The sequence below is a fragment of the Methyloglobulus morosus KoM1 genome (assembly GCF_000496735.2).
GTDB classification, from domain to species: domain Bacteria; phylum Pseudomonadota; class Gammaproteobacteria; order Methylococcales; family Methylomonadaceae; genus Methyloglobulus; species Methyloglobulus morosus.
The window spans coordinates 1-56680 of the sequence record NZ_AYLO01000025.1; the positions used below are offsets into that span (position 1 = coordinate 1).

At 47.2% G+C, this 56680-nt stretch carries 61 protein-coding genes (1 of these 61 cut by a window edge); 29 read left to right on the forward strand and 32 right to left on the reverse strand.

The genetic code is table 11. The features are described from left to right. Positions 1 to 616: 616 nt before the first annotated feature. Positions 617 to 1003, reverse strand: coding sequence for a response regulator (locus MGMO_RS03445; RefSeq protein ID WP_023493636.1), 387 nt, complete (start codon positions 1001 to 1003; stop codon positions 617 to 619). Positions 1004 to 1528: 525 nt separating this feature from the next. Between MGMO_RS03445 and MGMO_RS03450 the strand changes: the two genes are divergently transcribed. Beyond that, on the forward strand, positions 1529 to 2224 hold the full coding sequence (locus tag MGMO_RS03450) for a class I SAM-dependent methyltransferase (RefSeq protein ID WP_200922694.1): 696 nt from the start codon (positions 1529 to 1531) through the stop codon (positions 2222 to 2224). A 202-nt stretch (positions 2225 to 2426) separates the two neighbouring features. Here MGMO_RS03450 and motB read toward each other — a convergent pair whose 3' ends face one another. Both motB and motA read right to left on the reverse strand, forming a co-directional pair. Further along, positions 2427 to 3629 (reverse strand): flagellar motor protein MotB, encoded by a 1203-nt coding sequence (gene motB / locus MGMO_RS03455; protein ID WP_023493638.1) that lies wholly within the window; start codon positions 3627 to 3629, stop codon positions 2427 to 2429. 11 nt (positions 3630 to 3640) lie between these two features. Continuing rightward, on the reverse strand, positions 3641 to 4504 hold the full coding sequence (gene motA, locus MGMO_RS03460; protein WP_023493639.1) for a flagellar motor stator protein MotA: 864 nt from the start codon (positions 4502 to 4504) through the stop codon (positions 3641 to 3643). A gap of 280 nt (positions 4505 to 4784) precedes the next feature. Between motA and flgM the strand changes: the two genes are divergently transcribed. The 3 genes from flgM (at position 4785) to MGMO_RS03475 (ending at position 6454) form a co-directional block, all read left to right on the forward strand. After that, positions 4785 to 5090 (forward strand): flagellar biosynthesis anti-sigma factor FlgM, encoded by a 306-nt coding sequence (gene flgM, locus MGMO_RS03465; protein ID WP_023493640.1) that lies wholly within the window; start codon positions 4785 to 4787, stop codon positions 5088 to 5090. 8 nt (positions 5091 to 5098) lie between these two features. After that, entirely contained in the window at positions 5099 to 5596 is a 498-nt protein-coding gene (locus tag MGMO_RS03470) for a flagella synthesis protein FlgN (protein ID WP_023493641.1), read from the forward strand. A gap of 120 nt (positions 5597 to 5716) precedes the next feature. Then, positions 5717 to 6454 (forward strand): flagellar brake protein, encoded by a 738-nt coding sequence (locus MGMO_RS03475; RefSeq protein WP_023493642.1) that lies wholly within the window; start codon positions 5717 to 5719, stop codon positions 6452 to 6454. A gap of 88 nt (positions 6455 to 6542) precedes the next feature. Here the strand turns inward: MGMO_RS03475 and fliJ are convergent, their stop codons facing one another. The 10 genes from fliJ to MGMO_RS03525 all read right to left on the reverse strand — a co-directional run bounded on the left by fliJ (position 6543) and on the right by MGMO_RS03525 (position 16297). After that, complete coding sequence (gene fliJ / locus MGMO_RS03480; RefSeq protein WP_023493643.1) at positions 6543 to 7004, reverse strand: flagellar export protein FliJ; 462 nt, start codon at positions 7002 to 7004, stop codon at positions 6543 to 6545. Continuing rightward, a complete protein-coding gene (fliI, locus tag MGMO_RS03485; protein WP_023493644.1) occupies positions 7001 to 8362 on the reverse strand; it encodes a flagellar protein export ATPase FliI in 1362 nt (453 codons plus the stop codon). Before fliI ends, fliJ begins: the two co-directional genes overlap by 4 nt. Continuing rightward, entirely contained in the window at positions 8359 to 9060 is a 702-nt protein-coding gene (locus tag MGMO_RS03490; RefSeq protein ID WP_023493645.1) for a flagellar assembly protein FliH, read from the reverse strand. Before MGMO_RS03490 ends, fliI begins: the two co-directional genes overlap by 4 nt. Further along, positions 9047 to 10045 carry a flagellar motor switch protein FliG gene (gene fliG / locus MGMO_RS03495; RefSeq protein WP_023493646.1) on the reverse strand — a complete coding sequence of 333 codons (999 nt, stop codon included), beginning with the start codon at positions 10043 to 10045 and terminating at the stop codon, positions 9047 to 9049. The genes MGMO_RS03490 and fliG overlap by 14 nt, the downstream gene beginning before the upstream one ends. A gap of 4 nt (positions 10046 to 10049) precedes the next feature. Continuing rightward, entirely contained in the window at positions 10050 to 11798 is a 1749-nt protein-coding gene (fliF, locus tag MGMO_RS03500; RefSeq protein ID WP_023493647.1) for a flagellar basal-body MS-ring/collar protein FliF, read from the reverse strand. A 36-nt stretch (positions 11799 to 11834) separates the two neighbouring features. Then, positions 11835 to 12149 carry a flagellar hook-basal body complex protein FliE gene (gene fliE, locus MGMO_RS03505; RefSeq protein ID WP_023493648.1) on the reverse strand — a complete coding sequence of 105 codons (315 nt, stop codon included), beginning with the start codon at positions 12147 to 12149 and terminating at the stop codon, positions 11835 to 11837. Positions 12150 to 12410: 261 nt separating this feature from the next. Continuing rightward, positions 12411 to 12659 (reverse strand): diguanylate cyclase domain-containing protein, encoded by a 249-nt coding sequence (locus MGMO_RS03510; RefSeq protein WP_200922695.1) that lies wholly within the window; start codon positions 12657 to 12659, stop codon positions 12411 to 12413. A gap of 367 nt (positions 12660 to 13026) precedes the next feature. Next, complete coding sequence (locus MGMO_RS03515; RefSeq protein WP_023493649.1) at positions 13027 to 14529, reverse strand: sigma-54 dependent transcriptional regulator; 1503 nt, start codon at positions 14527 to 14529, stop codon at positions 13027 to 13029. A 40-nt stretch (positions 14530 to 14569) separates the two neighbouring features. After that, positions 14570 to 14749, reverse strand: a complete 180-nt coding sequence (locus MGMO_RS03520; RefSeq protein ID WP_036306731.1) for a hypothetical protein — start codon at positions 14747 to 14749, stop codon at positions 14570 to 14572. 441 nt (positions 14750 to 15190) lie between these two features. Further along, positions 15191 to 16297 carry a flagellar hook-length control protein FliK gene (locus MGMO_RS03525; RefSeq protein ID WP_235557222.1) on the reverse strand — a complete coding sequence of 369 codons (1107 nt, stop codon included), beginning with the start codon at positions 16295 to 16297 and terminating at the stop codon, positions 15191 to 15193. 396 nt (positions 16298 to 16693) lie between these two features. On the opposite strand from MGMO_RS03525, the gene fliM reads away from it, so the two are divergent. The 14 genes from fliM to MGMO_RS03595 are packed head-to-tail and all read left to right on the forward strand — an operon-like array spanning position 16694 to position 29324. After that, entirely contained in the window at positions 16694 to 17665 is a 972-nt protein-coding gene (gene fliM / locus MGMO_RS03530; RefSeq protein WP_023493651.1) for a flagellar motor switch protein FliM, read from the forward strand. A 43-nt stretch (positions 17666 to 17708) separates the two neighbouring features. Next, positions 17709 to 18074: a flagellar motor switch protein FliN gene (gene fliN / locus MGMO_RS03535; protein WP_023493652.1), complete on the forward strand. Its 366-nt coding sequence runs from the start codon at positions 17709 to 17711 to the stop codon at positions 18072 to 18074. Beyond that, complete coding sequence (gene fliO / locus MGMO_RS03540; protein ID WP_023493653.1) at positions 18074 to 18541, forward strand: flagellar biosynthetic protein FliO; 468 nt, start codon at positions 18074 to 18076, stop codon at positions 18539 to 18541. The genes fliN and fliO overlap by 1 nt, the downstream gene beginning before the upstream one ends. Next, the gene (fliP, locus tag MGMO_RS03545; RefSeq protein ID WP_036306734.1) at positions 18534 to 19292 is read left to right on the forward strand and encodes a flagellar type III secretion system pore protein FliP; all 759 of its coding nucleotides are present in this window, start codon (positions 18534 to 18536) and stop codon (positions 19290 to 19292) included. Before fliO ends, fliP begins: the two co-directional genes overlap by 8 nt. Before the next feature lie 15 nt (positions 19293 to 19307). Further along, positions 19308 to 19577 (forward strand): flagellar biosynthesis protein FliQ, encoded by a 270-nt coding sequence (gene fliQ, locus MGMO_RS03550; RefSeq protein ID WP_023493655.1) that lies wholly within the window; start codon positions 19308 to 19310, stop codon positions 19575 to 19577. A 3-nt stretch (positions 19578 to 19580) separates the two neighbouring features. Beyond that, a complete protein-coding gene (gene fliR / locus MGMO_RS03555) occupies positions 19581 to 20354 on the forward strand; it encodes a flagellar biosynthetic protein FliR (protein WP_023493656.1) in 774 nt (257 codons plus the stop codon). A gap of 37 nt (positions 20355 to 20391) precedes the next feature. Beyond that, the gene (flhB, locus tag MGMO_RS03560; RefSeq protein ID WP_023493657.1) at positions 20392 to 21522 is read left to right on the forward strand and encodes a flagellar biosynthesis protein FlhB; all 1131 of its coding nucleotides are present in this window, start codon (positions 20392 to 20394) and stop codon (positions 21520 to 21522) included. A 9-nt stretch (positions 21523 to 21531) separates the two neighbouring features. After that, the gene (gene flhA, locus MGMO_RS03565; protein ID WP_023493658.1) at positions 21532 to 23625 is read left to right on the forward strand and encodes a flagellar biosynthesis protein FlhA; all 2094 of its coding nucleotides are present in this window, start codon (positions 21532 to 21534) and stop codon (positions 23623 to 23625) included. A gap of 16 nt (positions 23626 to 23641) precedes the next feature. After that, entirely contained in the window at positions 23642 to 25264 is a 1623-nt protein-coding gene (flhF, locus tag MGMO_RS03570; RefSeq protein WP_023493659.1) for a flagellar biosynthesis protein FlhF, read from the forward strand. Then, positions 25257 to 26129 (forward strand): MinD/ParA family protein, encoded by an 873-nt coding sequence (locus MGMO_RS03575; protein WP_456152389.1) that lies wholly within the window; start codon positions 25257 to 25259, stop codon positions 26127 to 26129. Before flhF ends, MGMO_RS03575 begins: the two co-directional genes overlap by 8 nt. Continuing rightward, positions 26126 to 26860: an RNA polymerase sigma factor FliA gene (locus MGMO_RS03580; protein ID WP_023493661.1), complete on the forward strand. Its 735-nt coding sequence runs from the start codon at positions 26126 to 26128 to the stop codon at positions 26858 to 26860. The genes MGMO_RS03575 and MGMO_RS03580 overlap by 4 nt, the downstream gene beginning before the upstream one ends. A 50-nt stretch (positions 26861 to 26910) precedes the next feature. Then, on the forward strand, positions 26911 to 27666 hold the full coding sequence (locus MGMO_RS03585; protein ID WP_023493662.1) for a flagellar motor protein: 756 nt from the start codon (positions 26911 to 26913) through the stop codon (positions 27664 to 27666). Between the two features lie 3 nt (positions 27667 to 27669). Next, complete coding sequence (locus MGMO_RS20930; protein WP_023493663.1) at positions 27670 to 28911, forward strand: flagellar motor protein MotB; 1242 nt, start codon at positions 27670 to 27672, stop codon at positions 28909 to 28911. Between the two features lie 11 nt (positions 28912 to 28922). Beyond that, complete coding sequence (locus tag MGMO_RS03595; protein ID WP_023493664.1) at positions 28923 to 29324, forward strand: DUF2802 domain-containing protein; 402 nt, start codon at positions 28923 to 28925, stop codon at positions 29322 to 29324. Between the two features lie 322 nt (positions 29325 to 29646). Here the strand turns inward: MGMO_RS03595 and MGMO_RS03600 are convergent, their stop codons facing one another. The 13 genes from MGMO_RS03600 to flgA form a co-directional block, all read right to left on the reverse strand. Beyond that, complete coding sequence (locus tag MGMO_RS03600; protein ID WP_023493665.1) at positions 29647 to 31383, reverse strand: hypothetical protein; 1737 nt, start codon at positions 31381 to 31383, stop codon at positions 29647 to 29649. Positions 31384 to 31436: 53 nt separating this feature from the next. Then, a complete protein-coding gene (locus MGMO_RS03605) occupies positions 31437 to 32549 on the reverse strand; it encodes a DUF4297 domain-containing protein (RefSeq protein ID WP_235557223.1) in 1113 nt (370 codons plus the stop codon). Positions 32550 to 32887: 338 nt separating this feature from the next. Beyond that, positions 32888 to 33424, reverse strand: a complete 537-nt coding sequence (locus MGMO_RS03610) for a hypothetical protein (protein WP_023493667.1) — start codon at positions 33422 to 33424, stop codon at positions 32888 to 32890. Positions 33425 to 33617: 193 nt separating this feature from the next. Beyond that, positions 33618 to 34346 (reverse strand): oxygen-binding di-iron domain-containing protein, encoded by a 729-nt coding sequence (locus MGMO_RS03615; protein WP_023493668.1) that lies wholly within the window; start codon positions 34344 to 34346, stop codon positions 33618 to 33620. 142 nt (positions 34347 to 34488) lie between these two features. Beyond that, a complete protein-coding gene (locus MGMO_RS03620) occupies positions 34489 to 35097 on the reverse strand; it encodes a hypothetical protein (RefSeq protein WP_023493669.1) in 609 nt (202 codons plus the stop codon). 101 nt (positions 35098 to 35198) lie between these two features. Then, positions 35199 to 36242, reverse strand: a complete 1044-nt coding sequence (locus tag MGMO_RS03625; protein ID WP_023493670.1) for a protein-glutamate methylesterase/protein-glutamine glutaminase — start codon at positions 36240 to 36242, stop codon at positions 35199 to 35201. Positions 36243 to 36322: 80 nt separating this feature from the next. Beyond that, positions 36323 to 36742: a response regulator gene (locus MGMO_RS03630; protein WP_023493671.1), complete on the reverse strand. Its 420-nt coding sequence runs from the start codon at positions 36740 to 36742 to the stop codon at positions 36323 to 36325. A gap of 23 nt (positions 36743 to 36765) precedes the next feature. After that, positions 36766 to 37395 (reverse strand): chemoreceptor glutamine deamidase CheD, encoded by a 630-nt coding sequence (gene cheD, locus MGMO_RS03635; RefSeq protein ID WP_023493672.1) that lies wholly within the window; start codon positions 37393 to 37395, stop codon positions 36766 to 36768. A gap of 168 nt (positions 37396 to 37563) precedes the next feature. Beyond that, entirely contained in the window at positions 37564 to 37971 is a 408-nt protein-coding gene (locus MGMO_RS03640; protein WP_023493673.1) for an STAS domain-containing protein, read from the reverse strand. Positions 37972 to 38024: 53 nt separating this feature from the next. After that, the gene (locus tag MGMO_RS03645; protein WP_023493674.1) at positions 38025 to 38549 is read right to left on the reverse strand and encodes a chemotaxis protein CheW; all 525 of its coding nucleotides are present in this window, start codon (positions 38547 to 38549) and stop codon (positions 38025 to 38027) included. Positions 38550 to 38585: 36 nt separating this feature from the next. After that, positions 38586 to 40700, reverse strand: coding sequence for a chemotaxis protein CheA (locus tag MGMO_RS03650; protein WP_023493675.1), 2115 nt, complete (start codon positions 40698 to 40700; stop codon positions 38586 to 38588). 46 nt (positions 40701 to 40746) lie between these two features. Then, positions 40747 to 41109, reverse strand: coding sequence for a response regulator (locus tag MGMO_RS03655; RefSeq protein ID WP_023493676.1), 363 nt, complete (start codon positions 41107 to 41109; stop codon positions 40747 to 40749). A 301-nt stretch (positions 41110 to 41410) separates the two neighbouring features. Further along, positions 41411 to 42106, reverse strand: coding sequence for a flagellar basal body P-ring formation chaperone FlgA (gene flgA, locus MGMO_RS03660; RefSeq protein ID WP_023493677.1), 696 nt, complete (start codon positions 42104 to 42106; stop codon positions 41411 to 41413). A gap of 296 nt (positions 42107 to 42402) precedes the next feature. On the opposite strand from flgA, the gene flgB reads away from it, so the two are divergent. The 11 genes from flgB to flgL are packed head-to-tail and all read left to right on the forward strand — an operon-like array spanning position 42403 to position 52262. Continuing rightward, complete coding sequence (gene flgB, locus MGMO_RS03665) at positions 42403 to 42792, forward strand: flagellar basal body rod protein FlgB (RefSeq protein ID WP_023493678.1); 390 nt, start codon at positions 42403 to 42405, stop codon at positions 42790 to 42792. 2 nt (positions 42793 to 42794) lie between these two features. Continuing rightward, positions 42795 to 43211 (forward strand): flagellar basal body rod protein FlgC, encoded by a 417-nt coding sequence (gene flgC / locus MGMO_RS03670; protein WP_023493679.1) that lies wholly within the window; start codon positions 42795 to 42797, stop codon positions 43209 to 43211. A 2-nt stretch (positions 43212 to 43213) separates the two neighbouring features. Next, positions 43214 to 43882 carry a flagellar hook assembly protein FlgD gene (locus MGMO_RS03675; protein ID WP_023493680.1) on the forward strand — a complete coding sequence of 223 codons (669 nt, stop codon included), beginning with the start codon at positions 43214 to 43216 and terminating at the stop codon, positions 43880 to 43882. 15 nt (positions 43883 to 43897) lie between these two features. Then, on the forward strand, positions 43898 to 45172 hold the full coding sequence (gene flgE / locus MGMO_RS03680) for a flagellar hook protein FlgE (RefSeq protein WP_023493681.1): 1275 nt from the start codon (positions 43898 to 43900) through the stop codon (positions 45170 to 45172). Positions 45173 to 45194: 22 nt separating this feature from the next. Then, the gene (gene flgF / locus MGMO_RS03685) at positions 45195 to 45935 is read left to right on the forward strand and encodes a flagellar basal-body rod protein FlgF (RefSeq protein ID WP_023493682.1); all 741 of its coding nucleotides are present in this window, start codon (positions 45195 to 45197) and stop codon (positions 45933 to 45935) included. Between the two features lie 53 nt (positions 45936 to 45988). After that, a complete protein-coding gene (flgG, locus tag MGMO_RS03690) occupies positions 45989 to 46777 on the forward strand; it encodes a flagellar basal-body rod protein FlgG (RefSeq protein ID WP_023493683.1) in 789 nt (262 codons plus the stop codon). Between the two features lie 14 nt (positions 46778 to 46791). Further along, on the forward strand, positions 46792 to 47460 hold the full coding sequence (flgH, locus tag MGMO_RS03695) for a flagellar basal body L-ring protein FlgH (RefSeq protein ID WP_023493684.1): 669 nt from the start codon (positions 46792 to 46794) through the stop codon (positions 47458 to 47460). Between the two features lie 26 nt (positions 47461 to 47486). Further along, positions 47487 to 48590: a flagellar basal body P-ring protein FlgI gene (locus tag MGMO_RS03700; RefSeq protein WP_023493685.1), complete on the forward strand. Its 1104-nt coding sequence runs from the start codon at positions 47487 to 47489 to the stop codon at positions 48588 to 48590. Positions 48591 to 48602: 12 nt separating this feature from the next. Then, positions 48603 to 49619, forward strand: coding sequence for a flagellar assembly peptidoglycan hydrolase FlgJ (gene flgJ / locus MGMO_RS03705; RefSeq protein ID WP_023493686.1), 1017 nt, complete (start codon positions 48603 to 48605; stop codon positions 49617 to 49619). A 48-nt stretch (positions 49620 to 49667) separates the two neighbouring features. Continuing rightward, positions 49668 to 51326, forward strand: coding sequence for a flagellar hook-associated protein FlgK (gene flgK / locus MGMO_RS03710; RefSeq protein ID WP_023493687.1), 1659 nt, complete (start codon positions 49668 to 49670; stop codon positions 51324 to 51326). Positions 51327 to 51332: 6 nt separating this feature from the next. Next, a complete protein-coding gene (gene flgL / locus MGMO_RS03715) occupies positions 51333 to 52262 on the forward strand; it encodes a flagellar hook-associated protein FlgL (RefSeq protein WP_023493688.1) in 930 nt (309 codons plus the stop codon). 542 nt (positions 52263 to 52804) lie between these two features. Here the strand turns inward: flgL and MGMO_RS03720 are convergent. The 6 genes from MGMO_RS03720 to MGMO_RS03745 all read right to left on the reverse strand — a co-directional run. Beyond that, complete coding sequence (locus tag MGMO_RS03720; RefSeq protein WP_023493690.1) at positions 52805 to 53695, reverse strand: HDOD domain-containing protein; 891 nt, start codon at positions 53693 to 53695, stop codon at positions 52805 to 52807. Between the two features lie 188 nt (positions 53696 to 53883). Next, entirely contained in the window at positions 53884 to 54207 is a 324-nt protein-coding gene (locus MGMO_RS03725; protein ID WP_023493691.1) for a flagellar protein FliT, read from the reverse strand. A 4-nt stretch (positions 54208 to 54211) separates the two neighbouring features. Continuing rightward, a complete protein-coding gene (fliS, locus tag MGMO_RS03730) occupies positions 54212 to 54652 on the reverse strand; it encodes a flagellar export chaperone FliS (RefSeq protein WP_023493692.1) in 441 nt (146 codons plus the stop codon). Positions 54653 to 54667: 15 nt separating this feature from the next. Then, positions 54668 to 56089 (reverse strand): flagellar filament capping protein FliD, encoded by a 1422-nt coding sequence (fliD, locus tag MGMO_RS03735; RefSeq protein ID WP_023493693.1) that lies wholly within the window; start codon positions 56087 to 56089, stop codon positions 54668 to 54670. 16 nt (positions 56090 to 56105) lie between these two features. Continuing rightward, on the reverse strand, positions 56106 to 56447 hold the full coding sequence (locus MGMO_RS03740; protein WP_023493694.1) for a flagellar protein FlaG: 342 nt from the start codon (positions 56445 to 56447) through the stop codon (positions 56106 to 56108). A gap of 65 nt (positions 56448 to 56512) precedes the next feature. After that, positions 56513 to 56680: the 3' portion of a flagellin N-terminal helical domain-containing protein gene (locus MGMO_RS03745; protein ID WP_023493695.1), read on the reverse strand. It continues 549 nt past the right edge of the window; 168 of the gene's 717 nt are visible here — the last part of the coding sequence; the start codon falls outside the window, past its right edge; it ends in the stop codon at positions 56513 to 56515.

Below are 56680 nucleotides of genomic sequence, written 5' to 3' on the forward strand. Positions count from 1 at the left end.
ACCCCAATTGTTGAAGCCGATACGTAAACCTAAAGGTTAGGCCTAAAGTTAGAATCGCTTTTTCGTTTTTGCTGTAACTTACGGAGAAGTTTAGCTTAATTATCTACTTGATGTTGATGTCGTTACTGATTATGGGAACTCCATCATAGTTTTCTGATAAATCGCGCCGTTGTGGTTCTATGGCGGAACTTTATGGGCAAGTATAAAATTTCGTGTATGACAAATTAAAGATTAGCGTTCAACAAGGTCACGAAATTTGGACGTTGCCTAACTAACTTTAAACTGTTTACTAGTCTACAAACTACTTCTTTTTATTGAATAAAGCATAGTAAAGAAGGGTGATAAAATCAAATTTGATTGGCGTTATTTTTAGGGCTGGTGTGGGTTGATTTGTGGGCTTGTATGGGTTGCCGGATTGAGATCGGCAGGATTGTGCTGAGATATTCTTTACAGCGGAGGTTTAGGGCTTGGGCTAAGCACTAAACCCTCTTCGTCCTTGAGGGGTGAGTGTTAGGGATTTCGGCAACAGGCATGGAGCTTGTGTCGCTAGGGGTAGGGTGAAAGAAGGCTATTAACTGCTGAGGAGTTGGCTGCAAAACGTCACAAATGTAGCGTTTTAACTCAACATACCACTAATTTTTTTGACTAAATCGGCAGGTTTAAAGGGTTTTATCATGTAGGCCGTGATGCCTGCCGTAACGGCTTCTTTAACTTTGCTGCCTTCTGATGAAGAGGTCAGCATAATGAAAGGTGTCCCCGCTATTTTCGGATCGGCTTGTACCGCCTTAAAAAATTCCAGCCCGCTCATGACAGGCATGTTCCAGTCACACACGATGAGGTTGACCCTGACTTTCTGCATAAGTTTTAGGGCTTCTTGCCCGTCCGGTGCATCAAACACATGCGCGAAGCCAGCTTCCCGCAAAATGGCTTTGGTCAAGCTTCGCATGGATAAGACATCATCAACAATCAGGATTTTATTGAGAAATATTTCTTTTGAGTCCATTGTAAATCCCAGTTATCACGTCGTTCAGTAACTGTCAGCCCTTCATTGTGAGGCGGGTGACATAATTATTTATAAGTACAGGCAGAATTGTCCGGCTATGTTAATGCTTTGATGAGTGTCGAACAAGCCCCCGTAGTTCCAAAAATGGCAATTGTTATTTTTAAACGGTTTTGGGTGTTTCTCGCGTGAGCGCCATATTTTTGTTTGCTCCCTGTATGGCGACATTATAGGCTAATCTTGGTAATCTATCTGTAACGCAATGTAATTTACGTTATGAAGTTCACATAAAAGTTGAAGTATTTTCTTGTCATGACAGAAAGATATTTTTTTATTTGTCTTGAAATCAATAAAATACATTCTTTTTTGAAGGCAAAGGAAAGTGCATTAGGGATTGCCAATCATCATGGCTTTTTTGAAATTCGGGCATTTAGCCAATAGGGAGTCGCTATTTTGTTAAAACAGCTCGTTAGGGTTCCCGTTGTTCTTGTTGCCCTATTTTTGCAATTCGTGGCTGTTCTGGGGGTGATGTTTGTAACACATATTTTTACCTTGAAACTGTCACCCATTGCATTTGCCTGTTCTAGTGGGGTGTTTGCCGCTAGTTTTAGTTATATTGCCAAACTCGACAGGTGGTGGTGGTTTATCCAATTTTTATTTCTCCCCGCTCTGGTAGCGGTGTTTGCGCTAAATATTCACCCCAACTTTTTTCTTGTGGCCTTCTTTATCATGTTATTGGTGTTTTGGAACACTTTTCGCACCCAGGTGCCACTGTATTTGTCCAGCGAAAAAGTGTGGCGTGCGTTGGAAAACTTTCTTCCGCAGCCAAAACTGGGCATGGTTTTTTCTTTTGTGGATATTGGTTCAGGTTTGGGCGGTGTTTTGACGCATCTGGCGAACAGTCGTCCTGACGGAAATTATTACGGTATTGAATCAGCCCCGTTGCCTTTCTTGTGGAGTTGGTTGAGGTTTCGTTTGGGTGGTTACCGCCAATGCCAGGTATATTGGGGCGATCTATGGAATTGCGACCTTTCCCATTACGATGTGGTGTTTGCGTATCTTTCACCCGCGCCGATGGAACGGTTATGGCGGAAGGCGCAAGCGGAAATGCGCTCTGGGACGGTTTTTATCAGCAGTACTTTTGCTGTGCCTGGACATGTACCTGTTGAGGTTGTCAGCATAGACGATTTGCATCAATCCACTTTATTGGTGTGGCGGATGTAACAGCAATGCCGTGGGGTTGAGCGGTTGTTTTCTTTCCTCTAGGGAAGGTTGCGGATTCTCTATCCGTTGCCATACTTCCCCTATCCTTGGAGGGCAAAGCTTAGGATGAGCGTAGGCATTTTCCTTATTTATTTTCCCCTCACCCCAGCCCTCTCCCGCAGGGAGAGGATTACTTCCTGCCTTAAGCTTGGCAAGTTCCGTTCTAATGCTTTTCAGGCTCAGGAGCGGGTTTGGCTTCGGCATCAGCCGCTGGTTTTTCTGGTGTTCCAGCCGGTTCATGCGTTTCGGCTGGTGGAGGTGCGGATTCAGGCTGGGGAGCAGATTCTGTACCTGCTGGTATTTCAGTCGGTGGAGCTTTGGTTTGATGTTCGGCTTCCGTCGGGGTTGTCGGCTCGGGTTTAGGTCCAGTCTCCCCAACTACGGGTTTTTCAGTAGGTTTTTCTGGCGTTGTCGATGGCTCATGGGCCTTGGTTTCAGGCGCATCATGCGGGGCTGCGGCATCTGTGGGCTGGTGTTCGTCGCCGCCCTCTTTAGTTCCATGAGCGGGCGCTTCCACTGGTGCCGGTGCTTTTTCATCTGTGGCAGCAGGCATATTTCCCGACGAAGCCTCCAGTATTTTCTTCTCTGCTTTTTTGTTCATCACTATGATGGAAATCCGCCTGTTCATCGGGTCTAGCGGATCTTTCTTGTTAAAATGAATACTGTCTGACAGGCCGGCAACTCGGATAATCTTATCCTCCCCAAGGCCGCCCTGGGTCAATACAAAGCGGGCGGCATTCGCACGTTCGCTGGAAAGCTCCCAGTTGGTGTATTGCTTCCGGTTGCCTGAAAAGGGCTGCGAATCAGTATGCCCATTGATGGTGATCCGGTTAGGCAAGCTGTTGATGACTGGGGCAAGTGCGCTCAGGATAGTCCTGATTTGAGGTTCGGTTTCCGAACTGCCGGTTTTGAACATGGGCTTATTCTTGCTGTCAACAATTTGTACACGCAAGCCTTCGTCCGTAATTTCAAGCTTGATTTGATCTTTGGCTTCGGACAGCTTAATGTCGTCCTTAATCATTTTTTCGATTTTTTCTTTTAGTTTTGCCAAATTTTTCTTTTCTTCTTTTTCCGCGATAAGTTCCAAATCGGTAGTGGCTTCTTTCCCTTGTATTTCAGAAAGCGAACCACTGGTTCCGGGCGGTGGCGCTGTACCTTTACTGGATTCTTCGGCTTTATAAGGGTTTTGAAAATATTCGGAAATACCTTTTTTGGTTTCTTCGGTCGTTGACCCTAACAGCCACATCAACAGGAAAAAGGCCATCATGGCAGTGACGAAATCAGCATAAGCCAATTTCCACGCGCCGCCATGATGCTCCTGGCCTTTCTTTTTGATTATTTTTTTGATGATGGGTTGTTCGGCCATAATGGTGTTTGTTAACCTTCGGCTGGTTTATTTTTGTGGGCTTTCAGCTGTTCGTCCAATTCAGCAAAAGTGGGACGCAGATTGGAAGGGATCATCGCCCGCATATATTCTGCGGTCATCGTGGGCGATATGGCATTCGCGCAGCATAACAGGCCTTTTTGGGTGCATTTATAGGCATTTCCGAGGGCTTCTAATCGGTCTTCCATGACACTGGAGACAGGCGATATAAAGCCGTAAGCCAGCAAAATGCCCAAAAATGTCCCGACCAGCGCGGCTGCGATCAATTTGCCCAATTCGGCGGGCGGCAAACTTACCGATTCCATGGTGTGCACGACACCCAATACGGCGGCGACGATCCCAAAAGCAGGCATACCGTCAGCCAGGCCTTTGACAGCCTTGATCGGGCCATGACCTTCTTCGTGATGTGTTTCGAGAGCTTGGTCCATCAGGTCTTCTAATACATGCGCCTCAATGCCGGTGACCATTAAGCGCAGGTTGTCGCGGATAAATTCCATCAGGTGATGGTCTTTCATGACTTTGGGCGAAAAAATGGTTTCGATTTCCGGGCCGTCAATGACGTCTTCCAATGACAATAAGCCCTCTTTGCGTATTTTGCTGGAAAGGGTGTTAAATGACATTAACAACTCAAGATAAAAAGCCTTGTCGCAAGGGGCGCCTTTTAATGTCCCTGTTCCTTCCTTCAGTGAGGCCTTTATGACGTGCATGGAGTTGCCACACACAAACGCTCCTAAGGCGGCGCCAATGATAATGACAAATTCAAAGGGTTGGAACAAGACGGCCGGATGTCCGCCTCCCCCGATAAATCCGCCCATGATTGCCCCAATGATCAGCACATAGCCCACAATAACTAACATAAATTCCTCTAAAGAAACGGTTGGATACGGCACACAAATGTTCACCCGATGAAAAAATTCCAGGCCACTCTGCGTAAATATAGTAGTTCAAAAAAATTTTGTCTTTTTTAATATGAAGAGGTAATTTCCAGGTGAAGGGTTTTTAAAGCAATTGGCACTTTATAAGATGGCGCTAATCTTTAATGCTTAAAGAAATGCATTTTCTACTTGTGTTTTACATTAAAGTTTTTCGTTGGGCTGTCGATAACAGGTACAATGAAACCATATTTAGGAGTTTGACATGGCTATCGAATCAATTACAGGCAGAACGCGTGTGCCCATTGCCACCAAAGCAGTTCCAAAAACTGAAATGGATGGTGGGAATAAAGCGGCAAAGCAAGCCGAAAAGAGCGACAGTATTGCAATTACCGGTATAGCGCAAGGGATAAAAAAGGCCTTTGAATCTTCATCTTCTGGTGCTATTGTTGATGCAGAACGGGTCGCGTCTGTGAAAAAAGCCATTGCTGAGGGTAGTTACCAGGTTAATGCCGAAAGGATTGCAGACAAAATGATGCAATACGAAAACTTAACCCCACAAAATAAATAAGCAGGGAAATGGTAGAAAAAACTTGGCCTATTGCGGAAAAGCTGATCATTAATACCCTGGATTTGACCAGACAGCTTCATCGCCAATTTGTCCAAGAAGCGGATATGCTTAAGGATTCCCCGCAGCCTGAATTGCTTGATGCTATTACCGCCAACAAACGACAGTTGTTGAGTCAGCTAGAACAATTTAATCAGCAATGCGGCCAAATTTTGGCAACTGAAAAGTTGCCCAATAATCGGGATGGGTTTAAGGTGTATTTCCAACGGGCGGAAGCGGAAGGATTGCCGACGACCGAGACATTTAAGAATTGGTCGCAAATTCAGCTTCTATGTTCCGAGTGCAAGGCGCTGAATGAACAAAATGGCGCAAGCATCGAACTGTTGGCCCAACATACTAAACGGTCACTGGACATATTGAAAGGTAAGCCATTCAGTTCAAACACCTATGGGCGGGACGGTATAACCAAAAGCGATCCGGTCACCCATACCCTAACTTTTTATTTGTAAGGCATTCTTGAATCAAGAATGCCTTGCTTGTGCCTATTTCCCCGGTTAAGCTTCAAGCGCATTGATTGTTGAAGATCTACAATATCTAAAAATACCTGAAAAATAGTAGGTTGTCGCACTATGGAACATGAATCCGCATTTATCATCCGAAACCCTGCACAAATTATCAACAAGCTATCCCTGTTGCTTAAAAATAAACGCCTGATTACGGTGTACTTTGGCGATAAGAAAGATTCATTCGTTTCCACATTACTGGATGTGGACAAGAAAGATAAGATTTTAATTTTTGATGGTTGTAAGGAGGAATTAGCCGAACAATTACTGAGTAGCCCAAAAATTATTTGTAATACGGAACATTTAGGCGCAAAAGTCGTTTTTAATCTGACAGATTTGGTGCCGATTAATTACCAAAGTAAGCTGGCGTTCACCGCACCGATGCCGGAAATGATGCGTTGGATAGAACACAGGGAGTTTTTTCGGTTAAGGGCACCTTATGCAACGCCTAGTCATTGCGTATTAACGATTAAAGATAAAGAACCTGTCAAACTTAAGTTATACGATATCAGCCTTCGCGGTTTTTCCATGTTGAATACGTCCGAAGAGATTTCTGAGCTTATGATCCCCGAGGCCCATTTTGAAAAAATTAAGCTCGAATTAGAAGGTGTTGGTGAATGCGTCGTTTCTTTTGAGGTCAGGAACAAGTGCGTCATCAATTCTGATAAAGCAAACAGTTTGGAAAAAATAGGCTGCAAATTTACCCGCCTCGCCCCCTCAATTGAAGACACCATCCAGCGTTATATGTTGCAGGTTGAAAGGGAAATACTTAAAAAGAAAGAAATGGGAACGGTACTTTTTTGACCGCCAAACCTAATCGTTAGGCGACAACTGCCAAAACGCTATTATGAAGAATAGGTTTTGCGCGAAATTCCCGATGTTGGCGGAAAATTCAGGCGTTACTCGTATTGCCGGGATTGTTTCGTCCTAGCCTGGACGCGCGTTCATCTTGCGCCAATTGCTCAAACTTACTTTCCTGCTTTATTTCAGTCGCCAGGGCAGAATCGTAAACTTTTTTTAGGCTTTCGGTGCGGTTGTGCATGTTCTCCCAGATTTTTCTTTTCGCCGCCAAATCAGCCCTGCTCTGATCCAGGGAGAGCTCCTGGCCGGCTATTGCCGTGTCCAACTTATCCATAAAGGATCTGAATTCAAGCAACTGTCCTACATTGGCGCCTACGTTTCCTAGTTGATTGAACTTATCTTGATAGTCCATCCGATATTTCTTTAAGCCGTCCACTTGCGCTTGCATAGCCGTCAATTTACGTTGGGATGCGCCCAACACTTCCAATTGATTTTTTTCTTGCGCCGCTTTAATCTCGACTATTGTTTTGATCCGTTGGGATTTTTTTATCATGATTTTGTTGCCTTTATGCCTAACAGAATGCCTAGCTCTTGTAAACTACGCTCAAAATCAACGGCTTCATCCATATCTTGTTGCAAAAAATCCACAATAGCAGGGTTTTTGTCGATGGCTTGGTCGATCCGGCGGTCAGAACCCGGCTGATAAGCGCCTACACTAATCAGGTCGCGGTTTTGTTGATATAGGGAATACATCCGTCTTATATCCCGTGCCATTTGCATATGGCCGGTTTCAACAATGTCCGGCATGACGCGGCTGACTGATGCCTCTATGTCGATAGCCGGGAAATGCCCCGATTCCGCCAAGCTTCTGGAGAGTACAATATGTCCGTCCAATACCCCGCGTGCGGCATCGGCAATCGGGTCATTGGTGTCGTCCCCTTCTGCCAGCACGGTATAAAATGCGGTGATTGAGCCGCCGCCGACATTGGCATTGCCAGCGCGTTCGACCAAGTGCGGCAGTTTTGCAAAAACCGAAGGCGGGTAACCTTTGGTGGCGGGTGGTTCGTCGATTGCCAACGCAATTTCGCGGTGTGCCTGCGCGAAGCGGGTTAATGAATCCATCAGCAGCAATACATCCAGCCCTTGGTCGCGAAAATATTCGGCAATACTGGTTGCGAGCAACGCGCCATGTACCCGCATCAAGGGCGGGCAGTCGGCGGGGGTAGCTACAACGACAGAGCGTTTAAGCCCGTCTTCGCCCAGGATTTTCTGGACGAATTCGTTAACTTCTCGGCCTCGCTCACCAATTAAGCCCACTACGACAATATCGGCATTGGTGAATTTGGTCATCATGCCCAACAGGATACTTTTACCTACACCTGTGCCGGCGAACAACCCCATACGTTGACCACGACCCACACAAAGCAGGGAGTTAATCGCCCGTACACCAACGTCCAATGGTTCGCGAATAGGTTTTCTGGACAAAGGATTAATCGGGGTGCCATTGAGCGAAATCTGGGCATCGGTTTTAAGTGCGCCTTTGTCGTCCAGGGGATTGCCGGCACCATCCAGGACGCGGCCCAATAAGCCAAATCCAACTCGCGCTAAACTGTTTTTACCCAGCGGGATGACGCGGCAGTCGGGTTCTAGCCCGTGCAGTTCGCCAGCAGGCATCAAAAATACCCGTGACCCTGAAAAACCGACGACTTCGGCTTCTATCGACCTGCCATTTTTTGTCTCGATTCGGCAACGCGAGCCGATAGCCGCACGGCATCCGACCGCTTCCAATGTCAAACCCACCATACGGGACAGTTTGCCTTCAACGATTAGCTCGGTGGATTCCGTCAATTTTTCGGAGTAGGGCCTTAATTGGCTTACCCAACTTTGTGATCTATTGGCAGCCGGGATCATAGGTGTTTGTCCCGCTCCCGTTCACCGCCTAATATTGTCGCAACAACAGCCGCTAACCTGTTTTCTACCGTCGCGTTGACATGGGAAACATCGGTGTCGACTCTGCATCCACCCCGGGTAATCAAGGGGTCTTCAGTTATGCCCCAAGGCGTTGACATTTCATCAAGGGACAACACTGAGCGGACTAACCCGGCATCTTCTGGGTGCAAATACAACATGATTTTTTGCGACGATAACGGTAATACGTTAATCGCTTCGCGTACGGCGGCGATTACTTGCCCTGGGTCAAGTTTGATTTCACGACGAATAATTTGGGTAGCAATGGCGATAGTGAGTTTGACCAATTCATTTTCGACTTCTTCATCCAGGGTCTTGAATGGCTCGCTTAATGACTTCATAAGGCTGATAAATTCATTCGCTTTTTGGTTCAGCAATTCGACATTGTCTTCATAACCTTTCCTCGCACCGTCCTTTAGCCCTTGCTCAAAGCCTTGCTGAAAGCCTTCATCTTTCCCTTGGGCAAAAGCTTCATCGTAGGCTTGCTTTTGCATGGACTCAATTTCGTTTACCGTCAACTGCGGCATTGACGAGGATGGGTTGCCGACCATTTCCCCTGATTTTGGGACATCAGGCAAACGCCAGACATTTAAGGCTTCCAATTCAGATTCGGAGAAATCGATGCCTTTAGATGAGCTCATCGCCTTCCTCTACGCTAAATATGATGATGCCTGAATCCATCAATTGTTTCGCAATACTCAATATTTCTTTTTGGGATTTTTCTACGTCACTTAATTTGGCTGGCGGTGAAGCCTCCAGGTCGTCCCTCAGTATTTCTGCGGCGCGTTTGGACATATTGGCGTATATTTTCTCTTTGAGTTCATCGCTTGAACCACGTAACGCCAATAATAACAGTTCAGTCGGAACTTCGCGCAACAAGGTCTGCATGTCGCTTCCGGACAAGGAGGTGAGGTCTTCAAAGACGAACATTTTGTCCTGAATTTTGGTTGCCAATTCAGCATCGCTTTCAGAAATTTTCTTCAATACAAGATTGCTGGCACTGCCGTCCATAAAGTTAAGGATGCTAGCGGCCGCTTCAATCCCGCCGATGGTGGTTGCCTTGACAGCTACGCTGCCGCTTAGTTGCTTTTCCATAATGGCATCCAGTTCACGCAATGCGCCGGGTTGTACGCCTTGCATGGTTGCGATCCGCAACATCAGGTCGGATCGGATGTGTTCGGGTATGCGCTGCATGACTTCAGCGGCCTTGTCATTGCCCAGCATGGACAGGATAATCGCGCCGATTTGCGGGTGTTCCAAGCGCACCAAATCTGAAATTGATTTGGGGTCCAAGTACTTCAATTGTTCGATGCCCTTGCTCTCGGTGCTCAAAAAGATGCGCTCAATGACGCTGGTCGCTTTATCTTCGCCCAAAGACTGGATCAACACACTGCGAATATAACCGTCCGAATCAACACCCAAGGACGTCTGGTGCTTTACCGCAGGAATCACTTCCCCCAGCACGACGTTAATCATATCCGGCGAAATGTCCCTCAACCGCGCCATAGAGTAGCCGATAAGTTGGACTTCCCTGGCATCCATGTGTTTTAGAACGGCGGAGGCCCTCTCTTCCCCCAATGCAAACAATAAGAGGGCGGCACGATCGGCTTGGGACATCTCTTCCATGTCGTTACCTCACCCATCTCTTGAGGACTTGGGCGACTAATTGGGGATCCTTGTCGACAACGCTCTGCAAATATTCCAATCGCCTTCCATAGGTGGGTGGGACATCCACCAGCAATAAATCTTCGATGTCATGCGGCAATGCAAGTGTCCCTTGTTGTTGGTGGTTAAGGGAGGCGACAGCTTTGCCGTTTTGGTCGTATACCAGTTCACCTAATGCTGCCCTTAATTCGTCCTCAGTTACCGGAGATCCCTTTTTTATTCCAGAAAGGTTACGCATGGCAGGCCTCAGTACTCCGAGCAGTATAAACACCACCACCAATATGGCACCGACTTGTTTCAACAGGTTAAGCACCCAGTCCTGTTTCCATAACGGGGGTTCGGGCAAGGTTTCAGGGGCTTCCGGTGCCTTGAAAGCGACGTTAGTGACAGTGACTTGGTCGCCACGGGCGTTATCGAAGCCTACGGCCTGTTTCACCAAGTCAGTAAAGCGGGTGATTTCTTCTGGCTTATAAGGTTGGGCAGTCACTTTGCCATCCGCCTGGGTTATACGTTTGTCATCAACGACCACTGCAACGGACAGTCTACGCAATGAGCCTGTCGCCATACGGGTATGGGTGATCGTTTTATCGACTTCAAAGTTCCTGGTCGCATTTTTTGCAGTTGAACCGGACGCAGAAGCGGTTTCAGCTGACGGATTGACTGCAGGCGAGGGTGCCGTACCGGATGCAGGTGTCGTTTCCGGGGCTGCTGCGGCGGCTGTTGGCTGATTAGACAATGCACCTGGGACACCTTGTGTGGCAGGCATTTTGTTTTGCTCTTCCGATGTTTGTTCGCTCCGCAACACGGATGATTTTGGGTCGAACAACTCCTGGGTTTTGTCGGTCTCCGTAAAATCAACATCGGCTGAAACCTGTACACGCACGCCATCGCCCACCATAGGGGACATAATGTTACCAATCCGCTCCATCAGGTGTTCTTCGATATTTTTCTTGTACTCAAATTGTTTAGTGGTCAAATTGCTGACAGATGATGAATCCCTACTGTTCAACAGGTGCCCTTTTTGGTCTACAACCGTGACTTGGTCGGCATCAAGTTGGGGCACGCTGGAAGACACCAGATGAATAATCGATTCAATCTGACCTTTGTCTAACGACCTGCCTTGGTATAAGTTGACGACAACAGAGGCGCTGGGCTTTTTGCGGTCGCGCATAAATACCGACTGCTGGGGGATTGCCAATAACACCCGCGCGGTTTTTACGCCTTGAATGGCCATAATGGTTTGTGCGATTTCACCTTCCAACGCGCGTTGGAAGCGAACCAGTTCAACACTTTTGCTGGAACCGAAACCTTGGTCCTTATCCAACAATTCATAGCCTACGCTATTGCTTTTAGGCAGCCCTACTGCCGCCAGTTTGAGCTTAATTTGATTGATTTCATCGGTCGGCACCATAATCGCACCGGAGCCGTTTTCAACCTTATACTTGATGTTTTGCGTGTTTAGGACTTCAAGGATTTCGGTCACATCCTTTTCGCCAATTTCGGCGTATAAACGGCTATAACTCGATTCTTGGGACCACAGTACGATAGCGACACCGATAGCGACGCTAAACGCCAATCCTAGCATCAGGCCAAGTTGCCGTGCTATCGGCAATTCGGACAAGCCTTTGACAGCAGGATGGGCGTTGCTTTTTGCTGTCAATACTTGTTGTATGCCCTTGGTTTCGGCTAAATTCTTACCGGGTTTTTCGCTCATTTTCTAATCACTATGTGTCAAATTGCAGATTGCCAACTACATTGGCATATTCATAACATCTTTATAAGCTTCGACCAATTTATTTCTGACTTGTAGTGTAGCTTGAAAAGAAACATTCGCTTTTTGGGATTCCACCATGACCTCAGCTAAGCTAATATTGGATGCGCCTGATTCAAAGGCATCAACCATTCTCCCTGCTCGTTGTTGCGTTTCGTTAACGGAAGCGAGTGATTGTTGCAGCAATGACGAAAAATCAGTGCTGCCGCCTGTTTCCTGGACGGGCTTGCCTGCCGCTTGCAGCGACAATGACCGCATCTGGTTTAAAATATGGTTTACATTGATGTCACTCATGGGTTTACCTAATGGACTCTCATAATCAATGACAATTAATAAGCATTAATTATGCCATGTGTAAAAATGGTAAAATTACCCCCAAATTGCTTCTGTATAAAATATAACTGGCTGTTTTTGTTTAGTTAACAAAATATATCAGGCTGTCAAAAGATTGACGCGGATCGGATTTTCCGACTGGAGTATACGGGTGTCAATTATTCGTCATTCTAGGCCCGTACGTCAAAGCATTCGTTGTGGCCCCGATACGCTTCATCTTTATTAGTTATAGCCCGTTTCACCATAAAGGCAAATGCGGTTACGGTCAGGTTTTTTGGCTTGGTACATGGAGTGGTTTGCGTGCTGCAACAATCTAGCCGGTTCGCTGCTGTCAGTAGGAAATATCGTAACGCCGATGCTTGCACCCACAGTTGCTTCAGTTGAACCATCTAATGGGATGGGTAAGTTGAGGGAGTTGATGATGTGTAGCAATATGAACTGATAGTTATCGCGATTTTCGAGAGAATTCAACCAAAAAAGGATCGACAATAATGAAAGCCAGCAAATAATTATTTATAATGCCCGGCAACCCCCAAACTTCGTAATCAAAAAACAAAAAATGCTATCTACACTTTATACGATTGCCTTCTTTCTTTCATTTCTTGTTTGGATTCTATACAGGAGCGGTGATAAGACGGTAATATGCCCCCGATGTTCAAAGAAAAACACACTTTCGAGGATGGTTTGTAATAACTGTGGAAATGTAGGGCTAAGGTTAAATCGCCTGGGGACAATCAATCACGTTTTCTGTAAAAAATGTAAGTCCCATATATTTTTAACGTCCTGCAAGTGTGGGTGTGATATTGGGCCGTTAATGAGGGGATAAGTTATTTCTTGGTTAACGCTCTAAATTGTATTTTCGCAATTTTTCGACCAAGGTCGTACGGCGCATGTTCAAGCGCTTGGCGGCATGGGCGACTACCCCGCTGCATTCAATCAACGCTTGGCGGATGAGGTCACCTTCCAGGACATTCAGGTATTCCTTCAAGTCTATGCCTTCTGTGGGTAACTGAGCTAAGGCAGGCGAGCTGTCTATGCTGTCATTGACGTCGATTTTTTCCAATAACTCGGAGATGTCGTCTGAATCAGATAGCTGGGCTGGACTCCTTGTTTCGCTTATCCCTTTATATTGTTGAAATTTTTCCGGCAAATTTGACACATCTACCCGCTCATCTGGGTGAATGATAGCCATCCTTTCGATTAAATTGGCGAGCTCCCTGATGTTGCCCGGCCATTCATATTGCATCAGGGCATTTAGGGCCGCTTTAGTAAACTGCACGGAACCACGGTTAGCCGATTCCATACAGGAAATAATGTCCTCCACCAGTAAAGGCAAATCCTCAATCCTTTCCCGCAATGGAGTGACTTCAATAGGGAAAACATTCAAGCGATAAAACAAGTCTTCCCGAAACCGATTGGCTTTTATCTCCTCACTAAGGTGTCGATGGGTGGCTGCAATAACCCGGACATCACAGTGCATGGTTTTATTGCTGCCCACGCGCTCAAAAGTGCGTTCCTGTAACACGCGTAACAATTTGACCTGCATGGGCATGGGCATGTCGCCAATCTCATCAAGGAACAACGTGCCGCCTTCCGCCATCTCAAAGCGGCCTTGCCTTACGCCTAATGCACCCGTAAAAGCCCCTTTTTCATGGCCGAACAATTCGCTTTCCAGCAGTTCGGCAGGGATCGCCCCGCAGTTAATGGGGACAAACAATTTTGGCCGTCGTAAGGAAGCGTCGTGCACTGCCCGGGCAATAATTTCTTTGCCCGTACCGGATTCGCCCAGGATTAAGACATTCGCGTCCGTTTTGGCAACCTGCGCTATCGATTTGCGGATGTTGGCAATCGCCTTGCTATTGCCTTTCAAACGATCTTGGGCGGAAAAACGGCGGTCATATCCCCTCCGATCGGTGAAGCCCCTTCTACGTTCGGTGATGTTTTCTTCCGGTGTTTGCTCTTGGCCGGAATCTTGAACGCCAAATGTGGCCGAAATTTTATCGGTAATCCGCTTTAGGGCAGGGTAGGTGGCGGGGTACTCCAGTGCTTGAAATATGTTGTCATCGAGTGCTGCTGAATCCTGGGGTGAAGTGTCTTTTTCAATGATTAAGACGACCGGTATTTTACTTGGCTTATGGGTAATATCCTTAATGATGGTTGCGTGGTTGGTTAAGTCGTGAGCGACAAAAACGCCAAACAACTGATCGAGTTCGCTGATAGAAGCGTCATAACTGGCTGAGTCGGCGATTTTTACGCGATACTCCATAAACTGGAGAATCGTCTCAAGATTCTGGGATCTTGCTTTATTGTCATCAACTAACAGGATGTAAGGCAATGCCATTGGTTACACTCATTACTCAAAATATAAATGCGGTCGATATTCAGGCTGGAAACCAGCCTTCAAGAATAACTGTCGTCCTTATCAATATGCCATTGCCGCTTAAAGATAACAGCCCAACTTTAAGATACGATGCAGAACGGCTGATAGGGGTTTGGATGGTATTATTGAAGCCAATCTTGTCATTTGCCAGTTGCTTGCATGCGCTTGTCTCAACAACCATTGTGCAAAGAACATTCTTTCCCCAGAGGATTTTTTAGGATTCCCTATTTCGATATAGGATCGTCAATCAATTGGCTCATAGCCGAATATTATCGGCTACCCCTCTGGTCTAGTTGGCAAAATACAATAGCGTTGCATCCTAACTCTAAGAAATATAGCCTAAAACGTCCTTTAATTCCAGGCGAAGTGGATAGTAAAAGATGAAAGTGCCGTGGAAGTGATTTATGGCGGCATCAAGATCCTGGTGATTCTCGAGTGACGCCTAACCGTGTAAGTTGCTCGCCCTTAAGCGGTTAAGGTGAGGTTTTTTCGGGCAACAACGGTAGAGTGGCCAGAAGAAAATTGGGTGCTATACAGTCGCTTTTGACTAAGGATCGGTATAAAAAAGCCAGCAGTTCAGTTACTGGCTTTTGTGTCCTTCAGGTGATTGTGTGTCATGAAACTATGCATACAGGCTCAACAAGCCTTTTCCGACGACAACTTGGTTTAAGCTATTCATTTCCATGCCTGTAACCTCTTCACCGCCTTTTTCGTGATGTTCTGACAGGGTGCGAAACGGGTTGGGCTGTGGTCGGCCTTGGTCTGTGGTGGAGTTTTGGGAAATATTCACATTCACCAAATTGAGTTGCTGGTTGACCAGCATTTCACGTAACTTCGGTATGGAGGCTTCGATAGCTTCCTTGACTTCCAAGTGCTGCGCCGTAAACATGATCGATGCTTGTTGGTCCTTGTTGACATCAATGCGGATGGATATTGGGCCAAGATGTTCCGGGTTTAGCCGGATTTCTGCGGCGGATAAGTCCTTGTTGTTCATCCAAACAATCTGTTCGCCAAGATCCTTGCCCCAATTAGGGTGCGATATCGGTCTTGCTATGGCTGCCTGGATGTCTATCTTGGCATCAATCGGCCTTTGGGCAGGGAGCATATCCGTGGTAATGCCAGGTAACGCTTTTTCCAAGCCGGAAAGGAACGATTGCTTTTCAACTGACGCGGCTTCGCTTGGGAGCTCTCCTGTTGCCAGGGACGCTAAGCCAAGTTGCCCGTCTGGATTGGACTGGCGAGGGGGGGTTGCGAATTGCAAATAGTCTCCTGGTACTGCGTCTGAAACAGGAAGGCTCAGTTTGGCTTCTTCAGGCATAGGCTTTACAAAGACCAGTCCAGTTAACGCCAATGCACCACTCATGTCGACTGTTGGCGCAGTTGCCGCCGCCGCTTCGGGGGCAATAGTGGGCGTATGGGTTGTGGGTATGTCGGTTAATGTTGGCAAAGCCGCTGCTGCGTCAGCAGACGCACTGTCTGCAAACGGTTCAGGCAAATATTTTTCGAACAAAGCGATCAGGTCTTTTTGGTCAGCCGTGCTTTTTTGCAAATCGTTAGTTTCGGGCAGGCTTTCAACGACCTCTTGCTGCACAGGCAATTCGGCTTGTTCCTTGGTTTTGTCCAATAACTTTTTCTGTCCTTTTAAGGCCATTGCGAAATTATCCGGTGAAGAACCATTCTCAGGCAAAACCTGAGAATCACCCTCAATGGGGCTTTTGCTTGGCAACATTGATATTGAACTTACGCTTTCAACATTCATAATAAATTCTCTTTTCTGCCTGGCTTGACTTAGGATATATTCTTGGTTGAGAGAATATCGTTGTTTTTGGGGAAAAACATAGGCATCAGCCCATATTTTCCTAATTGAAATAACATTAGCACGCTTATCGATATATTTCGCCCCGTTCTTTTTGATTTTATGCGCGAGTTCACAGTTTTTGTTTATTGAAGGACAATAGCCGTAAGACAGGAAGATTTTGCCAATGGCAAATAATAGGGTTATTAGCTCTTGTGTAAAATTATAGTGTCCATTGTTGGATAAAGGAGCTATCCTTTTGAGAAAATAACGAGTAAAAACGATGTCGAAGGACTATTCTTTATTTATTTGTGACCCACAACTTAAGATATGAGTGACTTACTTTCACAGGAAGAAATTAATGCGCTGCTGCAAGGCATGGATGATGGGGAGATTGAAACTGAGGTCGAGAACTTTGAGGACAAGTCGAGTGCTAAAGAATATGATTTTAGCAGTCAGGAAAGGATAGTACGTAGACGTATCCCTACCCTAGAAATGATAAATGAGCGGTTCTCCAAGTCGTTGCGTACATCCCTGTTCAAGTTTTTGCACCGTTCGCCAGAAATTTTCATGTCGGGTATCCAGATTCGGAAATTTTCCGAATACGTGGATGGGCTGCATGTGCCTGCCAACTTGAATATCATCCGGTATTCCCCGCTGCGGGGTAGGGCGATAATAGAGATGGAGCCGTCCTTGATTTTTGCGGTCGTTGACAATTTTTTTGGGGGCGGCGGACAGTTTTATGGCACTTCGGGTGAGGCGCGGGAATTTACCCTGACTGAAATGCGAATTGTCCAGATGCTTCTCGACATGATGTTCAAAAACTTGAAAGAAGCCTGGAAACCGGTAATGGAACTCAATTTTGAATACTTAGGTTCAGAGATCAACCCCAGTTTTGCCAGTATTGTCGGGGCTGAAGACATTGTCATGATTTCTGCGATTAATGTCGCATTGGAAAGCGGTGGCGGTGATATTAAGATTGTCATGCCGTATTCCATGATTGAACCGATTCGGGGCTTATTGGATACCATTGGCGATGATTCTGACGAGTCTGACCTCAGGTGGAAGAATGCCTTACGCAATGAGGTATTGAGGGCATCGGTGCCGGTGAACGGTTTTTTGGTGGAAAAGAAAATATCCATCGGCGACGTGCTCCGTTTTAAGAAGGGCGACGTTATTCCCATTGATATGCCGAAAACGATGCTGCTTAAGGCATCAGGGGTTCCAATTTACTCGGGCAAGGCCTGCGTATCCGAGGGCTATTATGCCATGCAAGTTATTGATAGGGTAAAACTGAGATAAAACTGTAGCGATTTAGTCTTGAACAATATTAGCGTGAAGAAAGATGAGTGAAGAAGAAATTGAAAATGATGAAGAAATTAAGGCGGCTGTGTTCCAACAAGTGGATAAGCAGGAAGAAGTCGACGATTTCTATGCGACCCCGGCAGATGACCTTAACCTTGATGTCATTTTGGATGTACCCGTCACTCTGTCCATGGAAATTGGCCGGACCCAGATTAATATCAGGAATCTTTTGCAGCTAAACCAAGGTTCGGTCGTCGAACTTGACCGGTTTGCCGGGGAGCCATTGGATGTCTTGGTAAACGGTACTTTGGTGGCGCACGGCGAGGTAGTGGTCATCAATGAAAAATTTGGTATTCGCCTGACTGATGTCATCAGTGTGTCGGAACGGGTCAAAAGGCTGGGCTGATGCCTGTAAAAACAAACCTTTTTTGGTTCGTGTTGTTTTGGCTTCCCGTGGGGGTTGCCTTGCCTGGCACCGACATCCCAAAACCCTCCGCCAGGGAAGTCACTTCTGGTGATATTGCCGGATGGGGCATGAGCCTGTTGGTTGTGCTGGGTGTTTTTTTTCTGTGTCTCTGGGGTGTACGAAAGTTGAGTGGATTGACCATCAATGGCACGCAAAAAATGCGGTTGCTCGGCGGGCTGTCTTTAGGGATGCGGGAGAAAGTCATCTTACTGCAAGTAGGGAAGAAGCAACTTATCTTGGGCGTAACGCCGGGTCGCATTGAAACCTTGCTCGTTTTGGAAGGCGAGGATTGCTTGCTAAGGGAAGAATCTTTGTCAACAACTGGGGAAACTGGGTTCACGCAAAGATTGATGCAGGCACTAAATGCCCGTCCTGAACACAGCCGAAGCGGTTCTCCCGATGCGTAGTCGTCTTTTCCTGCAATTTTTATTGATTACCTTTGCCTTTCTATGGATTGAAACACCGGTTTTTGCGGCGGCGGGCATCCAAGCGGTAACGGTCACCACAAATGCCCAAGGCGGACAGACCTATAGCGTAACGCTCCAGATTTTGGCATTAATGACGGCATTGACCGTATTGCCGGCCTTATTGCTGACCATGACTTCGTTCACCCGGATCGTCATCGTATTAAGTTTGCTGCGGCAGGCATTGGGTACAGGTCAAGCGCCCAGTAACCAGGTATTGTTGGGCTTGTCGTTGTTTCTGACGATTTTTATTATGATGCCGGTATTCGACAAGGTGAACACCGATGCCGTCCAGCCTTACCTGGAAGAGAAAATTGATGTCACCACCGCCATGGAAAAGGCTTCGGGGCCGTTCAGGCAATTTATGCTGAAACAAACGCGGGAATCTGACTTGGAAATGTTTATCCGAATTTCCGGCAATGCCGAACTGGAGTCGGCGGCGGATGTGCCGTTTTCGTTATTGATGTCCGCTTTCGTCACCAGCGAATTAAAAACCGCTTTCCAAATCGGTTTCCTGATTTTCCTGCCGTTCCTGATTATCGACCTAGTGGTCGCCAGTGTCCTCATGTCCATGGGGATGATGATGCTGTCGCCGATGATCGTGTCATTGCCGTTTAAGATTATGTTGTTTGTTTTGGCTGACGGTTGGTCGTTAATCATGGAAATGCTGGCGGCGAGTTTTTATGTCAGTTGACAATGGATATCCACCATGACACCGGAAACCATTTACAGGGTTAGCCAGGATGCAATGATCGTCGCCATCAAGCTGACGGCTCCGGTGCTACTGCCCTCGTTGGCGGTGGGCCTTATTATTGCAGTGTTCCAGGCAGCTACCCAGATCAATGAATCGACGCTGACTTTCGTACCCAAGTTAATTGTCATAGGGATAGTGTTGTTGATCGCGGGGCCGTGGATGTTGCAAACATTTCTCGATTATTTTCAAGGATTGATCCGGGAAATCCCGCAATTAATCGGATAAGCGGTGGATTTTACCGAAGGGCAATTGCTGGGCCACACAGCGTCATTTATCTGGCCGCTGATGCGGATCAGTTCGATGTTTGTGACCATCCCATTGTTTAGCCTACGGGGCGTACCGGCTCAGGTCAGGCTGATCCTCTCGGTGGCAATCACCCTGGTGGTCATGCCCTTATTGCCGAGCTTCCAGGCCGTTGAGATGTTCAGCTTTCAAGGGTTTATGGTCACTATTGCGCAAGTCATGATCGGCATGACGAGCGGCTTTATTTTGCAATTAGTGTTTTCGGCAGTCCTCTTTGCGGGGCAAAGTGTCGCATTAGGTATGGGCTTGGGGTTTGCCTCTATGGTCGATCCGCAAAACGGTCAGCAAGTGCCGGTGGTGGCGCAGTTTTATGTCTTTACCAGCACCTTGATTTTTCTCAGTTTGGATGGACACTTACTATTGATAAAGATGCTGCTGGACAGTTTCACCAGCCTGCCTATTGGTATTGAGGGTCTCACCAAAGCTAACATTTGGACTATTATTGCTTGGAGCAGCCGCATGTTTGCAGGCGGCTTTTTGCTGACGATGCCTATTGTGGTCAGCCTATTGCTGGTCAATGTCAGTTTTGGCGTGGCAACACGGGCCGCGCCACAGCTGAATATTTTTTCGGTGGGCTTTCCGATCACATTGATGCTTGGGATTGTCCTGATTTGGTTGACATTACCGGATGTGCTGAGCCAATTCGGGAACATTTTGACCGATGCCTATGATTTGGTCGGGCAGTTGCTACGGTTATAAGGACGCAATAGTTTGCGCCCACCAAAAGGGTTAAATTATGTCCGAAGATTCAGATCAAGAAAAAACCGAAGAACCCACCAGTAAGCGTCTTGAAGACGCCCGGAAAAAAGGCCAGATCCCCCGCTCCAGGGAATTCAACACCTTTGTCATGCTGATGACCAGCGCTGTCCTGTTGCTTAGCTTGGGTAGGCAAATGGCTAATGGCCTGTTGGATATTATGCGCAGCCAGTTTCAAATAAGCCGGGCAGTTATTTTTGACCCTGCCAGCCCGTTAATCCATCTCAAACAAGCCATGATGGATGGGCTCACGTTGATTGCGCCTTTTGTTGCAATAATGGTTGTCGCCGCGATTATTGCACCGTTGGCGTTGGGCGGATGGGTGTTCAGTTGGACAGCCATAGAGCCCAAATTCGCAAAACTCAACCCTCTTTCGGGCATTGCCAGGATGTTTGCCACGCATGGCTTGATTGAATTAGTCAAGGCATTGTTGAAAGTCCTGCTGGTCTTTGGGATCGCCATTTTATTGGGCAAGCATTACCTCAACAATCTGCTCAGGCTGGGAGATGAACCGTTAGGGCAGGCTATCGGTCATGCTTTAGATATTATTGGCATGTCATACCTGATACTTTGTGCTTCGCTGATATTGGTTGTGATGTTCGATGTCCCTTACCAGCTATGGGACTACAGCAAAAAACTGAAAATGACCTTGCAGGAAATCAAGGACGAGGCAAAAGAATCGGAAGGTAGTCCTGAAGTAAAGGCGCGGCAGCGCAGGGCGCAAATGAGCATGGCACAGAACCGCATGATGGCGGAAGTGCCAAATGCGGATGTCATTATCACTAACCCTAGCCATTACGCCGTGGCCTTAAAATATGAACAGAACTCAGGTGGGGCGCCCCACCTGGTGGCAAAAGGCCTGGACTTGATCGCTGCCCAAATCCGCTCGTTGGCGGCGGGTGCCAATATACCGATGGTGGCATCGCCGCCTTTGGCCAGGGCGTTGTATTATTCGACAGAAATAAACAAAGAAATACCTAAGGGGCTTTATTTGGCGGTCGCCCAGGTGCTGGCTTATGTTTACCAGTTAAAAATCGCCAAGGAAAACCATTGGGACGAACCGTTGCCGCCTGGAAATATCAAAGTGCCGGACGAATTTAGACAGGGTTAATGATTAAGTATGGATTTTAGCAAACTGACAAACGCCTTAAGATTTCTGGGCAAAGCCGAGCTGGGCGCACCTTTAGTTATTGTCATTATACTGGCAATGATTATGCTGCCGTTGCCGGCGTTTTTGCTGGACATGCTGTTTACCTTCAATATCGCCTTCTCGTTAATTATCTTGCTAGTGGTGGTTTACACCTTAAAGCCATTGGAGTTTTCGGCCTTTCCGACCGTTATCCTGCTGGCGACCTTATTACGCCTGGCCTTGAATGTCGCTTCGACCCGTATCGTATTGCTGGAAGGGCATAACGGCGGTTCTGCTGCAGGTAAAGTTATCGAAGCTTTCGGCGCTTTTGTGATTGGCGGAAATTTTGCCGTGGGCCTGGTGGTTTTTGCCATTTTGACGATCATCAACTTTATGGTCGTCACCAAAGGTGCGGGACGGGTCGCAGAAGTGGGCGCACGATTTACTCTAGATGCCATGCCCGGTAAACAAATGGCGATTGATGCCGACTTGAATGCCGGTTTGATCACCCAGGATGAAGCACGCGCACGGCGTGCCGAAGTGGCGACCGAAGCGGATTTTTATGGCTCCATGGACGGTGCGAGCAAATTCATCAGGGGCGATGCGATTGCCGGGATTATCATCCTGTTCGTCAATATGATCGGCGGTTTGGCTATCGGTATTACCCAGCACAATTTGGGTTTTGCCGAGGCGGGCGAGATTTATGTGCTATTGACTATCGGTGACGGCCTAGTTGCCCAAATCCCTTCCTTATTGTTGGCGACAGCCTCTGCGTTAGTGGTGACCAAGGTTGGTAGTAGCGGTCAGAACATCGGGCAACAGGTCAGCGCCCAGTTATTCGACAATCCCAAGGCACTAATGATTACGGCAGGCGTGATCGGTGCGTTAGGCATAATACCGGGCATGCCAAACTTGGTTTTTATCTTGTTGGCTTCGGCATTGGGTGGTTCCGCTTATTGGATCACCAAGCGCAAGAAAGAAGTGGATCTTGTGGACATCGACCATCCGATGGAATTGTCCCGTGCTGCGCCGGAGGTTAAAGAACTGGGCTGGGATGACGTGATGCCCGTCGATATTGTTGGTCTGGAAGTTGGTTATCGGCTTATTCCGTTAGTGGACAAGAACCAGGGCGGGCAATTGATGACCCGGATCAAAGGGGTGCGGAAAAAACTGTCCCAGGAACTGGGTTTTTTGATCCCGTCGGTGCATATTCGGGATAACCTTGACTTAAGTCCGACAGCTTACCGGATATCGCTGATGGGCGTGACGGTGGGTGAATCTGAAATTCTGCCGGAAATGGAAATGGCGATTAACCCTGGGCGGGTTTTCGGTAGTTTGCCTGGCAAAACCTGTAAAGATCCTGCCTTTGGCCTGGATGCGGTTTGGATAGAGGTTAACCAGAAAGACCATGCCCAAACTTTGGGTTATACCGTGGTTGATCCCGGAACCGTTGTTGCCACCCATCTTAGCCATCTCCTGCAAGCATACGCCCATGAGTTGTTCGGTTATGAAGACGCACAGAAAATTCTCGAAAATTTGGGCAAAACCGCACCCAAGCTGGTTGAGGATTTGGTCCCGAAAATCTTGCCCTTGGGTTTAGTGGTGAAAGTGCTGCAAAACCTGTTGCAAGAACGCGTGCCAATCCGTGATATGCGTACCATAGCCGAAACTTTGGCGGAGTATGGTAGCAAGAGTCAAGATCCTGACATCTTGACTGCCGCAGTCCGTGCTTCGTTGGGTCGATTAATTGTCCATGAAATCAGTGGGATACAAAATGAGTTGCCCGTAATAACATTGGATTACGAGTTGGAACAGTTATTGCATAAATCATTGCAGACGGCAGGCGAACATGGCGCAGGCATCGAACCAGGGTTAGCAGAGCAAATGCATAAATCATTACAGGAAAGTACGCAAAAGATGGAAATGGAGGGACAAACAGCGGTTTTGTTGGTTTCTTCTTACATTAGGCCTTGGTTAGCTAGATTCGTCCGTCACTCAATATCTGGATTACATGTCCTGGCATACAATGAAATACCGACTGATCGGCGGATCAAGGTGGTTTCAACGGTCGGGCAACGCACTTAAAAACTGAGGTTAAAATATGAAAATTAAACGATTTTTTGCAGCAGACATACGCCAAGCCATGCGAATGGTGAAAGAAGAGTTAGGTGCGGATGCAGTCATCATGTCGAACCGGGCTGTTGAGGGTGGCATTGAAATTGTTGCCGCACGGGATTTTGACGAGCAGACGCTTCAAAGCAAATTGCAGGAACAAGCCCCAGAGCCTGCAACCAAAAAACTTGCGTTGCCTAGTTTTGATGCCGCCAAAAAGCGTTTCCAATTATTGGACAGCCAAAGAAAAGCTGAAACAGGCGCTGCGGCAGAACAGGCAACTCGCCAAAATCCAGACAATAAATTACCCGGACAAAATTTTGCACATGCGTCAGAGCCGGGCGAAAAAAAGATTGTATTGCCGAATTTCGATGCGGCAAAAAGACGTTTGCAGCTGGAAAATGAAAGGAAAAATGCGATGGCTTTGGCATCCGCACAATCCATGCGGTCACGACTCCCTTCCGATAGCGACGCTTCCCCTGGCGGTCGGTCGAATCGGTTCCCTACCGATAACGACACTTCCGCCATCCCTGGCGGTCACCGGAATGCCACGCCTTATGTGGGTTATGCAGAGAAAGTGCAATTAGGCACAAATCCTGAAGCCCCAGCAATATCCAGGGCGGCGCCAATCGTCAAGAAAGAACCGTTCGCAAACTTGAATCCTCAAACTAAAGAGGTTGGTTTGTCAGATCAGTTGCTGATGGAAATGAGCAAGGAACTGAAATATTTAAGGGCCGCCATGGATGCCAAGTTTACCCAGGTGGGCCAAGCGAGTTCACAGCCTACACCTATCAAGAATGAATTGCTCCAGCGCTTAGTCAATATGGGCATTTCAAAAAGACTGGGTACCGTGATGTCGAATCATTTTCCTGACCAAAGCGACATTGAATCGGTTTTCGAAAAAGCACAGGATTTACTGTCACAAGCCTTACCAATTGCGGATGATGAATTGCTGGAAACAGGCGGTATCGTCGCGTTGGTTGGGCCAACGGGTGTAGGCAAAACGACAACAATTGCCAAATTGGCCGCCCAATTTATTTTGAAGCACGGTGCCAGCCAAGTGGCTTTGATTACCACGGACAATTACCGCATCGGCGCCCATGACCAGTTGAATACTTACGGGCGTATCCTTGATGTACCGGTTCGAGTCGCTTCCAGTGCAGAAGAATTACGCAAGCACATCAACAGTTTTGCCAATAAACGCCTGGTCTTGATAGATACGGCAGGTATGGGGCAACGCGATATGAAGTTGATTGAGCAAATCAATACCTTGCAACAAAATGGCTTGGCTATCCGCTCTTACTTGGTGATGTCCGCCGCGACGGAATACAAGGCAATGAATGCGATTATCAAGGCATTTGCAGTATTTGACCCACAAGCGTGTATTTTGACTAAACTTGATGAAGCGGTCATGATTGGTTCAGCCATCTCGTCGATCATCGAACACAACCTGCCTTTATCTTTTATCACAGATGGTCAGCAAGTGCCCGAAGATTTCCATAATGCGGATGCCCGTACCTTGGTTGGGCAATGTGTGGCTGAAATGAACGCAGAAGCGGAACTTGATGAAAATGTGGATCAAGAACCATGGGCGGCACAAGCGTATGCCTAGACAATTTGACCAAGCAGCCGGAATAAGAAAGATGAGCAAAATAAATCCCGTGAAAGTCATCGCAATAACCAGCGGTAAAGGTGGCGCCGGCAAGTCCAACTTATCGGTCAATCTCGGTATAGCGCTGGCTCAAGCGGGGCGTAGGGTGGCTATACTGGATGCCGACATGGGCTTGGCGAATGTCGATATTTTGTTGGGCATTTACCCCAAGTTTAATCTTTCGCATGTGTTGACCGGCGAAAAGACTTTGTCTGAAATCATACAGGAAGGGCCGTTTGGCTTGAAGGTCATTCCGGGCGCATCGGGAATCCAGAAAATGGCCGAACTGTCCGTGACCGAACAGGCCGCGATGATCCATGCTTTTAGTGAGCTTGACCAAGACCTGGATGTGTTGATTGTGGACACGGCCGCCGGCATATCGGCGGGCGTGGTGAACTTTACCAGGGCCTGCCAAGAAATTATTGTGGTTGTTTGCGATGAGCCGACATCCCTGACCGACGCTTATGCCTTTATCAAGTTGTTGAACAGGGATTATAAGCTGTCCAACTTTCACGTCATCACCAATATGGTCAAAACTGTCCAGCAAGGCCAAGCCCTGTTCCAAAAGCTGACCAAGGTGACGGACCATTATTTGGATGTCACCTTGCGTTATATAGGCGCAGTGCCCCACGACCCTAATTTGGGCAAGGCTGTCCAAAAACAATCACCGGTCGTTGTCTCGTTCCCGGACAGTAAGGCAACCGTTGCCATCAAAGAAATTGCCGGGAAAATTAATAGTTGGCCAGTAAAAGCCCAAACAGGCAGCTTTATTGAGTTTTTTGTTGAAAAAATGATCCGTTTCGATTCACAGAAGGATGTCGCATGAACGCCGTTGCAATGTATACCTCAGTACAAGCAGGTAGCACTGATGAATTCGTGGTGCAGAACGCACCTTTGGTTAAGCGCATTGCCTATCACTTATCCAATCGATTGCCTCCTTCCGTCCAGGTTGACGATTTGATCCAGGCCGGGATGCTGGGCTTACTGGAAGCCATCAAACATTTCGATGCGTCGCAAGGGGCCAGTTTTGAAACGTACGCGGGTATTCGTATTAGGGGGGCTATGTTGGATGAAGTTCGTCGCTCCGACTGGACACCTCGCTCGGTGCATAAAAAATCCAGGATGGTTTCCGAGGCCATACGGGCAATCGAAAACAAGACCGGGGCAGAAGCGCGAGATGCCGACATCGCTGACTATTTGGGGATACCCATCAACGAGTATAATGAGATCCTGCAAGACTCGGCCAGTTGCCGCGTGTTTAGCATTGAGGACTTGACTGAAAACGGGGATCATGACGATTATGATGAATTCTCCCCAGCCGAAGAAGGGCCGTTAGACGGCTTAATGCGCAACGGTTTTCAACAAGCATTGGCACAGGCTATCGCCAAGTTGCCTGAGCGTGAACGTCTGGTCGTCTCGCTTTATTACGACGATGAACTGAATTTACGGGAAATTGGTGAGGTCTTGAATTTAACAGAATCCAGGGTAAGCCAAATCTGCACCCAGGCGGTGTTGCGGTTACGGTCTAGGTTATCCGCATGGGTGGACGCTAAATAAAATTTAAAGACCCAATACTTTGTGTTCTACCCTAAAATGGCGCACGATTAATGGATATTTTAAGCATCTCAGGCATTCTGTTGAGTGTCGGTGCCCTCTTGGTTGGAAACCTGTTGGACGGTGGCGATATTGGCTCATTGCTTAACGGGCCTGCGTTTATTATTGTGTTGGGGGGGACATTGGGGGCAACATTATTGCAATATCCGCCAATGACCTTTGTCAGAAGCCTAGAAATGTCTTTATGGGTATTTAAGCCGCTAAAATTTAATCTTGAGGCACAAATTACGCAAATCGTCAATTGGAGCCTTCATGCTCGCAGGAAAGGCTTATTAGGGCTAGAGAACCTGATCGACAGGGAAAAAGACCCCTTTGTAAAGAAAGGGTTGCAGCTTTTGGTCGATGGTAACGAAGCGGACATCATAATCGACATCATGGAACTGGACATAAATATTCAGGAGAACAGGGATTACCAAGCGGCCCGATTATTCGAGGCAATGGGCGGGTATGCCCCTACCGTCGGTATTCTCGGTGCCGTTATGGGCTTGATCCATGTCATGGAAAACCTAAGCGATCCAGGCCTTCTAGGAAAAGGCATCGCCACGGCGTTTGTGGCAACCATCTACGGAGTGGCTTCTGCCAACCTATTTTTTTTGCCCATCGCCAATAAATTAAAAGCCCATATTTTTGCCTCTAACCAAGCCAAAGAAATGGTCGTTTTAGGTATTGCCGCCATCGCCAGAAATGAAAACCCAAAAAACATCGAGTTAAAATTGAAAAGCTACCTACAAAAAAACAAAACGAAATAAGCGATGGCGAGGCATATAAGGCAGAGAAGAAAAGTCATGGTCGATACCAATAACCATGACCGTTGGATAATATCCTATGCTGACTTTATAACCCTGTTGTTTGCGTTTTTTGTCGTCATGTATTCAATTTCATCGGTCAACCAAGGCAAGTACAAAAACCTGAGCGAATCGTTAGGCACCGCTTTTTCAAACAAAGAAAAACCGAAAGCGGAAAAAATAATTCACCCTGCCCAGGTCAAAAATAGCCAAGTTGACACTACCTCTTATGACATTGCCCAAGCCGCTTTTTTAGACATTCTTAACCTACCTTTTGAATCACTCGAATTAACCAAACAGGCGGAGGTAGGGCCTACGGAAAAATGGGTATCAACTGCGGCTATTTTAAATGGGCAAGCATCTTCCCCGCCTTTGATTGACCTGTCCCCTAAGCTCGACCAGCTAACTCCGTCCGTTATTCTTGCTCCGCCTTTTGAATCCGTTGCATGGGATCATCAGGCAGGGACGGCAGCAGAAGATAAACAGGCAGTGGACAAAGCCGCTTTACCCCCTGACACCGTTCAGCTTGAGCCATCCGCCAATATTGACCAGTCAACCCTGCTCGACATCCTTGACGTGCCTTTTGAATCCATGAAATTCGATAAGCAGACGACGGCGGAAATTGAAAAAACCAGGGAGTTGAGTGAAGAATTATTGAAAGAGAGAAGGCAATTGAACCAAGTGTCCGATCAGTTAGAAACCGCACTGGAGGCTTTTATTGATGATAAACTGGTTTCTGTCAAACGCAATGATTACTGGATAGAACTGGAAATGAATAGCGAACTGTTATTCTTAAGCGGCGAGGCCGCATTGTCCCCTAAAGCCCCGCCCGCACTAAAAAAGATTGCCGAAGTGGTCAATACGCTCCCCAATGCGATTAATGTTGAAGGCCATACGGACAATATCCCTATAGGCACGCTGATATTTCCGTCTAACTGGGAGTTGTCGTCCGCTAGGGCGACCAGCGTTGTTCAGGAACTGATCAAGGAGGGTATTAATCCAATACGCTTGTCTGCGGTGGGTTACGGTGAGTTCCATCCCATTGGCGACAACACGACTGAAGAAGGCCGCTTTAAAAACAGGCGCGTTACCTTGGTTTTGATGTCGCAGGCTTTTTCCCGTTATGGCGCAAACGACGAAGAACGCGCAAAATTATTAAATTTGGAGCCGACGACCCATGTCGATCATTCTCCTGATAGTAAACCCTGAAAGGTTATGTAATGCTTAGTCCCTTATCCATGACTATTATCGTTGCAATCATCGCAGTTGTGGTTTGCATTATGGTTGTGGCGTTTGTTTGTTTGGTGCGCAAGCATCAAAAACTCAAACGCGATCACGAGGATCTCACGGAGATTGTGCACGGCCATAATAACGACCTTCGCGAACTATTTGCCGCCTCGCTGACAATGGACGACCGCATGGCTGCCGTTGACGGGCAGCTTAGGGTCTTATCCGCAAAAATGAATGATTTTCAGCAAAGTGAAGCATCCAATCACCCTTATAGTTCCGCCATACAAAAAGTTCGTAGCGGAGCGAGCGTGAGTGAGTTGATGCAGAATTCAGGCTTAAGCCAAGATGAAGCGGCCTTATTGATCCGGTTGCATGGCTCTAAACCACGGTAACAAAGCCGCCCAAGTGCGTATTATCATTAAAAAGAGCCATTGATAATACCCCCAAAAAGTCGGTTAAAGTTTTTGAAAAAACCACCTAAAATTATCCAAAGCAGCCAGTCGAGATTTTTAAGCGGTTTTAGTCAAAATCGGCCAAGGGCCGCCGTTCGGTGATTACTCAGCCAACTGCCGTTGGAAAGCGTTACCGGACGTATACCGAGGTAATGAAGTCGAGCAGGTGCTTTCTCATATTACCACTCCAGCAGGTATTAATTGATTGCAGCATTCGGAAATCAATCAACAGAGGCCAGGAAACTCTTCTTATGCCCTCTGGTCAGACTGAGTCATCAAAGTTAAGTATTGGCCTGAACTCGTTGTATTTCGTTAGATCCAGAATCTTTTCGGTATCCAATTCAATTACGAATGCTAACTTTTTGTAAGCATCAATTTCCTTTCGGTTCATCGCGCACAAAATAAGCTGAGAGTCGGAAGGTATTGTATTCATGAGAAATTGAAGAATTTTTTCGTAGTTAAAGTCTGCTTGTTCCTGCTGATTTGGCGTATCGATTATCACAGCTGAAAAAACTTCGTTCTTTGCAGCATGAATTTGGAGAAGAACTGCCATGTAATAAGCCAATATGCCCCGTGTGCTTTCAGCAGCTCCACCACTGCCATAAAGTTTTTTGTAATCTAGCGATGACTCAATGGGCGATAGATTTACCCCTTTCGCTTTCAAGTCATTGATATATTTTGCCAAATTGTCCTTGAAGGCAGCGTCCATGTCTTCTCGCTCTTTTTTGGTCAGTAACTTTTTTTGATCGTCTCTCAACGCACTATTTGTACGGTTGATATTGCGAATAAGAGCCGTCTTAGTCTCCATTGTCCGTTGCACATGCTTTTGAACAGAGCGGGATGCAAGACCATCCAAAAATGAGAGCGTATCATTTTTGGGTTCTGCCTCTACTTCGGAGGAAATTTCATCCCGCTTGTATTTGCTGTTGATGGTGTCAATTTCAGAGCGTATCGCTGTCAAGCGCTCCTGGCTCTGGATATATTTCTTTTCTAGCCCGGATGTCTTCGTTGAGAGCATTTGCACTTGATTGTCTGCCTCATCCTTGTCGGCAAGGATAGAGGCTCTGTTAGGAGAGGAGTTGTCGTGAACCGTCCCGCACAGAGGACAAACAAGTATTTCACCGACTACGCACTCCACTGAGAATGAGTAGTCCTTTTCGAGTTCGGCAGAGGCTAGTTTTGCAAGATCAAGTTGTCCCTGGAGATAGATCCGCTCAGTTTGAATTTCAGCGATCGTCCTCAACAGTTCTTCTTGCTTAGATTGTAGCTTCGATATGTCGATATTGACTTCAGCAGAGAGCACATCAAACTCGCTGCTTGTTAGTGCGACAGTTTTCTCGTTCGTCGGAATATAAGCTTTGACTACCTCGATGGCAGTTTCAATCTTCTTAACCTCAGCCTCTGCAGTTTTTTTCTCAAGGGTGCTTTGAGCAATCTTTTCCTCGATAGAAAAGAACTCAGGCAGCAGATAACCGGTGTGGTACCGAATAATGGTTTTCTGCCATCTTGCGTATTGTTCAAGATTGGGGAAACTGTTCCAGGCCTGCGACCAACTACGCTGCTGATCTACGTAAAAAGGAAGAAAATAGTAGGCAGGAGGCGGGGTTTCTAATTTGGTGACGTCTTTTCTGTTTGGTAATAGCGCACCAAATTCTGCAATTTCAGCAAAAGCCCTGGAATATTCCCCAGTTATTTTTTGAAATCTTTCCCAGTCACCATCAGGGCGTCTGAGAAACATCATATTGCCATACCTGCCAACTTGGTATACAGCATTTCCGATGCTGAAATCAACTAAGGTACGAATATTGAAAGACTGCCAAGTAAAATCAAGGCTAGGGTCGCCGCCTAGAGTCCAGAACAATAGTTTAGCAAGTGTCGACTTACCAATACTATTGTCGTTCCCTGTTATTAAATTGAATCGTGGTTTGAAGTTGTATTGATTTGCCGACTTTAGTGTATCGGACGCTATCGTTAGACGTTTGAATACTAAGTTTGGCATGCTGCTTGGTCCTTAGATTTCTTATTAGCAGTTTGTATTGATCAATAGTTGATTTATTTTTCATGGCACTTGGAAATTAACTCGTAAATAATTGCGGCTTGTGCTGATTCCAAGTCAATGAAGTTTTTCTTCATGTTTTCAGGTAGCGCTTCCAGTGCCGTCTCAATCAGGGATACAGCACCGTGTTCATGAAACACGGAAAAATTATTCTCAACAGCCATTTTTACTGCTTGCTGGTGGTCGATGGCGATTAGTGAGCGCTCCAGGCGAACTGCATTGTGGTATCGCTCAAACGCTCTCCTTAGGCCAACTTTCTTATTGAACTTCAGACCCATTTCTTCAGTAATACTGTTGAAATCAGAACTGAAGCTGTCGATACCCTTGTTTTCCGTATAGGCAGAAATTACCTGCTCCACATCTTTATATGTCATTCCCTTATTTTTCACAAGGTTGCTCCACTGGGTATAATCAAACGCCACACTCCCCTTGCGATGGAGATCATCTATCAGAACCCGATAAATGGATTGTGCGCTGCACTTTGCTCCCGGCGCTGAGAGTTCGACGAGTTTTGATATGCGTCCAATGGCGGCATCCTGAAACCCTGTGCTGGGCAAGTCTGGGACGATGAATCTTAATGTCTTTGGCAGTGGGTAGAGCCCAATCTCTTTGTCGATTGCTGATTGAATATCATTTATACATTCATCGTGGATTTCACCAATGGAAATTATTGAAAGCTTTAAACCTTCTGTTTTAGGCGGTAGGTTGAATCCACATGTGGCGACAAGATTTATTGCGTTGAGTTTATCAATAAACGGCTTGTTGCGAACACCCAGCAGCATTTTCCCAAGGATCGAATTCTTTTCTTTTTTTGCGCTTCCCTTCGGCCTTAAAGTCAGTTTCTTCGAATTCCAAGGCGACTCGCTGACGTTCTTTACTTGGTTGAACTCGAATTCGGCGAGGGTTACGTCAGACGAGGTTGCCAAGACGACATCTTCGTGAAGTTCAATAAACACCACATAGTCATTCGAAAGTTCATGAGCACCAAGAATCCGGCATAGCGCCCAATGGTACTGGTACTCGTACTTTTCGAATGTCTTTGCACCAACTGTCTCGCGTTGCGGTGAAGCCAGCGGATTGCTTTGGGAAGTGTAATGCGCTGCGTTCAATATTGCCTCCTCCAAGAGTTCGATGTCATTATTGCCGCCTACTGGTAGTAGAGTCAATCCATACTGATCCTTAATGTACGTCTGGTAAGGCTTTCATAGCTGACTCATTCGACTCGAAGTTTAGACGACGACTTTGGGTCGTATTAGCCAATTCATTATTGACAAAGAATGAAAATTTGAATGGCTGTTCGGATAATAATAGGTGGCCTTTTCGTATAAATCTGGTTGGTCTTTTGGGATAATTTTTACTGGCTTATTTCAGATGGTTTTAAGTGGCCTTATTGATTCGGTTGTATGGTACTAAACCACGGTAGCAAACCCGCCCCTCCCCAAAAGCGCTAGAATAATTCGATATCGTTGGATTCGATGGTTTCATGCGCGTCTCTCATGGCAATCGCATCTTCGATGGACTTGCCTTGTAAGATGGCATCAAACATCAGCTTTTCAGATTCCATCGTGTATCTTGAACGGATCTGGCTCTGGAAATCCAGCCATTCTTTGGGGTTATAAAGGCGGTCTGGATTTTCAACGAGCGCCGATAAGTTCCTTAAATTTGACGTGACGTGCTGTAGGCATTGCTGCATCCGATCGTAGAACTGGAAGGCAATGATAGCCTTCTGGAATTTGGCATGGGTGTCCGCACAGCAATCCAGCACTTCGTCCTTAGTGTCGCTCGTATCAAGCGCCAAAAGGTGGTCGTGAATCAGTTGCATACTTTCGGCTATATTAGTAAACGATTCGGTCAGCGTGTTCACCGACAGCTCGCTTTCCTGCATCAATGCATCAACCTGTGCTGCCGATAAGTTCAGCAACTTGACAGTTTCCCGAACTTGACTCCAGTCAAGGTCAGGATTTTTTGAATCAGAACGAACCATAGCCCACCAATGGATGATTTAAGAAAACAGCAATTTATTGCATTTTATACAATCCAGCCTTACCTATAAACAAAAAACAACCATACGACGGCCTTGTTTAAGAGTCACGCCCAGTCGTGGTTTGATTCCGATTTATCATTCGTCTGTCTATTTTATGTCAAGCCTTACATGCCATTGCCAATCAACAGCCCCGTTAAACGACAATTCCGACCTGTAGGTTCTCAAACCAGTCTAAAAAGCGTTTCACATCATCGCCCCTGAACATTCGCCCGTGTTGCGGTGCCAAAATATTAATATCCAGTTTCCTGACCCGCCCAATCCAGTCATTTTTTGCTTGGTTAGATGGCATCCAACGCTGATGAAAATAACGCATTTTTTCCGTATGGGCATCGAAGTTATCGACAAACATCGGCGACCCGGCAGCGTCTAAGGCGGCGCCAATATCGCCGGACATCAGGATTTTTGCTTGCGGATCATAAACATGAAAGTTACCCGAAGAATGCAGGTAATGAGCCGGAATAAGTTGCAATTCTACAGAATCCAATTTGATGGTTCCGCCTTTATCGGGAATCGGCATGTACTTTATCGATTCACAGCCAAAATGCCGCAAATAACCCTCCCAAATAGCGGGGGCATAAAGCTTGGCATTTGTCAAGGCCTGGTCCCAAAGACCCAGGGACGAAATGACATCAGGGTCCTGGTGTGAGGCGAACAAATCAGTGATTTGCTCAACGGGGGCATAGTGCAATACTGCAGCCATCATTGCGGCGAACATTTCGGCGCCACCAGGATCAAGGAGTAGGCAGTGGCTTTTTGTACGCACCATGTATTGGTTGGAATCGATTATGTTATCGGGCTTATTTTCATCCCTGCCGAACATGATCCAGAGGTGCGAACCTTCATATATTTTGGTTGATTTCATCGCAAGTAAGCATACCCTTGGCAAATAGCATTGCTTTTGCACATTATTGGTGGTTTTTTGGGGGTCGGCGCTACAACGCCTCCGGTGTACAAAATGGAAAAACGGTTCAGATAATAGGTCGATGCCATGCGTTTTATGAAAGCTATTTCGAGAAAGGGGCTAACGCCATGATGCAGCTTTGCACGTTTTCATGAATGGTATACGCGGCCTTGTCGACGCTTTCGGCGACAGCTTGTAAGCTTTGCAAATATTCGCCCGCTTGGGATGCCTCGATCCTGGAATAGGTGGCAATAACCCGTGCGGTCTGGGCATGGTGCATCACCGCTTCCAACTGGCCCAAAAGCAAGGTGACATCGCGTTTAAATTGTCGATTGTAATCCTGCATGATGATTTTTGTCTTGTCCAACGGCTTCTGCATGGAATCGGCATACATTGCAGACCGCGATATTTTTGTCACTTCGTCGAATTTATTATAAGAAACAGCCACTCGAAATTCATTTACCGTCACTTTGTACAAGACGATTGCCAATTCGTTAATGGCAGCTACTCTCTCGATCGTTTCCTTAGCCAAGTCACCAATAAAGTCAGTAATCGGCTGAAAGCCCTTGGCTTTATCCCCTGCCCTAAAAGCGATGGCCTTGGCATTGGCTGCGGCCAATGAAATTTCTTTGGCGATGACTACAACCGCACTTAATTCGGAAGTAATTGTAGCCACTGCAATAAATTGGTTTTTGGTTTGAGTATTATTCATTGCCAGCTTCGTGCTTATAGGGCTTTCCTAAGTTTGCATCCTAGCAGCCGTTTCCCATTCCCTATATTTAATAAAGATGGCAGTAACAGCAGGGTGCTTTGTTAAACTAAAGAGACAATTTTATGCGCCACCTCTTCCAACGGTAACATATAATCCACACAACCCAACTTATATGCGGATCCAGGCATACCCCAAACAACACTGGTCGGTTCATCCTGTATCACTGTTTTGGCACCGGCATCGTGCATTTCTTTCATGCCTGCTGCGCCGTCCGCGCCCATACCCGTCAATAATACGGCTATGGCGTTGCTCCCGGCACATTGCGCCACTGATCGAAACATCACGTCAACCGCCGGTTTATGACGGTTAACCGGCTCAGTATCCAACAATTTAATAACGTACCTGGACCCTTCCTTGACCACTTCCATGTGCCTGTCCCCTGGTGCCAAGTAAATATGGCCGCTTTCCACGGCTTGACCGTGTTTGGGGATGAGTGCTGTCATTTTGGAAGCTAGGTCAATATGTTTGACAAACGACTCGCTGAAAGCGGCTGGCAGATGTTGGGTGATCACGATGCCGGGCGTGTTGGCGGGCAATCCCCTGACGACGACCTTAATCGCTTCCGTGCCGCCTGTGGAAGCCCCCAATGCAATAATCGTTTTGTCGCTGCCGGGACGTTTATTCGCAGGTTCAATAATTTTGTCCGGTTCCCTGGTCTTTAAAGCCCTATTGCTGTTGCTAAGATTGGCGCGTGCAGCCATTTTCACTTTGCTGATAATTTCATCGGCATAGCTATTGAGCGTGCTGACGACATCAACCTTAGGCTTGGCGATAAAATCCACCGCACCTAATGTAAGGGCTTCCAGGGTTATGCCTGCGCCTTTTTCTGTTAGCGTTGAAATCATTACCACCGGGGTTGGCCGTAAGCGCATCAAGTTCCTCAGGAATGTGATGCCGTCCATTTTTGGCATTTCGATATCCAAGGTCAAGACATCCGGGTTCAACTGTTTGATCATCTCCCTGGCGATAAGCGGATCTTCCGCCGCTCCCACCACTTCAATATCAGGTGACGAATTTAATATTTCAGTCAGGATTTTCCTGATTAGCATTGAGTCATCAATGATTAATACCCGTATCTTATTCATGCGTTTCTCTTTGAATGGTCAATATTCAGCTTATTCTTATTTATTTTAAAATGCTATGTATAAAAAATAAATTATTGTGTTCACTCCGCTTTTTTAAAATTGGCTTTTGATGCCGTTATCACTTTCGCAATAATTTCTTCGGCATAGTCATTCATGCCTTCTTCAGTGTCGCCTGACGGTTTGGCAATAAAGTCTACAGCCCCCAACTCCAGTGCCGTCAAGGTGACTTCCGCGTTGCTTTCCGTCAAGGCTGAAATCATCACCACCGGCATAGGCCTTAACCGCATCAAGTTACGTAAAAAAGTGATGCCATCCATGCGTGGCATTTCTATATCTAAAGTCAATACATCCGGATTCAACTGCTTAATCATTTCCCTGGCTATGAGAGGGTCTTCCGCCGTACCGACAACTTCGATGCCTGGCGAGGAATTGAGGATTTCCGTCAACACATCCCTAATCACATGCGAATCATCGATAATTAAAACACGTACTTTTTTCATTGATCACTCGTTTTCTATGGGGCTCAAAAAAGCTCAACATCGCCTGCGACAGGGACAGCTTTAAGGTTGTTAATATACTGCCGCTCACGTTGGATAATGGTATCGTTATGCAAATCTTGGATTTTTTTCATGTTGACTTTACCCGTTTTGGGGTAGTAAACGACTTTCCTAGGGTAAATGTCGCCCAGATCCTGGGCCAATGGCTTTAAGCCTTCTTGGACGAGATAGTCCAAGACAAAGGTGATGTTCTTTATCCCGACATCGGTCAATGTCGGGATGATTTTGCCGCCACCAAACACTTTCACTTCCAGATTTTTCCGTTTGCCGCCATTGCTCAAAATGGTATTGATTAAATGTTCCATCGCAAAATTGCCGTAACGGGTGGCGATGCCAACGATTTCATCGCTGCTTTTGCCAGTGCTGGTTTGCGGCAGCATGAAATGGTTCATGCCCCCTATGCCTGATTCCCTGTCCCTGATGCAGGCGGATACGCAAGACCCCAATACGGTTGTGACCACTTCATCTTCCCGTGTGACATAGTATTCTCCGGGCAGGATTTTGGCGGCGATAATTTCACGCTCGCGATCCCAATAGCGATTGACATGTTCAAATCCGATTATTGACGGCCTCTCGATTTTGATTTTTTTAATCATTATGAGTTATTTTTCCTGTAAGTGGCGTAGTGCCAATTCAAAAAACCGTTAATAGTTAATGTAAAGATTATGGATACCAATAGAAACCATCGGTTGCCGCCGTACGGAATCGGGATAGTAAAGCTATCAGTAATGTCTTAAAGTTGCTATTGAACCTAAACTTTCAACCTAAGGGTCAACATCGAGTATTTCCAGCAAGCCTAATAATCCTGCGGATTCAATAAATCGTGGGGATGGCACGGTAAAAATGACTTCTTTTTGCTGTTTGACAGCATCTTTTTTTAAGGCGACCAATAATTGTAAGGTCGCCGTGTCTATGGAGGACACACCGGACGCATTGATTTCAAGGGTGTCAAATGCAGCGTAACATTTCTTGATCTTTTCATGCAGCTTAGCGACATTCTGGATAGATAAATTGGAATCCAAGTTTATAGACGGTTCGGCAACGACAGTGTCTGCTACCTCTTCCGAAACGGGGTCTTCCGGCAAATCTGCATTTGTATTCATATCGGTCTCGCTGTTGTTGGCCTCTAAATTCTCATGATTGTCTGTGTTCTTCTTTTTTCTCGCTGCCATAATCTCATACCTTCCAATATAGTGGACGACAACAGGGTTAGACCTGCTTTGGCTTAGTTGTCGCCTGCGTCCTGTTCTTCAGTCTCTTCCAATTTAAGCAGTTTATCGACATCCAGGAGTATAACCATACGGTCATTCAGCGACACCAGTCCGTTGATAAACTCGTTGCTGATTTTCGCACCAAAATCAGGGGCGTCCTGAATTTTAGTTTTATCGAGCGTGATGACATCGGAGACGGAATCAACGACTACGCCCATCGTCCGGGTCTTTTTTTCATCGCTGGTCTGTAACACAACCACGACCGTCAATGGGGTATATTCGGTAAATTTGATGCCGAGCTTTTCCCGCAAATCAATTATCGGGACGATGGAACCGCGTAAATTAACGACCCCCTTCTCGTAATGCGGCACATTAGGAATCCTGGATACCGGTTCCCAACTGCGGATCTCTTGGACACGGAGTATATCGACCCCGTATTCTTCATTCGCCAACGTAAAGCTTAGGTACTGGACTCCATTAACCTGCTCTTTGTTGTGGCGATTCTGATTATCGCCTTTGGTTTTAAGTTCTTCTGACATATCTATTTTCCTGAGCCGGGATGCATATTCTGGTGACTATCGGTTTGAATACCGGACTAGCCCAGGTATATCAAGGATCAACGCAACCGAGCCATCGCCCAGAATGGTTGCGCCTGAAACGCCTTGCACCCTGCGGTAATTCGTTTCCAATGATTTAACCACCACTTGTTGCGGCCCTAATAATTCATCAACAAACAATCCGCACAATACGCCCTGCCTTTCGACAACAACAATAACGCCTTCACCCGTGTTTGCCTTATCTGTTGGCTGCACATTAAAAATCTCGTGCATTCTAATGATGGGTATATAAAGGTTTCGTAAACGGTAAGTTTCACCCTTGCCCGCTATTTTATTGAGCATGCTTTCGGTGATGTTAATTGACTCTTTAATCGAAACTAAAGGCACTATGTAGATTTCGTCACCGACGGCGACAGACTGCCCATCAATAATTGCCAGCGTCAAAGGTAGGTGAATCGAAATGGTGGTGCCCTTTCCCAGTTCGGAAATAATTTCGATATTGCCGCCTAAAGACTGGATATTCCTTCTGACGACATCCATGCCGACACCACGGCCGGAAATATCGGTAATGCTCTCCGCCGTAGAAAACCCCGGCATAAAAATCAGTTCAAACGCTTGCTTATCGCCCAGGACGGCATTTTCGTCGAGTAGGCCTTTTTCAACGGCTTTGGCTATCAATTTTGCCTTATTAAGGCCCCTGCCGTTGTCTATGATTTCAATGACGATGTGACCGCCGCGATGATAGGCGTTCAGTTCTATGGTGCCGGTTTCCGGCTTGCCTGCCGCAATCCTTTCAGCGGGCATTTCTATGCCGTGATCCAGGCTGTTCCTTATCAAATGCACTAAGGGGTCGCTGATTAACTCGACGACGGCCTTGTCGACTTCGGTGCTTTCGCCGACCAGTTTCAGTTCAATTTTCTTGCCCAGCTTGGTGCTGATGTCATGCACCAAGCGTGGGAAACGGCTAAACACAAAGCTAATCGGCACCATGCGGATGTTCATGACACTTTGCTGCATGTCACGGATATGGCGTTCAAGTTGGGCAAGCCCCCGTTTGAGTTGGGCCAGCTTGTCCATAGTGAAATTTTCGCCGATCAGGCTCAGCATGGATTGCGTGATGACCACCTCGCCCACCATATTGATTAAGGTGTCAATTTTAGTGGTGTCTACTCGGATGGAATTCGAAGCGGCTGATTTGGCGGACGCTTTAGATGGGTCATTATCCGCTTGCGCCGCTTGAGGTTTAGGGGCTGAAGGGCTGTCCACCGCTTTAGCCGCTATGGGCGCAGGCTTAGGTTGTTCGATTTCCTGGACTGGCGGCGGCGCTTCCGGTTCGGTTATTTTTGCTTCAGAGGCGGGTTTAGCGGTTTTTTTGGTGAACGACTGGATGTCCAGTTCGCAGTCCCCTTCAACCCAGTTAAAAATTTCCCTGATCTCGCTTTCTGGAATATCCCCGATAACCTCTAATGCCCAAGATAGGTTGCATTCTTCAGGATCCAGCTTAGAAAACGGGGGAATGTCATTTGTATTTACCGAAACACTGTATTCCCCCAATTCCGCCAACTCCCGGAACATCCTGACTGGATCATTGCCGGTCTTGAGCAAATCCAGGTAGGGGCAAAATCCGATTTTCCAACCTTTTTCTTCCACCATGTCCTCATCGGCAACGACCACAACCGTTTCTGCGTTGTCATGTGCAGGTTGGGTTGCCGCCGTGGGAGTTGTTGTTGACGGTTCGCTTGCGGAACCGGTCAGCTCAATTTCCAATGCCGTTTTATATTTTTCTACTGCTGCGCTATCTACGCTTTCTTCGGCTTGTATCGAAGTAAGCATGGTTCGCAGGCAGTCTACAGAGCCCAGCAAAACATCTATCGCGGGTTGTGTCACTTGCCTGCGGCCATCCCGCATTTCGTCCAGCAGTGTTTCCATGATATGGGTAAAGTCGGCTACGTCGGTAAAACCAAACGTGCCACTGCCGCCTTTAATGGAATGCGCCCCCCTAAAGATGGTATTGATTACTTCCGAATCAATAGCTCCGGTATCAAGGTTTAACAGCCCTGATTCCATCGATTCCAAGCCTTCGAAGCATTCTTCAAAAAAGACTTGATGGAATTGTGACATATCAATAGACATAAACTTTCCTGAGTGGCGCTGAAATTAATGGAGCAAGACGGCGTTGTTAACCAAGCACTTTGTTTAAGGTCTTTAACAATTGGTCTGGATCGAAAGGTTTGACGATCCAACCTGTTGCTCCCGCTGCTTTGCCGGCTTGTTTTTTTTCAGCACTGGATTCAGTGGTCAGCATTAGCATCGGAATGTATTTGTAATCAGGCAAGGAGCGTAACTCCCTGATTAAGGTGATGCCGTCTTTATTGGGCATATTGACATCGGTGACAATGCAGTCGAACCGTTTGGCCTGGGCTTTAGCCAGAGCGTCAACCCCATCTACCGCTTCTTCAACTTCATACCCTGCGCCCTTTAGCGTAAAGGTAACCATTTTTCTCATTGAAGCTGAGTCGTCAACTGCAAGAATGCTTGCCATTATTTTCTCCGTTGTTGAATTTTATTGCTAACTCGACCTAACGAGTTGAACCAGTTTCGTTTTTTTTGAATTATAGTTAAAGAAATTTGCTTGTGTCTTTTTTCTTGAAAAAACTAGAGTTCTGTCGCATTAATAATGAAAGATTTTGCCCGGTTAACTTTTAATCCAAGGCAACTTCGACCAAGCATCATTCCTGCTCTCTTTGAAAAAACCGCACGCTGTGGGAATAAAGCATGCGTATCTTTAAGCATAGCCCTGCCGCACGAAGTTGTCTAATCCTGGGTCAACCATGGGATAGGGTTTATTTGACCAATACCAGGCCAGGTTCAATGACTGTGGCGCCTACGATACGCCCTGAATTTTCGTTTTTGACCTTAATGAGTTGGCCCTTTACGCCATCCATCATCGCAATTCCGCTCATTTGGATAGCAAAGCCGGGTTGTGCGCTGCTGATAGTAATCTTGTCTTTGCGCTTGACCATCGGGGGCTCAACAAAGCTCCTTGCTCCCAGGATGAAACCTGCTGGCAGGTTACGCGCCGCTTGTTTGTTTTCGACTTGTTCGGTTTGGACAATAAAATCGCCCCTGCATTTGGATACGTCCCGCTTTTCGATGGCGAGGTGTTGTGCGGTAATAATTTCGCCCCGTTGTACCGCTTGCGTCAAAATTACGACATGTTCATAAACCTTGATGACGGCGGAAGCGAAAATTGACCACTTTTTGTCGGCATTGCAGCGTACGCCTATTGTCGCCCTGCCTGCTTTTATTAAATCAGTTGCCTTAAACACTTCTAACGGCCTAGTGCATTCAGGTAGTTTTAATTGATCGTCCAATGGCAGTACGCTGACCTCGTATTCGGCAGAGGTTTTCACGCTTTGCTCAATAGTTTCCTTTACGAACCCGTAAATAGAATCCAGCGACTGGAATTTGTCTTCCGCACGGCATGGCGTAACTAGTGCCAAGCCCAGCGCAATTAAAGTAAATCTATTTTTAATCATGGGTAATACCGGTTTTGAACTTAGATACAGTTGATAAGCATAATCAGTGCCAAGTCAATACGGGTCAAAATGCCAGTAAATAACCCCTAGTGAGCCAAATTATTGACACATTATAAAAACAATTTATTAAGGTAACGCCATTTTCATGTCTGCTTTCGCGTTGAATGCACGTGCTTTCTAGGGATTACGGCTGTTTTGCCCGCAAAAACCGTTGTCTATGCTAGGCACTAATTCATTATTATATTTTTGGCACATATTATGCTTTAGGTTTCTTGAGCAAAACTTGAGGAATTATTATGGCTATTAATTTTGACACTGCCCTAGGCATTCATCCACAGGCCCTGGCCTTGCGGGAAAAGCGCGGCGAATTGCTTGCAGCCAATTTGGCTAATGCAGACACGCCAGGCTATAAGGCTCGTGACCTGGACTTTAAATCCGTCTTAAAGCAAAACATGCAACTGGCCCAACCCATGGAACGCACCCAAGCAAACCATTTGTCGATCCAGCGATCATTGCAGTCGCATGTGATGTACAGCAATCCTATGCAGGCTTCATTGGACGGCAATACCGTTGAAGCCAATGTCGAGCAGGCCAAGTACGCAGAAAATGCGGTGCAATACCAAGCCAGCTTACAGTTTGTCGGCGGTCATTTTTCCGAGCTTATGATGGCTCTAAGGGGGCAATAGTTATGTCATCTCTAAAAATATTTGATATTGCGGGCAGCGGCATGAATGCCCAGTCGTTACGGCTCAATCTGGTGGCAAGCAATATTTCCAATGCCAATAGCGTCAGTAGCAGTTCAGGCGGCGTTTATAAGGCCAGGCAACCCGTATTTGCGGCTGAGTTAAAAGGTATTATGGATGGTCAAGATGCTTCCAGCAAGGTGAGTGTATTGGGCGTGGTCGAAAACCAAGCGCCTCCCATCATGGAATATGCGCCGAACCATCCGATGGCGGATAAAGCAGGTTATATCTACAAATCCAACGTCAATACAGTAGAAGAGATGGCTAATATGATGTCGGCATCGCGTTCTTACCAAAATAATGTGGAGGTGTTAAACACCGCCAAGCAATTGATTCTTCAAACCTTAAAAATGGGGCAATAACAATGAGTGCAGTAGACGCGATTAACAGCCTGGGCGGAGTGACCTCTGCGCCGACGGGAACCAAAAAAAAATCCTTGGGACAAGATGATTTTTTAAAATTGATGACCACCCAAATGACCCACCAGGACCCCACCAAACCGATGGACAACGCCCAATTCCTGTCGCAGATGGCGCAATTCGGTACGGTTTCCGGCATTCAAGATTTGCAACAATCGTTTAAGGATTTTGCCAAGTCCATCAGTTCTGACCAAACATTACAAGCGGCCAGCTTGGTCGGTCATTCCGTGTCGGTTTCTTCTGGCCAAGGCCTTTTGGCGGCAGGCGGTGAAATTAAAGGCACATTTGAGCTTCCGTCCAGTACTTCCAACGTGAATTTGAAAATTACAGATCCGGTAACCGGTGATGTGATTAGAACTCAGAGCTTAGGCGAACAGGGTGCTGGGTCGATGCCGTTCTCCTGGAATGGCACGAACGATAACGGCAATTTTGCCAATCCCGGAGTTTATAAAGTCCAGCTAGAAACCAACATTAATGGTGTCAATACGGTGTTGCAGCCGGATATCCAGTCGCGTGTCGAAAGCGTATCGATGGGTAGCGGCAGCAATGGCATTCAAGTCAATTTGCCTGGCCTAGGCGCAGTCAATTTTAACCAGATCAAACAAATTCTATAACTCAGGAGATATAAGATGGGCTTTTCAACAGCATTAAGCGGATTAAATGCCGCCGCCAATAATTTGACAGTCATAGGCAATAACATTGCCAACGCCAATACCGTTGGCTTTAAGGAATCACGCTCTGAATTTGTCGATGCCTATGCCGACAGTTTGTCGGGCATGAGTAAAACACAACCGGGTGCTGGTGTAAGGTTGGCGCAAGTTGCCCAGCAATTTAATCAAGGTAATGTCGAGTTGACAGGCAATACCCTGGATTTGGCGATCAATGGTGAAGGCTTCTTCACGATGGCGGCCACCCCAACCGACATTAATTCTCATGTTTATACTCGTAATGGGGCCTTCCATGTCAACAAAGACGGTATTATCACCAACACCCAAGGCCAAGCCTTGCTGGCTTATAAGCCCAATGGTTCTACGGTTGCGGCTGGGTTTAGCACAGGGGGATTAACGACGGTTTCCATGAATACCGGTGCCGGCAAACCAGTTTCCACGTCCAAAATTGATTTGGATGTTAACTTGGATGCATCCAGCCCGGCCATTACCGTGCCTTTTGATCCGTTGGATTCCAGCACTTATACCAGAGAAACCTCAGTAACGGTCTACGACTCCTTGGGTGTCTCCCACAAGATGACGACATATTTTGTGGCTCAAACGGCAACACCCCCTACCAGGGATTGGACGGCGCATCATTACATTACCGACAACCCTTTGGCTCCCGTCTCAATTGATACAGCACCTGTACCCGCAGGAGCGACATTAACATTTGATTCGACCGGAAAGCTCACCGTACCTGCCAGCGGTCAAGTGCCATTAGCACCTTTTGTAACTGGAACCTCGGCTGCCAATATTGTTGCGACCATAGACTACTCCGGTTCATCGCAATTATCTACCACCTTTAGTGTTAACGCCATAAAGCAAGACGGCTTACCGGCCGGCACATTGACCGGTATTGCCATTGACAAGGAGGGCGTCATTTTTGCCAACTTCAGTAACGGCAATTCGACACCTTTGGGCAAAGTGGCTATGACCCGGTTCACGAATCCGCAAGGATTGACAAAATTGGGTGACGGTGCCTGGGGAGAAAGTTCGGCTTCGGGATCGCCCATTATAGGCAGCGCCGGGGAGGGCACTTTCGGTTCCGTGCAATCGGGAGCGTTGGAGCAATCCAATGTGGATATATCAAAGCAATTGGTCAGCCTGATCCTTGCCCAGCAGACATATCAGGCCAACTCACAGACGATCCAAACAGAAAAGAGCGTCATAGATCAAATCATGAACCTCCGTTAAACGTTGAGGTAGGAGAGCCGACATGGACAAAAGCCTATATATTGCAATGAGTGGTGCCAAACAAACTTTGTTGGCCCAAACCGCTAACGCCAATAATTTGGCTAATGCCCAGACTTCCGGTTTCAAATCTGACCTGGAGCAGTTCCGCAGTATGCCTGTTTATGGCCCAGGCTTTCCTACCCGCGTTTATGCCATGGCAGAACGCCCAGGGACAGACTTGTCCCCAGGCGCCGTACAACAAACAGGCCGTGACCTGGATGTGGCCGTTGATGGCGAAGGTTGGTTGACCGTGCAAGGTGCGGACGGTAAAGAAGCTTATACCCGTGCCGGCGACCTGCGGATTACACCTGACGGGCTACTCCAGACGGGGGCTGGCTTGCAGGTGATGGGGCAAGACGGGCCTATTTCTGTCCCGCCTTCACAAAAGCTGGAAATAGGTAAGGATGGCACTATCAGCGTTGTTCCCTTAGGCGCGAATTCAACTAACCTCGCCGTCGTAGACCGGATCAAATTGGTGAAACCTGCCTTGGATAACATGGAAAAACGAAGCGACGGCCTGATGCATGTTAAAGACGGGAAACCGGTAGCGGCCAGTGCTGATGTAACCTTAATACAAGGCGCAGTGGAAGGCAGTAACGTCAACGCGATCAGCGCCATGGTGGACATGATTGAACTCTCAAAAAACTTTGAATTACAAACTAAAGTAATGAAAAGCGCCGATGAAAACGCCAGTGCAAGTGCCAAGCTAATGCAATTGGCATAAATTGTGCATGATAGTCTACAAGAAGACAACTTTTTGACACTTGGGAGATTATCATGACAGAACGCGCATTGTGGGTAGCCAAATCCGGCCTCGACGCACAGCAAACACGGATGGCGGTTATTTCGAATAACCTGGCCAACGTGAACACTACCGGATTCAAAAAATCCAGGGCCATTTTTGAAGACCTGGTCTACCAGAACATCAGGCAAGTTGGCGCACAAACCAGCCAAAATACCCAACTGCCGTCTGGCTTGCAATTAGGCACTGGTGTCAGGACGGTTGCCACCGAAAAACTGCATACCCAAGGCAATATCCAACAAACTGAAAACTCATTGGACGTCGCTGTCAATGGTCGTGGCTTCTTGCAAGTCCTTATGCCGAACGGTGATGTCAATTATACCCGGGACGGATCGTTAAAATTGGATTCCACCGGGCAATTGGTCACTTCCGGCGGTAATCCCATAGAACCCGCGATTACCATCCCTAATGATGCTATCAGTATCACGATAGGACGCGATGGCACTGTCTCTGTCTTGCAACCAGGCAGTGCCACACCGAGCCAAGTTGGGCAAATACAGACGGCTGATTTTGTTAACCCCACGGGCTTAGAGCCAGTAGGCGAAAACCTTTATCGCGAATCGGTAGCCAGTGGCGCGCCCGTCCAAGGCACACCGGGCGAACAGGAGTTCGGACCACTGCTGCAAGGCTCTTTAGAAACCTCCAACGTCAATGTCGTTGAAGAACTGGTCAACATGATCGAAACCCAACGGGCTTATGAGATGAACTCTAAAGCCATTTCTACCACAGACCAAATGCTGTCCTTTGTGACGCAACAGTTATAGTGAGGGATAGCATAATGAAAACACTCATTTTCATAGGATTCGTTTTATCAATGCTAGAGGCTTGCACCCCTATCCCACCCAGGGATCCGGCATTTGCACCCGTTGCGCCAGCTGACTTAAGGGCGCCTGTCCAAAATTCTGGGGCTATCTACCAGTCTGGTTACGATATGCGCCTGTTTGAAGACAACAAGGCCGCACGGGTTGGCGATATTTTGACCATCATACTTCAGGAATCAACCCAAGCTAAAAAGGCGGACGACCTTAACACTAAAAAGGACAACAACATTTCCGTGTCAGCGCCGAGCTTAATGGGTTTTGCCCTGTCTGCCTTGACGGGCAATGACGCCAAAACTGAACTGGCTGCCAAACGGGCTTTTACCGGACAAGGCAAGGCCGATCAAAGCAATAGTTTAGATGGCAACATTTCTGTCACTGTCGTTGAGGTCTTGCCGAACGGCAACCTAAGGGTACGTGGCGAGAAGCGCGTTACTTTAAACCAAGGTGATGAATACATCCGCTTGGCAGGTATCGTTAGGCCTGTAGACGTATCTCCAGACAACACGCTAACTTCCGATAAGGTCGCCGATGCCACCATTATGTACACCGGAGAAGGCGCAATGGCCGATGCCAGCAAGATGGGCTGGGCATCACGGGCTATCTTCAGCCCTTGGTTCCCATTTTAGTTCCCATATAAACAGAGGGTAATGACATGTACGCACTGCAAAAAATTCTCGTTCCATCACTCCTATTGGCAGTCATTGGTGCTGCCCCGGCTTATGCGGAACGGATAAAAGACATCGCCTCCATCCAAGGCATCCGCACTAATCAATTGGTGGGTTACGGCTTGGTTGTCGGACTGGACAAATCTGGGGATAAAACAAAATTTACCGGACAAACCTTGCGTAGTATGCTGGGGCGTTTTGGGTTGACACTGCCTGCCGGTGTTGACCCTAAAGCAAAAAATATCGCAGCCGTCGCCATCGAGGCAGAACTGCCGCCATTTGCAAAGCCCGGCCAAGCGATTGACGTGACCGTATCTTCGATTGGCGATGCCAAAAGTTTGCGCGGCGGCACATTATTGATGAGCCCCCTGAAAGGCGCGGACGGCCAAGTCTATGCCGTCGCCCAGGGCAGCTTGGTGGTAAGTGGCTTGAGTGCATCGGGGCAGGACGGTTCCAGCATTACCGTCAACAACCCCAGTGTCGGTCGTATACCCAATGGCGCAACTGTTGAGCGTGCCGTCAACACGCCTTTTTCAGAAGGCAATACGTTGACTTTTAATTTACATACCCCAGATTTTACGACTGCCAACCGTATGGCGGAATCCATTAATAACACATTGGGCACGGGTACGGCAAAAGCTATTGATGCCACGTCTGTGCAAGTTAGTGGGCCGGTGGATAGTGGACAGAAAGTGACGTTCGCTTCGATGGTCGAAAACCTTACCCTTACCCTTGATGACGCGCCGGCGCGTATTATTGTCAACTCCCGAACTGGCACGGTTGTCATCAACAGCAAAGTACGTGTACAGCCGGCGGCGGTATCGCATGGCAGCTTGACGGTCACCATCAGTGAAAATCCGCAGGTCAGCCAACCCGCGCCGTTTTCCAATGGCCAAACTGTAGTCACCCCAAAATCGAATGTCCAGATCGAACAGGAAAAAAACCACATGTTCGTGTTTAACCCTGGCGTTTCATTGGATCAAATAGTCCAGGCGGTCAATAACGTGGGTGCCTCGCCCAGCGATTTGGTGGCCATCCTTGAAGCACTTAAATCAGCAGGCGCATTGCGTGCCGAGTTGATCATTATCTAATCGGAGACGGTTATGCTAAACGTAAACCATGCCAGCGCCAGTGCCGATGTTTATACCGATTTCAATGGCTTGGCTAACCTTAAAAACGAAGCCAGGAAAAACTCACCGGATTCCGTCAAGGAAGTCGCTAAACAATTTGAATCTATTTTTGTCAGCAATGTGCTTAAAGGTATGCGGGACGCAAAGTTGGCGGATGGTATTGCCGATAACGACCAAAGCAAGTTTTACAAAGAAATGTATGACCAGCAGTTGGCCGTGCATTTATCGGGCAAGCCAGGGGTTGGCCTTGCAGACTTGATCGTCAAGCAGTTAAGCCCTGACGACAAGAACGACAATAAGAAAATAGGTCTTGAAGATTACCTGAACAGGTCATCTGGATCTAACAAGACCGTTTCACATTCTTCACGGGCTGCCGATAGGTCGGCCAACAGGAAAGACGACAATAATCTGGGCATATTCAAATCTTATGTACAAGAGATGCGCCCGGCTAGTGGGATAGACGAAACTCAATTAAAGAACACACAATCCGGGCCGATAACGTCAGCAGGAGATTTCGTACAGAAGCTCTACCCTTATGCGGAGCAAGCCGCGAAGGAATTGGGCGTAGAACCCAAGGTCCTCCTGGCGCAAGCGGCATTGGAAACGGGTTGGGGCCGTTCAGTCATCAAGAACGGTGACGGCAGCAGCAGTTTCAACCTGTTTAATATTAAGGCCGGCAAAGGCTGGGATGGCGGACAGGCGCGAGTGTCTACACTGGAATACCGGGATGGCGTTGCCAGAAAAGAACAAGCAGGTTTTAGGTCTTATTCTTCGTACCAGGAAAGTTTCAATGATTATGTGGACTTTATCAAAGCTAATCCGCGTTATCAGGATGCGTTGCAGCATGTCGGCAATAGCCAGCGCTATGTGCACGAATTGCAACGTGCAGGTTATGCGACTGACCCAAGCTATGCCCACAAGATTATGAGTATTTTTAATGGCGATAAGATGGCTGATCTTGACAAAAAGACAGTCGTGGCGATGAACTGATGACCGCAATAACTATAGGGTTTATGTCCCTCAAATCGGGGTTTTAATATGTCAGGTATTATAAGTACTGGATTGTCAGGCCTTTTGGCTTCTCAAAGCTCTTTGAGCACCATTAGCCACAACATAGCCAATGTCAACACCGAAGGTTATAGCCGTCAGCGTGTCGAACTTAGCGCAAGTCTACCTCAGTTTACTGGCGGTGGGTATGTTGGCCAAGGGGTTGATGTCGCTACGGTTACCCGTAGCTATGACCAATTTATCAGCAACCAATTGAGTTCAAGCACATCAGCTTTTGGAGAATCAAATACGCTTTCAACTTTAGCATCCCAAGTGGACAATATCACCTCCAATGAAGCAACTGGCTTGTCCACAGGATTAAAATCGTTCTTTAGTGCAGCCAACGGGGTTGCCAATGATCCTACTTCACTGTCCGCCAGGCAAGTCATGCTCACAGAAGCCAGTTCCTTGTCACAGCAATTCAATCGGCTGTCATCGCAATTCGATAGCATACGAAATCAGGTGAACGGGCAAATGCAAAGCACCGTTGACGACATCAACTCCTTGGCCAAGAACATCGCCGAATTGAACGGTAAAATTGCTGTCGTGGCTACCAATTCATTGTATTCACAACCGCCGAATGACTTGCTGGATCAGCGTGATGCGCTCATCAATAAACTGGCAGAAAAAATTAGCGTTACGGCAATCCCCCAACAAAATGGTTCGATAGACTTGGTTATCGGCAAAGGACAATCTTTGGTGTCGGGTACAAGTACTGCCAAACTGTCTTTGGTGGGTTCAGCCAACGATCCCAGCCATAAAGATGTCCTATTGGATGGGCATAATATAGGCAAAGACATCAATGGTGGCGAATTGTCCGGCGCGATTAAATTCCGAGACCAAATTCTCGACCCTGCCCAACAACAACTGGGCTTGGTAGCGGCTGGGTTCACTGTCCAATTTAATGCATTGCATACCACAGGCTTCGACCTGAACGGCAACGCAGGCACAAATATGTTCAGTCTAGGAGCGTCGGCGTTGAACGTCCCTGTCATCGCCAATCCTAGCAATGTCGGTAGTATAACGGCAACTTACGATCCATTGACATCAGGCCAGTTGGCTCCCAGTGATTACAACCTGAGTTATGATGGCAGCAACTTTTCGCTAAAACGCTTGAGTGACAATACCGTTACGACTTTTGCAGGGCCTCCCCCAACAACGATAGCTGGCCCCGGATTCAGTATCTCAACAGGAGCGACGGTTGCGGCTAATGACAGTTTCCTGATTAGGCCGACTTTTAATGCCGCCCAAACGATGACGACCTTGATCACCGACCCGACCAAAATTGCTGCCGCTGGTACGACAGGCGGCGCAGGCTCACCAATAACAGGTGACAATACGGTCGCTTTGGGTCTGGCGAACCTTGAAAATAAGCCTATTTTGTCAGGCGGAAGGTCTACTTTTAATAGCGCTTACGGGCAATTGGTTTCACAGGTTGGTGCTTTAACGAGTTCGGCAAAAGTTAGCAGCTCAGCCCAGGAAGCCTTATTGAACCAAGCCAAACAATCCAGGGAAAGCCTGGCAGGTGTCAATTTGGACGAAGAGGCAGCTAATATGCTCAAATACCAACAGTCATACCAAGCCGCCGCGAAAGTCGTTAGTATTGCCAGTTCACTGTTCGATACTTTAATCGGCGCTATCAATAGGTAGGTTATCATGCGAATATCAACGTCTTGGGCGCAACAATTATCCGTCAATGCAATGCTCGACCAACAATCAAGGTTGCAGCAAACGCAAATGCAATTATCTACCCAGAAAAGGATTCTGACGGCTTCCGATGATCCTGCTGCGGCTGCCCGCATCATTGACCTCAACCAAAGCTTAAAGCAAACGGGGCAATACCATAGCAATATTAATGCCGCTAGGGATCGGTTGTCTATGGAAGATGGGGTATTGCAGAGCGCAACGGATATATTGCAAAGAATTCATGAGCTGGGCGTACAAGGAATGAGTGGCACTAATACCGCAAACAGCCGGACTGCCGCAGCGGCAGAGTTGGATGCCCTCAACGGACAGTTGCTCAACCTTGCCAACACCAAGAATGCCAACGGCGAATACATGTTTTCAGGCCTTAAAAGCACAACCCAGCCGTTTAGCAAAGATGCCGGCAATCCTGGTGCCTACGACTATGTCGGGGATGCCAATTCGCGGCTCATACAAATAGACATGGGTCGTCAAGTGACTGACAGTGACCCTGGCACCAGTGTTTTCGGAGTCCCTACGGGACCGTCACCCGCAACAGTTCCTGCGCCAGGTTCCATCAACAATATTTTTGAAGCGATCAACAAGCTTTCCACCGACCTAAAGGCTAATGCCCCAAGCGCGGCATCCCTTGGCGACATATCCAAGGCGCTGGACAACGTGACTTTAACCCGCGCATCAGTAGGGGCGAGGCTAAATGCGTTGGACAACCAGGAAAGCATTAACTCGGCCACCGCCCTCAATATACAAACAACCTTGTCCGCAACACAAGACCTGGATTATGCCGAAGCCGTAAGCCGATTTACCCAGCAAACCGCTTCGTTACAGGCAGCACAGCAAACATTTACCCAAGTAAAAAAATTGTCCTTGTTTAATTATCTTTAGCGATATGCGTCTATACTTAACTAAAACACTGAATAAGTCCTTTCGACAAGCATCGTTCGATAAGCCCAGGTGGAACGGGGTAAAAAGTAGAACCCCTCGTGGTGAGCCTGTCCAACCATTGGTTGAAATCAATTTATCCAGAGTTCCTTCATCTGACTTAATTTAAGCCAGCATCTATTACCTGCTATTAGAGGCATCAATATGAACTTAAATAAAAAAATTGAGGATCATGCCGAATCAAAGCTTAAGTTTCTTATGGATTCTGAAACCGTCTCAAAAGACAAGCATTACAAATTAGGCGTGTGGCTGCATGGAGAGTATAGGAATAAATTAGCGAGAGCCGCTGGACGTAAGCCGTCCTGAGTGGATGGGTCGTTAGGCTATGTTCGTGTCCGCATAGGCTTTAAAGGTCTTTTGGGTCATGATGCATTTCCTGTAAGAAGGTTTGTGCAGCTCAATCCTATTGATATCCTAATTTCGTGATTCTTTATGGATTTTTCCTAATATTTTAGGAATTTACAAGGGCGAAGAAAGCAAGGCAATCATTGCGAGAAAAAGTTAATGGTGTCTGCGACTTGCTGTTTGGCGTCGTGTAATATCTGCAATGACATTTCGGGTGTCAATGTTTGGTCGCCCAGTTTTTGATAGGCTGGCATGGAGGCAATTGTGGGTAAATCGGCACCCGGAGTCCCCAGGAAACAATGGTATTTTGCCAGCAAGACAATATCATTCAGGTTGAGGTTTTCGCCGGTGTTCGCAAACCAGTCCGAGGATTGCAATGGGATTTTTCTTAAGTTTTCCGGGAATTCCCATTGCTCTAAAATAATTGAGCCTATTTGCCCTTGTACCTCATTGATGCAAAGGCTGATGTCGTTGGGTTGATAGGTATCTTCCGACAGGCTGTCAGCAAAGGTCAAAATGGGTAGCACACCGATGTTATGCAAAAGGCCTGCGAGCAGCGCCTCATCAGAATCCGCTTTTTTAGTCAACTTAGCCAGGGTGTAAGCCATGCTGGAAACCTTTATGCTTTGATACCAACTTTGTTGGATCAATTTTTTTATGATGGCTTTTTCGCTCCTAATCAGGTTTTTCAGGCTGAATGTGATGACCAAGTCACGGGTGGTCTTCCTGCCCAATCGATTGATGGCGTTGAGTGTATTGGTGATCGGCACCATCGGCATGTAAAAAGGGCTATTGACTACCTGGATCAATTTTCCGGAAATGACGGGATCCATATTGATGATTTTAACAAGGTCAGCTATTTCGCAATCCTGCTGGATTGCTTTGCGCATTTTTAAGGCGACGTCAGGGAAGCTGGGGGTTTTAAGTTCGCCATGAATATAATGTTCGTAGAAACGGCTGCCAAATGCATTGGCCTTGAGGCTTTCCGAAATCGTCAGTTCTTTATCCGCAGGGTCAGTTGTCGTCGTCATAAGGGTTATCCTTAAGGTGTCCTGAAATGTTTAGTTTTTTTATCCACAGTTGGCTTTGTAGCCATTATGATGGTAGCCAATGTAGTCCGGTATAACCTTAAATGCAGCGGGGGATTAAGTGCCAATACTAGGGTCACGCATCAAGATTAATAGCCATATTATAGACTATAAAGCGAACACAATTTGAGTTAAGCCCCATACGCATGCAACAAGCGTTGTTCTTGGCGGTTGCTTTGCATGCTAAGTTCCAATTGGCTCATCCAGGTTTGGACGCGCTTGCGGATTTCGGCATCCTCGGACAATATTTTGCTAATCAATTGTTTTTTAAGTTGATTCGCAGCCTCATCCAGCATGGTCTCGGCATCCAATAGTTTCATGGCGGCGACCAGCTCGCTGCATTGCTGCTCGATACTGATTAACTGATCCCATTCGCCGTCTTTTGCCGCTTCCAGCATTTGCCCAGTCAAGGCCGACAGGGATTCGTAATTCGCAATAACTTGAGGTGCGCCCATCTGCCTAAGCCCTTGCATAAGCTAGATGGGAATTAGTTGGAAGCGGTGCGGACTGAACGCTGTTGGGGCGTATGCTGTCCCAAGCTTCGGTTAATTCGGTCAACAGGCGTGTCACTTCGTCCAAAATAGTAATGTCGCTTTTCAAATTGGCCTCAACCAAGCGCCGCACCATATATTCGTATAGCGATGATAAGCCTTGTGCCACCTCGCCTCCGGCTTTATTGTCCAGGCTGGCATGCAGCCCTTCACCGATGATGGCGATGGCTTTGGAGATCGATTTGCCCTTGGCATCAACCTCCTTGCGTAATATTTCGTTTTTCGCGTTGTCGATGCTAAGTAATGCACCATGAAACAACATTGAAATGAGCTGGTGCGGGTCTGCCCCAATAACTTTGGATTCTACGCCGACTTTCTTGTAGGCATTAATGGCTATAGTGGTATTCATGATTCTAATCCTAGGTTATAGGTTTGCGAGTTGTTGGGTCAGATAGGCACTGGTGCCGCTCATGTTGGTCAGCATAACGTTAAGGTCGCTGTAGGTTTTGGTGTATTGTTTTTGAAGAATTGCCATCCGGACTTCCAGCTTACTGATTTGGTTGTTATACCCTGTAATCGATGTATTAAGGCTTTGGGTGCGGCTGTCAATCAAGCCGCCGGGCGCAAGCGTGGAGTCTGTCCACGCTTTCAGCCGGGTGGAAAAACCCGTAGCCGACGTGAACAAATTTGTCACGTCGCTGAAATTGTTGGTCATGGCTGTGTTAAGTTTGCTGCTATCCAGCTTTAGCGTACCATCTGCTTTAGACGTAATGCCGACTTGGGAGAGCGATGTCAAGGTGCCGCCGCTTGCGCCCACATTAAAAATGCCATGCAATTGGCTCAGCATAAGACGTACCGTTCCGTCACCCGCTAAGGCAGGTTTGGTGGTGTCGGTGCTGCTGCCGAAGGCAGAGCGGGATTTAAGTTGGCTGACCAAGGCATTGTAAGCATCGACAAACCCAGATACTGCCGTTTTGACAGCAGCTGTGTCATGCGCCACCGTCAAGTTGGTTTGCGTAGTTGTGGGTTTGTTCAGTGTTAAGGTAACACCTTGAATCGCATCGGTGACGGTGTTGGCAGGGCTAGTAATCGCTATGCCGTTCACCGTTAAATTGGCATTCTGGGCTGCAGTTGTTTGGTTTAAATGTTGTACTCCGGCAGGATCATTTGCCAATAAGGCATCTAGGGTTCCATCCCCGCCGCTGGTGGAAATCTTGAGGCTATTGCTGACACCGCTTTTTTCCGACGTTAAGGCAAGGCGATAAGGTGTGCCGCTGCCATCGTTGACGATGGTCGCCGACACGCCTATCTTTGCATTATTAATCGCATCGCGGATGCCTTGCAGTGTATTGTTCGTGCCATCTATCGTGATACTTTTTGTGCCATCGCCGTTGGAAGCAAAGGCAGCGCCACTATAAACCCCAGAGGTCAACGTGCCGCCGCTGATCGTGCCAAAATCAAAAGAAATAGTCGTTGATGTGCCGTCACCGATAGCCGTTGTGCTGCTGGCTTGTCCAACGGCAACCAGGCTCTGTGAGCGGGCCAGATTAGCTACATCCAAGGTATAAGAGCCTGCCGCTGCTGTGCTGGCGGCTGAAGCAGAAAATACGCTGGTATCGGACGGCGTGGCGGTGTAACCCTGAAAATTGGTATCCAAGCTCTGCAACGAAGTTTGCAGGCTAGAGGCTAACCCGCTGATCGTGCCGAACGATGAAATCTTGGTCTGGTAGCTGGATACCTGAGTGTTGAGCTTATCGATGGGTTGACGTTCGAGTGTCATCAACTGCGAAACGAGGCCTTGGACATCAAGGCCTCCGCTAGAGCTTACGGATGAGGTGCTTGCCATGACGAACCCCCTTGAATTAAGCCTTTTGATTTAACAAAAGGCTGTGCTGGAAACGATCTATCGAACGCGCAATCGCCACCATCTCTTCCGAGGGAATTTGACGGACCAATTCGCCAGTTTGTTTGTCGACCACCTTGACTAATGGTTTTTTAGTGTCGGTGTCCATGGTGAATTCAAACTGAAGGTTTTGGTTAGTTTGTTGCATTGCCCGGTTGATGTCGTCAGTCGTTTTCTTTAACTGTTCGGATGAAGCTTGCTTGGTCTCAGCCTTGACCTCAGAAACGACTTTAGGCGCATCTTCAGTAATGCGGCTGACAGCCTCAACCTGATTGATGTTGTTTGCAAATTGAATGATCACCTTACTTCTCCTTAATACTAATACCCAACCGGATAACCGGTTGGGTATTGATTAACGTATCTAACTTAACGCAACAAACCGAGCACAGAGTTTGGTGTTTGGTTAGCTTGCGACAGCACCGCCGTACCTGCTTGTTGCAGGATGTTGTTGCGGGTCATGTTCGCAGATTCTGCAGCAAAGTCGGTGTCCATGATACGGCTGAACGAAGCGGACAAATTCACCGACGCGGTTTG

What these genes read in the sequence shown, in the direction of transcription:
- MGMO_RS03445 (WP_023493636.1), bottom strand. Translation starts at nt 1,003, where the DNA reads ATGGACTCAAAAGAAATATTTCTCAATAAAATCCTGATTGTTGATGAT.
- MGMO_RS03450 (WP_200922694.1), top strand. Translation starts at nt 1,529, where the DNA reads ATGTTTGTAACACATATTTTTACCTTGAAACTGTCACCCATTGCATTT.
- motB (WP_023493638.1), bottom strand. Translation starts at nt 3,629, where the DNA reads ATGGCCGAACAACCCATCATCAAAAAAATAATCAAAAAGAAAGGCCAG.
- motA (WP_023493639.1), bottom strand. Translation starts at nt 4,504, where the DNA reads ATGTTAGTTATTGTGGGCTATGTGCTGATCATTGGGGCAATCATGGGC.
- flgM (WP_023493640.1), top strand. Translation starts at nt 4,785, where the DNA reads ATGGCTATCGAATCAATTACAGGCAGAACGCGTGTGCCCATTGCCACC.
- MGMO_RS03470 (WP_023493641.1), top strand. Translation starts at nt 5,099, where the DNA reads ATGGTAGAAAAAACTTGGCCTATTGCGGAAAAGCTGATCATTAATACC.
- MGMO_RS03475 (WP_023493642.1), top strand. Translation starts at nt 5,717, where the DNA reads ATGGAACATGAATCCGCATTTATCATCCGAAACCCTGCACAAATTATC.
- fliJ (WP_023493643.1), bottom strand. Translation starts at nt 7,004, where the DNA reads ATGATAAAAAAATCCCAACGGATCAAAACAATAGTCGAGATTAAAGCG.
- fliI (WP_023493644.1), bottom strand. Translation starts at nt 8,362, where the DNA reads ATGATCCCGGCTGCCAATAGATCACAAAGTTGGGTAAGCCAATTAAGG.
- MGMO_RS03490 (WP_023493645.1), bottom strand. Translation starts at nt 9,060, where the DNA reads ATGAGCTCATCTAAAGGCATCGATTTCTCCGAATCTGAATTGGAAGCC.
- fliG (WP_023493646.1), bottom strand. Translation starts at nt 10,045, where the DNA reads ATGGAAGAGATGTCCCAAGCCGATCGTGCCGCCCTCTTATTGTTTGCA.
- fliF (WP_023493647.1), bottom strand. Translation starts at nt 11,798, where the DNA reads ATGAGCGAAAAACCCGGTAAGAATTTAGCCGAAACCAAGGGCATACAA.
- fliE (WP_023493648.1), bottom strand. Translation starts at nt 12,149, where the DNA reads ATGAGTGACATCAATGTAAACCATATTTTAAACCAGATGCGGTCATTG.
- MGMO_RS03515 (WP_023493649.1), bottom strand. Translation starts at nt 14,529, where the DNA reads ATGGCATTGCCTTACATCCTGTTAGTTGATGACAATAAAGCAAGATCC.
- MGMO_RS03520 (WP_036306731.1), bottom strand. Translation starts at nt 14,749, where the DNA reads ATGGTTGTTGAGACAAGCGCATGCAAGCAACTGGCAAATGACAAGATT.
- MGMO_RS03525 (WP_235557222.1), bottom strand. Translation starts at nt 16,297, where the DNA reads ATGTTGCCAAGCAAAAGCCCCATTGAGGGTGATTCTCAGGTTTTGCCT.
- fliM (WP_023493651.1), top strand. Translation starts at nt 16,694, where the DNA reads ATGAGTGACTTACTTTCACAGGAAGAAATTAATGCGCTGCTGCAAGGC.
- fliN (WP_023493652.1), top strand. Translation starts at nt 17,709, where the DNA reads ATGAGTGAAGAAGAAATTGAAAATGATGAAGAAATTAAGGCGGCTGTG.
- fliO (WP_023493653.1), top strand. Translation starts at nt 18,074, where the DNA reads ATGCCTGTAAAAACAAACCTTTTTTGGTTCGTGTTGTTTTGGCTTCCC.
- fliP (WP_036306734.1), top strand. Translation starts at nt 18,534, where the DNA reads ATGCGTAGTCGTCTTTTCCTGCAATTTTTATTGATTACCTTTGCCTTT.
- fliQ (WP_023493655.1), top strand. Translation starts at nt 19,308, where the DNA reads ATGACACCGGAAACCATTTACAGGGTTAGCCAGGATGCAATGATCGTC.
- flhB (WP_023493657.1), top strand. Translation starts at nt 20,392, where the DNA reads ATGTCCGAAGATTCAGATCAAGAAAAAACCGAAGAACCCACCAGTAAG.
- flhA (WP_023493658.1), top strand. Translation starts at nt 21,532, where the DNA reads ATGGATTTTAGCAAACTGACAAACGCCTTAAGATTTCTGGGCAAAGCC.
- flhF (WP_023493659.1), top strand. Translation starts at nt 23,642, where the DNA reads ATGAAAATTAAACGATTTTTTGCAGCAGACATACGCCAAGCCATGCGA.
- MGMO_RS03575 (WP_456152389.1), top strand. Translation starts at nt 25,257, where the DNA reads ATGCCTAGACAATTTGACCAAGCAGCCGGAATAAGAAAGATGAGCAAA.
- MGMO_RS03580 (WP_023493661.1), top strand. Translation starts at nt 26,126, where the DNA reads ATGAACGCCGTTGCAATGTATACCTCAGTACAAGCAGGTAGCACTGAT.
- MGMO_RS03585 (WP_023493662.1), top strand. Translation starts at nt 26,911, where the DNA reads ATGGATATTTTAAGCATCTCAGGCATTCTGTTGAGTGTCGGTGCCCTC.
- MGMO_RS20930 (WP_023493663.1), top strand. Translation starts at nt 27,670, where the DNA reads ATGGCGAGGCATATAAGGCAGAGAAGAAAAGTCATGGTCGATACCAAT.
- MGMO_RS03595 (WP_023493664.1), top strand. Translation starts at nt 28,923, where the DNA reads ATGCTTAGTCCCTTATCCATGACTATTATCGTTGCAATCATCGCAGTT.
- MGMO_RS03600 (WP_023493665.1), bottom strand. Translation starts at nt 31,383, where the DNA reads ATGCCAAACTTAGTATTCAAACGTCTAACGATAGCGTCCGATACACTA.
- MGMO_RS03610 (WP_023493667.1), bottom strand. Translation starts at nt 33,424, where the DNA reads ATGGTTCGTTCTGATTCAAAAAATCCTGACCTTGACTGGAGTCAAGTT.
- MGMO_RS03615 (WP_023493668.1), bottom strand. Translation starts at nt 34,346, where the DNA reads ATGAAATCAACCAAAATATATGAAGGTTCGCACCTCTGGATCATGTTC.
- MGMO_RS03620 (WP_023493669.1), bottom strand. Translation starts at nt 35,097, where the DNA reads ATGAATAATACTCAAACCAAAAACCAATTTATTGCAGTGGCTACAATT.
- MGMO_RS03625 (WP_023493670.1), bottom strand. Translation starts at nt 36,242, where the DNA reads ATGAATAAGATACGGGTATTAATCATTGATGACTCAATGCTAATCAGG.
- MGMO_RS03630 (WP_023493671.1), bottom strand. Translation starts at nt 36,742, where the DNA reads ATGAAAAAAGTACGTGTTTTAATTATCGATGATTCGCATGTGATTAGG.
- cheD (WP_023493672.1), bottom strand. Translation starts at nt 37,395, where the DNA reads ATGATTAAAAAAATCAAAATCGAGAGGCCGTCAATAATCGGATTTGAA.
- MGMO_RS03640 (WP_023493673.1), bottom strand. Translation starts at nt 37,971, where the DNA reads ATGGCAGCGAGAAAAAAGAAGAACACAGACAATCATGAGAATTTAGAG.
- MGMO_RS03645 (WP_023493674.1), bottom strand. Translation starts at nt 38,549, where the DNA reads ATGTCAGAAGAACTTAAAACCAAAGGCGATAATCAGAATCGCCACAAC.
- MGMO_RS03650 (WP_023493675.1), bottom strand. Translation starts at nt 40,700, where the DNA reads ATGTCTATTGATATGTCACAATTCCATCAAGTCTTTTTTGAAGAATGC.
- MGMO_RS03655 (WP_023493676.1), bottom strand. Translation starts at nt 41,109, where the DNA reads ATGGCAAGCATTCTTGCAGTTGACGACTCAGCTTCAATGAGAAAAATG.
- flgA (WP_023493677.1), bottom strand. Translation starts at nt 42,106, where the DNA reads ATGATTAAAAATAGATTTACTTTAATTGCGCTGGGCTTGGCACTAGTT.
- flgB (WP_023493678.1), top strand. Translation starts at nt 42,403, where the DNA reads ATGGCTATTAATTTTGACACTGCCCTAGGCATTCATCCACAGGCCCTG.
- flgC (WP_023493679.1), top strand. Translation starts at nt 42,795, where the DNA reads ATGTCATCTCTAAAAATATTTGATATTGCGGGCAGCGGCATGAATGCC.
- MGMO_RS03675 (WP_023493680.1), top strand. Translation starts at nt 43,214, where the DNA reads ATGAGTGCAGTAGACGCGATTAACAGCCTGGGCGGAGTGACCTCTGCG.
- flgE (WP_023493681.1), top strand. Translation starts at nt 43,898, where the DNA reads ATGGGCTTTTCAACAGCATTAAGCGGATTAAATGCCGCCGCCAATAAT.
- flgF (WP_023493682.1), top strand. Translation starts at nt 45,195, where the DNA reads ATGGACAAAAGCCTATATATTGCAATGAGTGGTGCCAAACAAACTTTG.
- flgG (WP_023493683.1), top strand. Translation starts at nt 45,989, where the DNA reads ATGACAGAACGCGCATTGTGGGTAGCCAAATCCGGCCTCGACGCACAG.
- flgH (WP_023493684.1), top strand. Translation starts at nt 46,792, where the DNA reads ATGAAAACACTCATTTTCATAGGATTCGTTTTATCAATGCTAGAGGCT.
- MGMO_RS03700 (WP_023493685.1), top strand. Translation starts at nt 47,487, where the DNA reads ATGTACGCACTGCAAAAAATTCTCGTTCCATCACTCCTATTGGCAGTC.
- flgJ (WP_023493686.1), top strand. Translation starts at nt 48,603, where the DNA reads ATGCTAAACGTAAACCATGCCAGCGCCAGTGCCGATGTTTATACCGAT.
- flgK (WP_023493687.1), top strand. Translation starts at nt 49,668, where the DNA reads ATGTCAGGTATTATAAGTACTGGATTGTCAGGCCTTTTGGCTTCTCAA.
- flgL (WP_023493688.1), top strand. Translation starts at nt 51,333, where the DNA reads ATGCGAATATCAACGTCTTGGGCGCAACAATTATCCGTCAATGCAATG.
- MGMO_RS03720 (WP_023493690.1), bottom strand. Translation starts at nt 53,695, where the DNA reads ATGACGACGACAACTGACCCTGCGGATAAAGAACTGACGATTTCGGAA.
- MGMO_RS03725 (WP_023493691.1), bottom strand. Translation starts at nt 54,207, where the DNA reads ATGGGCGCACCTCAAGTTATTGCGAATTACGAATCCCTGTCGGCCTTG.
- fliS (WP_023493692.1), bottom strand. Translation starts at nt 54,652, where the DNA reads ATGAATACCACTATAGCCATTAATGCCTACAAGAAAGTCGGCGTAGAA.
- fliD (WP_023493693.1), bottom strand. Translation starts at nt 56,089, where the DNA reads ATGGCAAGCACCTCATCCGTAAGCTCTAGCGGAGGCCTTGATGTCCAA.